This window comes from Pluralibacter sp. (genome assembly GCF_019237635.1).
Taxonomy (GTDB): Bacteria; Pseudomonadota; Gammaproteobacteria; order Enterobacterales; family Enterobacteriaceae; genus Enterobacter_B.
Map to the genome: position 1 here is coordinate 1 of NZ_JAFAGS010000001.1, position 46,382 is coordinate 46,382.

General features: G+C 55.2%; 37 protein-coding genes and 5 pseudogenes. 29 read left to right on the forward strand and 13 right to left on the reverse strand.

Going from position 1 to position 46,382, the window contains the following annotated elements; all coding sequences use genetic code 11:
* Nucleotides 1-173 precede the first annotated feature (173 nt).
* From JO226_RS00005 to JO226_RS00025, 6 genes and pseudogenes are all read right to left on the reverse strand, one after another.
* Nucleotides 174-1,331 (reverse strand): DUF3322 domain-containing protein, encoded by a 1,158-nt coding sequence (locus JO226_RS00005; protein WP_293471549.1) that lies wholly within the window; start codon nucleotides 1,329-1,331, stop codon nucleotides 174-176.
* The gene (locus tag JO226_RS23295) at nucleotides 1,332-2,678 is read right to left on the reverse strand and encodes an SbcC/MukB-like Walker B domain-containing protein (RefSeq protein WP_367273488.1); all 1,347 of its coding nucleotides are present in this window, start codon (nucleotides 2,676-2,678) and stop codon (nucleotides 1,332-1,334) included.
* Nucleotides 2,679-4,415: 1,737 nt separating this feature from the next.
* Nucleotides 4,416-4,619, reverse strand: a pseudogene (locus tag JO226_RS23300) (ATP-binding protein); the annotation flags it as partial.
* Nucleotides 4,616-5,365, reverse strand: a complete 750-nt coding sequence (locus JO226_RS00015; protein WP_293471551.1) for a DUF4194 domain-containing protein — start codon at nucleotides 5,363-5,365, stop codon at nucleotides 4,616-4,618. The gene JO226_RS00015 and the pseudogene JO226_RS23300, both read right to left, overlap by 4 nt.
* A 5-nt stretch (nucleotides 5,366-5,370) precedes the next feature.
* A complete protein-coding gene (locus JO226_RS00020; protein ID WP_293471552.1) occupies nucleotides 5,371-6,867 on the reverse strand; it encodes a DUF3375 domain-containing protein in 1,497 nt (498 codons plus the stop codon).
* A 489-nt stretch (nucleotides 6,868-7,356) separates the two neighbouring features.
* A complete protein-coding gene (locus tag JO226_RS00025) occupies nucleotides 7,357-7,998 on the reverse strand; it encodes a helix-turn-helix domain-containing protein (RefSeq protein WP_293471553.1) in 642 nt (213 codons plus the stop codon).
* A 175-nt stretch (nucleotides 7,999-8,173) separates the two neighbouring features.
* Here JO226_RS00025 and JO226_RS00030 point away from each other — a divergent pair, with 175 nt between their 5' ends.
* Complete coding sequence (locus JO226_RS00030; RefSeq protein WP_293471554.1) at nucleotides 8,174-8,530, forward strand: hypothetical protein; 357 nt, start codon at nucleotides 8,174-8,176, stop codon at nucleotides 8,528-8,530.
* Nucleotides 8,531-8,616: 86 nt separating this feature from the next.
* On the opposite strand, the gene JO226_RS00035 is transcribed toward JO226_RS00030, so the two are convergent.
* Nucleotides 8,617-9,522, reverse strand: a complete 906-nt coding sequence (locus JO226_RS00035; protein WP_293471555.1) for a glycyl-radical enzyme activating protein — start codon at nucleotides 9,520-9,522, stop codon at nucleotides 8,617-8,619.
* A 9-nt stretch (nucleotides 9,523-9,531) separates the two neighbouring features.
* Complete coding sequence (locus tag JO226_RS00040) at nucleotides 9,532-11,814, reverse strand: pyruvate formate lyase family protein (protein WP_293471556.1); 2,283 nt, start codon at nucleotides 11,812-11,814, stop codon at nucleotides 9,532-9,534.
* A gap of 242 nt (nucleotides 11,815-12,056) precedes the next feature.
* Between JO226_RS00040 and JO226_RS00045 the strand changes: the two genes are divergently transcribed.
* The 5 genes from JO226_RS00045 to JO226_RS00065 all read left to right on the forward strand — a co-directional run bounded on the left by JO226_RS00045 (nucleotide 12,057) and on the right by JO226_RS00065 (nucleotide 17,087).
* Entirely contained in the window at nucleotides 12,057-13,967 is a 1,911-nt protein-coding gene (locus JO226_RS00045; protein ID WP_293471557.1) for a fructose-specific PTS transporter subunit EIIC, read from the forward strand.
* A 42-nt stretch (nucleotides 13,968-14,009) separates the two neighbouring features.
* Nucleotides 14,010-14,696: a GntR family transcriptional regulator gene (locus JO226_RS00050; RefSeq protein WP_293471558.1), complete on the forward strand. Its 687-nt coding sequence runs from the start codon at nucleotides 14,010-14,012 to the stop codon at nucleotides 14,694-14,696.
* Nucleotides 14,697-14,821: 125 nt separating this feature from the next.
* Nucleotides 14,822-15,745: a curved DNA-binding protein gene (gene cbpA / locus JO226_RS00055; protein ID WP_293471559.1), complete on the forward strand. Its 924-nt coding sequence runs from the start codon at nucleotides 14,822-14,824 to the stop codon at nucleotides 15,743-15,745.
* Entirely contained in the window at nucleotides 15,745-16,044 is a 300-nt protein-coding gene (gene cbpM / locus JO226_RS00060) for a chaperone modulator CbpM (RefSeq protein WP_293471597.1), read from the forward strand. The genes cbpA and cbpM overlap by 1 nt, the downstream gene beginning before the upstream one ends.
* A gap of 86 nt (nucleotides 16,045-16,130) precedes the next feature.
* Nucleotides 16,131-17,087 (forward strand): nickel/cobalt transporter, encoded by a 957-nt coding sequence (locus tag JO226_RS00065; protein ID WP_293471560.1) that lies wholly within the window; start codon nucleotides 16,131-16,133, stop codon nucleotides 17,085-17,087.
* Here the strand turns inward: JO226_RS00065 and JO226_RS00070 are convergent.
* A complete protein-coding gene (locus tag JO226_RS00070) occupies nucleotides 17,084-17,950 on the reverse strand; it encodes a diguanylate cyclase regulator RdcB family protein (protein ID WP_293471561.1) in 867 nt (288 codons plus the stop codon). The genes JO226_RS00065 and JO226_RS00070 overlap by 4 nt on opposite strands.
* Nucleotides 17,947-20,277, reverse strand: coding sequence for a clamp-binding protein CrfC (gene crfC, locus JO226_RS00075; RefSeq protein WP_293471562.1), 2,331 nt, complete (start codon nucleotides 20,275-20,277; stop codon nucleotides 17,947-17,949). Before crfC ends, JO226_RS00070 begins: the two co-directional genes overlap by 4 nt.
* Nucleotides 20,278-20,687: 410 nt before the next feature.
* Here crfC and JO226_RS00080 point away from each other — a divergent pair, with 410 nt between their 5' ends.
* From JO226_RS00080 to phnP, 13 genes are all read left to right on the forward strand, one after another.
* Nucleotides 20,688-21,023: a zinc ribbon domain-containing protein YjdM gene (locus JO226_RS00080; protein WP_293471563.1), complete on the forward strand. Its 336-nt coding sequence runs from the start codon at nucleotides 20,688-20,690 to the stop codon at nucleotides 21,021-21,023.
* Between the two features lie 80 nt (nucleotides 21,024-21,103).
* Entirely contained in the window at nucleotides 21,104-21,538 is a 435-nt protein-coding gene (yjdN, locus tag JO226_RS00085) for a VOC family metalloprotein YjdN (protein ID WP_293471564.1), read from the forward strand.
* Between the two features lie 160 nt (nucleotides 21,539-21,698).
* Nucleotides 21,699-22,424 carry a phosphonate metabolism transcriptional regulator PhnF gene (gene phnF / locus JO226_RS00090; protein WP_293471599.1) on the forward strand — a complete coding sequence of 242 codons (726 nt, stop codon included), beginning with the start codon at nucleotides 21,699-21,701 and terminating at the stop codon, nucleotides 22,422-22,424.
* Nucleotides 22,425-22,877, forward strand: a complete 453-nt coding sequence (gene phnG, locus JO226_RS00095; protein WP_293471566.1) for a phosphonate C-P lyase system protein PhnG — start codon at nucleotides 22,425-22,427, stop codon at nucleotides 22,875-22,877.
* Nucleotides 22,874-23,458: a phosphonate C-P lyase system protein PhnH gene (gene phnH, locus JO226_RS00100; RefSeq protein WP_293471568.1), complete on the forward strand. Its 585-nt coding sequence runs from the start codon at nucleotides 22,874-22,876 to the stop codon at nucleotides 23,456-23,458. The genes phnG and phnH overlap by 4 nt, the downstream gene beginning before the upstream one ends.
* Nucleotides 23,458-24,522: a carbon-phosphorus lyase complex subunit PhnI gene (locus JO226_RS00105; RefSeq protein WP_293471570.1), complete on the forward strand. Its 1,065-nt coding sequence runs from the start codon at nucleotides 23,458-23,460 to the stop codon at nucleotides 24,520-24,522. The genes phnH and JO226_RS00105 overlap by 1 nt, the downstream gene beginning before the upstream one ends.
* The gene (locus tag JO226_RS00110; protein ID WP_293471572.1) at nucleotides 24,515-25,363 is read left to right on the forward strand and encodes an alpha-D-ribose 1-methylphosphonate 5-phosphate C-P-lyase PhnJ; all 849 of its coding nucleotides are present in this window, start codon (nucleotides 24,515-24,517) and stop codon (nucleotides 25,361-25,363) included. Before JO226_RS00105 ends, JO226_RS00110 begins: the two co-directional genes overlap by 8 nt.
* Entirely contained in the window at nucleotides 25,360-26,118 is a 759-nt protein-coding gene (gene phnK, locus JO226_RS00115; protein WP_293471574.1) for a phosphonate C-P lyase system protein PhnK, read from the forward strand. The genes JO226_RS00110 and phnK overlap by 4 nt, the downstream gene beginning before the upstream one ends.
* Before the next feature lie 10 nt (nucleotides 26,119-26,128).
* Complete coding sequence (phnL, locus tag JO226_RS00120) at nucleotides 26,129-26,815, forward strand: phosphonate C-P lyase system protein PhnL (RefSeq protein WP_293471576.1); 687 nt, start codon at nucleotides 26,129-26,131, stop codon at nucleotides 26,813-26,815.
* Nucleotides 26,812-27,948 carry an alpha-D-ribose 1-methylphosphonate 5-triphosphate diphosphatase gene (gene phnM, locus JO226_RS00125; protein WP_293471578.1) on the forward strand — a complete coding sequence of 379 codons (1,137 nt, stop codon included), beginning with the start codon at nucleotides 26,812-26,814 and terminating at the stop codon, nucleotides 27,946-27,948. The genes phnL and phnM overlap by 4 nt, the downstream gene beginning before the upstream one ends.
* Nucleotides 27,948-28,517 carry a ribose 1,5-bisphosphokinase gene (gene phnN, locus JO226_RS00130; protein ID WP_293471580.1) on the forward strand — a complete coding sequence of 190 codons (570 nt, stop codon included), beginning with the start codon at nucleotides 27,948-27,950 and terminating at the stop codon, nucleotides 28,515-28,517. The genes phnM and phnN overlap by 1 nt, the downstream gene beginning before the upstream one ends.
* The gene (gene phnO / locus JO226_RS00135) at nucleotides 28,504-28,938 is read left to right on the forward strand and encodes an aminoalkylphosphonate N-acetyltransferase (protein ID WP_293471581.1); all 435 of its coding nucleotides are present in this window, start codon (nucleotides 28,504-28,506) and stop codon (nucleotides 28,936-28,938) included. The genes phnN and phnO overlap by 14 nt, the downstream gene beginning before the upstream one ends.
* Before the next feature lie 9 nt (nucleotides 28,939-28,947).
* Nucleotides 28,948-29,706, forward strand: a complete 759-nt coding sequence (gene phnP, locus JO226_RS00140) for a phosphonate metabolism protein PhnP (RefSeq protein ID WP_293471583.1) — start codon at nucleotides 28,948-28,950, stop codon at nucleotides 29,704-29,706.
* Here phnP and yjdP read toward each other — a convergent pair.
* The 3 genes and pseudogenes from yjdP to JO226_RS00155 all read right to left on the reverse strand — a co-directional run bounded on the left by yjdP (nucleotide 29,703) and on the right by JO226_RS00155 (nucleotide 31,015).
* A complete protein-coding gene (gene yjdP, locus JO226_RS00145) occupies nucleotides 29,703-30,017 on the reverse strand; it encodes a DDRRRQL repeat protein YjdP (RefSeq protein ID WP_293471585.1) in 315 nt (104 codons plus the stop codon). The two genes, phnP and yjdP, sit on opposite strands and share 4 nt — an antisense overlap.
* Nucleotides 30,018-30,086: 69 nt before the next feature.
* Nucleotides 30,087-30,347: pseudogene (gene rpiB / locus JO226_RS00150) on the reverse strand (bifunctional allose-6-phosphate isomerase/ribose-5-phosphate isomerase RpiB); the annotation flags it as partial.
* Between the two features lie 14 nt (nucleotides 30,348-30,361).
* Nucleotides 30,362-31,015: pseudogene (locus JO226_RS00155) on the reverse strand (IS1 family transposase).
* 696 nt (nucleotides 31,016-31,711) lie between these two features.
* Between JO226_RS00155 and JO226_RS00160 the strand changes: the two are divergent.
* The 10 genes and pseudogenes from JO226_RS00160 to JO226_RS00205 all read left to right on the forward strand — a co-directional run bounded on the left by JO226_RS00160 (nucleotide 31,712) and on the right by JO226_RS00205 (nucleotide 46,181).
* Entirely contained in the window at nucleotides 31,712-35,836 is a 4,125-nt protein-coding gene (locus JO226_RS00160) for an autotransporter outer membrane beta-barrel domain-containing protein (RefSeq protein ID WP_293471587.1), read from the forward strand.
* 207 nt (nucleotides 35,837-36,043) lie between these two features.
* Nucleotides 36,044-36,181 (forward strand): annotated as a pseudogene (locus tag JO226_RS00165) (transcriptional regulator); the annotation flags it as partial.
* A 66-nt stretch (nucleotides 36,182-36,247) separates the two neighbouring features.
* On the forward strand, nucleotides 36,248-36,934 hold the full coding sequence (locus JO226_RS00170; protein ID WP_293471589.1) for a D-lyxose/D-mannose family sugar isomerase: 687 nt from the start codon (nucleotides 36,248-36,250) through the stop codon (nucleotides 36,932-36,934).
* 12 nt (nucleotides 36,935-36,946) lie between these two features.
* Complete coding sequence (locus JO226_RS00175) at nucleotides 36,947-37,807, forward strand: ketose 1,6-bisphosphate aldolase (protein WP_293471590.1); 861 nt, start codon at nucleotides 36,947-36,949, stop codon at nucleotides 37,805-37,807.
* Entirely contained in the window at nucleotides 37,804-38,820 is a 1,017-nt protein-coding gene (locus tag JO226_RS00180) for a carbohydrate kinase family protein (protein ID WP_293471601.1), read from the forward strand. The genes JO226_RS00175 and JO226_RS00180 overlap by 4 nt, the downstream gene beginning before the upstream one ends.
* Before the next feature lie 331 nt (nucleotides 38,821-39,151).
* Nucleotides 39,152-41,137 carry an alkyl sulfatase dimerization domain-containing protein gene (locus JO226_RS00185; RefSeq protein ID WP_293471592.1) on the forward strand — a complete coding sequence of 662 codons (1,986 nt, stop codon included), beginning with the start codon at nucleotides 39,152-39,154 and terminating at the stop codon, nucleotides 41,135-41,137.
* Nucleotides 41,138-41,351: 214 nt separating this feature from the next.
* Nucleotides 41,352-41,627 (forward strand): YtcA family lipoprotein, encoded by a 276-nt coding sequence (locus tag JO226_RS00190; protein WP_293471594.1) that lies wholly within the window; start codon nucleotides 41,352-41,354, stop codon nucleotides 41,625-41,627.
* Between the two features lie 18 nt (nucleotides 41,628-41,645).
* Nucleotides 41,646-42,670, forward strand: a pseudogene (mdtN, locus tag JO226_RS00195) (multidrug transporter subunit MdtN).
* On the forward strand, nucleotides 42,670-44,727 hold the full coding sequence (gene mdtO, locus JO226_RS00200) for a multidrug efflux transporter permease subunit MdtO (protein ID WP_293471595.1): 2,058 nt from the start codon (nucleotides 42,670-42,672) through the stop codon (nucleotides 44,725-44,727). Before mdtN ends, mdtO begins: the two are co-directional and overlap by 1 nt.
* Nucleotides 44,721-46,181: an MdtP family multidrug efflux transporter outer membrane subunit gene (locus JO226_RS00205; RefSeq protein WP_293471603.1), complete on the forward strand. Its 1,461-nt coding sequence runs from the start codon at nucleotides 44,721-44,723 to the stop codon at nucleotides 46,179-46,181. The genes mdtO and JO226_RS00205 overlap by 7 nt, the downstream gene beginning before the upstream one ends.
* The last annotated feature ends 201 nt before the right edge of the window (nucleotides 46,182-46,382 follow it).

Below are 46,382 nucleotides of genomic sequence, written 5' to 3' on the forward strand. Positions count from 1 at the left end.
CTTCATGGCCATATCTCAAAAACTGATTAAAATATTTATGTAACTCAATAAATAATAATCAATATCGTAAAATATTAACTCAAAAGCGCCTCATTCGACATCTCAACTAAAAGCTCAATGCAGGGGTGACTGATCAACCTCCTACAAGCGAGGTGGGTATGTTGTTCACACCGTTATATGTGAACCTCAGATTTTGCCCATCTGAGCAATGCCTCTTCAACTATCCCCGCAGGCAAAAATTCCTGCTCCAGACGACCACGCGGCGAGCGGGTCAAGTAACGATAAAAATCGGCCTCTTCATTAAGCAAGCCATCAGGCATTGCTTGCTGCGCTTTTACCGGTTCAGGAACGGCGCTATGGCTGGCATATTGCTCAAACAACTCACGGTTCATAAGCAGAACATCAAGCGTCGGGCGACAGCACCTGGCTCTCGCCAGCATCAGTAGCCCCCAGCTATCCATGTCCCCCCAATAGGCAACGCGTTTTTCATCCAGAACAGAGCTGGATAACCATTGCACGTCAAGGCCACACCCTAAGATCGCGATAGTGTCAGATAACGCTGGAAGTTGATGCAGACACTGTTCATTTTCAATCACCAGCACACGCGACGCGGGCAATGTCGTTTCCGCCAGTTCCGCTGTCGTCACCCGGCATTTTTTAAAAGGGAGCAATCCGGGCGATAATGGCACAACCAAAACCCAGTGGCTGGACTCATCAAAAGCATCAAGAAAGGTGGTTAACCCCTGCTCGCTGGCTTCGCCGGAAAAACGCACGTCCAGCAGTCGGGTTAATAATGAAATATTATTCTCGATAAATTTGGTATCCACCCCTTGCCCGGAAAGCAGCCTTAACGGCAGCCCTTTTGCGCAACCGGGCTCTAATCGGCAGGCCAGCCTGGCGGCGCTGATGATGTCCTGCGGGCTTTTGTGCCGCCAGAGTGAACGATGGCTGACCAACAGCGGATGAAAAATAGGGTCAACCTGCTCAATAATTCCCTCCAGCAAGCGGAATTCCCGGCTCACCGCTTGATCCGCTGCGGCGCAGATCCAGTCAGAAGGGCCATTCAGGATCCAGCGCAGCGGCATTGAGACCGGTCCGTCGCTCGCCCGATAACTGACCTCTCCCCAGTCCACACGCCCAACCGCGACTTGCCGCCATAACTGCACGTGTTGTAAAACGCGCTGAGGCTGCTCTGCGAATATTTTCGCGGAAGGTTTGCCAATGGTCAGACAGAGCGGCCAGTTACCGGGTGGAAGTAAACGCTCGGCCCGGAGCTTTGCGTTATCCCACTGCCGGGCAAGCTTTTCACGCAGTTCATCAGGAGAATACATTTACGCGTTCTCCCGTCGTCGGGAGTGTTGCTCAAGCTCTTCCCAGCTCAGCGAAGCCATATTTGAATCCTGACCGCGCCGATGTACGACAATCGCCGACCGGGTATGGTCACGCAACAGGCGCATTTCCTTATTGGGGGTGATAAATACGGCATGTAAGCCAAATTCTCTGAGCGCGGCAATAATCCTGCCCGCCACGGCATGAGAACTGCGGGAGAAGGCTTCATCAAGGATAATCGTGCCGAAAAGAGGATAACGGCTCCCCGCAGGACAAAGCGCATAGCTAAGTGATGCGGTCAATACGTAAGACGCGATAATCTCTTTTTCTCCGCCGCTACCGCCCTGCGAGCCGGTACGTGACTCAATCACATTTCCGCTCTGACGATCCATCACCGACACGGCGAACTCCAGACGAAAGCGGGGATCCAGCAGCGCCTTCGCCCCCAGGGTACGGTTTCGTTCACAGGCATCCCGTAGTTGCGCCACCAGCACCTGCAAAGCCTTATAATGGCTCTCGCCGTTATCATCAACAAACCGGGCGGTATTTAGCTGACGCTGCGCTTTTTCAAGCGTGCGCAGGCTTTCATGGACAACTTTTTTGGTATCCAGACGCAGGTAGCGATCCGGCTGAAAATCGACCCTGAACATGGTTTCATTGAGTTCGCTGAGTCGCGCTTCAATCACTAACACCTCATGATCGATATGGCTGAGCAGTTGCGTTACCCCGTCGTCAGATGAACGATTCAGATAGTCAAGGAAGCGGTTAAGCTTTTCCGGCAGGGCTTCTTCGGTCAGTTCCTGCAAACGCTGTAAATAGACAGGGACATCATCCAAATCAGCCCCAGCCTCAACGAGCGCCCCAGTATCCACACGTTTGGCTTCAGACATACGTTTGGTCAACTCAATGTTCAGTCGATGCAATTCACCTTTAACACCCTCAATTTCTTGCTGAATTCCCCGCTCATGCTGACGTTCCAGATCGCGAATGTCAGGCAGTTGCTCCAGAGCCACCACTGGAAAATGTGACGCGCACAACTCTCGCTCTTCATCCTGCATACCTTGTTGCGCGGTTTGCTGGGCCTTACGTTCTGCGGCCCTGGCGGAGGTGAGTTCTGTATCCAGCCCGTTAGTGACTTTATTGGCGGCTCTGAGCTGCTTATCAAATTCAGACTCAACCGTTTGAGCCTCATCAAGTTTTGCTTTCGCTACGCTGGCATCGGAATCAGGATGGATCAGATTCTCCAGCCGCTCCTTGAGCGCTTCCAGTTGGTTCTTTGCGCCGGGAACATCAATGCTATCGTAATCAATCTGTTGTATTTTCTGGAATGAAATGGCCTGATGTTGCAAAAGCGCCACCTCGCCTTTCGCAACCTCAAATGCCGCGTTTGCGGTTTTAGTTTGCTCCTGAAGCGCGGCAACTTCTCTGGCAAGAAAGTTCAGGCGATCGCGGTTATCGAATCCCGTCAGCCAGTCTTCATCAAGGCGTTTCTGATCCTGTTTGTCATAAAAACGCTGTTTACCAGACATTAACCCCTGAACCGTCATGGCATGAGGTGTGTCACGCAACTGTTCAGGGCTGTCAACACAATGCCTGTCGCTTTCTGCCAGTAATACTTTGACGGCCTCTCGCCACGGATGATCTTTCCACAGCAGTTTGCGGGTAAAACCATCATCGAAGAAGCGGACGGGCGAGTGCGGTAATTTGACTTCCAGTAGCCGAACATGCAGACGATTGTTACGCTGATTTACCCAGCGCAGCGCTTCCTGTGCAGATTCAGGCGCAACAAGAATACGCAGCCTGTTACTCCCAACAGCGCGTTCAATCGCTCCGCGCCATTGCGCCTCTTCCGGTTTAACCTGTATCAGTTCAGCGACAAAAGGCAGTTCAGATTCATCAATGTTCAGCGCTTTCGCCAGTTCGCTGCGAAACGCCTGATAATGGGCGGGCAGGTTAGAATCCGGACGACGCGCAATCTCGGCGCTTTCAGCCTGTCGTTCCCGAAGTTTTTCGGTAATGCCAAGACTGAGCGAGCCTTTTTGATACGCCTCTTCCTCTTTTAGCGTTATATCATCGGCAAGCTGCACACAGCGGGCTTCGGCTTCATGCTGATTCGCCTCTAGCTGTTGCTGACTCAGGTCAGGCGGCAACCCCAGATTATGGATCAGCTGTTGATACTGGCGCGCCAGAGCCTCCCGACTGCCGAGCGTTTTTTGCCAGTCCTTGATGCGCTCATTCAGATCATCAATATTGGCGCCACCGGCTTGGTAATAGCGCTGTATGCAGTCAGCAACCCGTTTTTTCTGCTGCTCAAGCTGCGACAGGATCTGTTCTTCGCAGATCTGTGCTTCACCAAACTCGATTTCAAGATGGCTGACCTTTTTCCTCCAGAGCTGGCTTGCCTGTTGTGCAAACCAGATGGGCAATAGTGATTCCAGCACTTTCCTTTCAGCAAGTTGTCGCTCTTGCTTCTGGTACTTATCCCAACTCAGGGCAACAGGTTGCAATGACTGCTGCTGTTTGCGCGCCGTTTCCAGTTCCTGATGGATTTCTGTCAGACCATCAAAACTATTGGCCACTTCCGTCGCCCGATCGAAGGCGGAGTGATCGTCCAATACCAGCTCACGAAAAATCTCATCAATGCTGTTTAGCTGTTTTAACCCTGCCGCCCGATTTAGCAACGTAAACGCGTTTTCCCCCACTTCGAAAAAGTCCCGCAAGCGCGCCAGATATTGTTTTTTATTCGGGTATGTCCAGATCCCTGTCACTTCTTTTTCCATTTGCCGCAGCAATCGTGTGCCGCCGTCATGGTAAACGTTCAACCAGTGCTCCAGCGTCTGCTCGGGGTTATCGCTGAAAAGCCAAAGCCTTTTCATATCCGTCACGCTGGAGCTGGTGGAATCAAACCACAGCAGAGCTCCCAGACGAACCTGCTGCCCTTCACGCTCCAGCGTCGCGGCAATGCCGGTCACGGTTTTACCTGGTCTGGCAATATGCGATTGCCCCTCCCCGCCATCACCGGGTCCGGATACACCGCGCACGTAGGAGATAAGATCTCTGTCGCTTTCATGCCCCCCGGTTGAGGCCAGGTTGTAGCGGGGATTGGCACAGAGTAGCGTCATTAAGGCATCGACCAGCGTCGTTTTTCCGCTTCCGGTTGGACCAATAACGGCGGTACCTTCCTGATGGATTGCTGCCTGATGCAATCCATGAAAACCGCCCCAGTTGAACAACTCGATACGGGTGAGAATAAAAGATTCCATTCCAGCCAGACTCGCTATTTGATTCATACCTCCTCCCCACTACTCTCCTTTTCTGACGAATCAGCAGGGGTGGTTTGTTGAGCAATTTGTTCCTGTAGCCATGCCAGTAATGCCTGAAGATTCATCGGATCGGCAAGATGAGCAATAATCGGGCGAATCACGATCCGCTCATGCGCATCCGGCGACGTGACCAGCCCATGGCCCTTTAATTGATCCAATAGGGTAAGCAACCGGGTACGTTCTTTTGATTCACTCCCCGGATCGCCAAGGTAAATCTGGAGCTGAGGGAGGAGATCGTCGATAGCGATCTGCGCCTGGCTGGCACCTGTTCCACTTTCCTGCTCCCAGGCAACAAAATGCTGGCGCAGTATGGCGACTAATAATGATTGTTCCAGGTTAAGCCGTTGCCGTCTCACCAGAGGGTGGGACCATTCATCCTGCTCTGGCGTTTCATCAAGCCTGACTTTGACATACAGCAAACCGCGGATCTCATCAATGCCGATATCCAGATCGAGAGGTTCCAGAATGCGAGTAACCTCTTCTGGATGGGTCAGTACAACGCGGTACAGATTGGGTTTACTGGCCTCTTCCAGCAGGCCGTATTTGAGCAATTCCTGAGTCGCTTCGCGTATTTTTTTTAGCGTTCGCATTTCGCTGTTGGTTGCAATTTCCTCAACCGACTCATCAGCAACCGCTTCGTCCGATGGTTCTGGTTCACTGCCTGTATTTGCAGCAACGCTCCGGTTAATCTGTCTGTCAAAAAAGCCCGCCATACCTGTTACTCCCAATCGATATCCATTAATGCCTGGCTTTCCAGACCGGCAGTGGGCAGATTAAATCGCCAGCGGCGACCTTCCCCATCACTAAGTTCAGCAAATTCGCGCTGTGAATCAATAACCGCAATGCCCGCTTCTCTCGCCATGCCAATCCATATGGCGAAGGTTTCGAGATCGTGGGCCGGGGGCAACAGCGCCGCCAGTTCAGCCAGGCCAACGGGGCGATTTTCTTTTGCCAGAAGCTGCAACGTCTGCTGAATCAACACCTCACGATCGAGGCCATTGAAAGAATCCCAGAAATCATCGCCAATCTGCGTTAAATCCGCCGCATGATTACTGAGATCCAACGTTTGTTCCGCTTCATCATCCACCTCTTTAAAACGTAAACGTTCAATAGCGGGGATGCCTGTTACCGCCACACCAACGGCAGGAAGCGGAACCTCTTGTTTACGAATTATCTGGCGCTGCCAGTCGAGTTTTAACGCCAGATTCAGAAACTCGTTAAGCAAATGACCAACACGGTGATGTTCAGCAGCAAGACCAGTTTTCATGAAACCACGGACATCACGCTCGCTACGGGCGCGAGCCTGGAGTACAGTTTGCGATTCATCGACCAGACGCTTAACCAGCCAGCGCAGATCATGCCGCTGTAGACGGTTAAGCGCATCGGAAGCAGAAGGATGGCTAAGGATCACACGTAATCGTTCACTCATCGCTTTAAGTTCAGAAGATTGACGGAGCTGTTGCTGAAAGCTGTCGAAAACTCTTCCTTCCGGCGTATTAAGCAGCGCGTCCTGATCGTTGAGCAGGCGTTCTACGATATCGCCGCGATGATATTGCTCACCAATAATGGATTGCCGAAGCGCACGGTCGGCCTCGCGCCAGGAGTCTTCAACACGACGAAAGTCAGCTCGCAGGCTGGAAGCTAAATTGAAGACCTCTCGAATATGTTCAATCGCCTGATGCGTTTCCAGCACCTCAATATGCCCGGCTTCTGCCTCCTGTAATTCATGTTCCAGTTCGGCAATACGACGACGTAAGGTTGCAACCCGGTTTGCCGGATTAGGATTAAGCCGGGTTTCCAGGTTTTCAATTTCTCTCTGTACGGTGGACAAACGGGAAGCCGTAGAGGTCATGAAACGATTATCCAGCGACTCAACAAACGTAATCGCGACCTCAAGCGCATCGGTGGCGAAGATACGGCCATCCCGTTCGACAATTAAACGGCGTTTGATCCACTCCCGCAGTTCACGACTAGCCTGAAGAGACGGATTGTCCAGATTAATGTCATACTGTTCCTGACTCACATGCTCAATGAGAATACCGGAAAGAGACTGGATCGCTTCCTCAAGGGGGATACCATCATGTGATTTTTCAAACAGCGTTTTCAGGCAACTCAAAACCAGCGGGGCGCGGCGGGTGGCAAGAAGTATCCAGGCAGGATGCTGGTTTTTTGCTGAAATATAATTCTCTGTACGCTGCCTTGTGTTTTCTTCCATGTAGCAGAACCTTCAAAATGCTGGTTGAGGTGCACAGACTACGATACTTCGCCGTTGCGGACTTTTTCTCCGGTAGCCTGCCTTGCTTTGTGATTTTTGTCACAATTTTCCTCCAGCGACTTTTCTCTATTATCAGGAAAAATACCGGAATCTGTGTGCTACAAGTTCGGGCTAACGTATGAACTGATAACGTCCAGAATAACTTTACAAGACAGGATACTGAAAGGCGTAGTGGAAAAATGCGGAAATTGTATTAACGCTCTACGATAAAAAAATAACAACTCAGCTTCATAACAATGGTGAGTTTTATGGTATGGAACTAATCGCGTGTCGTAAGAGTGGGTAGATAGTCAATTACACACCAATTTTTCGTGATAACCCTCACAAAAATAAAGCGGATTTTAATGGAGGCGCTGTTTACGAGAAACGCCAACAAAACCAATAACAAACAGCGTGTTAGTCGTCAATATGATTCCGAGTCCGGCACCACTATTCTAAAGAACCCGCCCCTAAAAAATAGACCGGAACCCGCCGGGTTGTGCCCGTTAGGTTATCAGCAGCGTCAATCTCTGCCGTCACAATGCGCATCCCGGTCTTACGCAGCCGGGACACCTCTGCCGCGATACGCTGAACACCAAACCAGAACAGGGCGTCAAGCGCCGTCACCTGCAACCCGCTTTCCAGCGCCAGCCTGAGACGCTCGCGTGGCGCTTTGGCCTCTTTCGCAATATGTTGATACGGTGCCGCCGTTGCGCCTGCCGGATCCACCCGCCGGATGCGGGTCGCCAGCCGGTACTGAAAAGTATCGGGGACATCGCCTAAATCCGCTTTAAGGCTCCAGACGCAGCCAAACCGCTTGCCGTTGAAGACGGCGTCTTTCTGGTTAAGCTGCATCTCTTCACGCAGCCCGGCAATCAGTTGCGGAGTACGGACCAGCAGCAGGCGAAACGGGAGCTCGAAACTGGTCACATAATCTACATTCAGCAGCGCGAGGCGTAAACGCGCTTGCGCGTCAGCACGCAACTGGCGGCATTCATCAAGCACCTCTGCCCACTGATGCGCGACACGGGGAGATTCATCTGACGCCGAAAAATGATACTTCTCAATCTGGTAGTCGACATTGCCCGCCATGCTGGTCTCTCTTCTGATTGCCCGTAAGTCACTATATCAACAATAAAAGGGAACCCGAAAGGGGTTTGCTGAGCACCGGCATAGCACAGAAGTGTAATGTATTGTCATCCCCCTTTACTTTGGAGTTGACTCCAAAGTTTATAATTGACGCTGATGATACCTGGAGGGGCATAGTATGACGAAACGCACGCTGATGACGCTGGTTGTCGTGGTGTTTACTGTTTTCTGGAGTCTCCTGGCCTGGGGAGCATCCGGGTTACTCGCCTGGCTGTCAGAACTGTCGGTGATGGTGCAGAATGACGCCCCCGGGCTTCCCTCTCCGTTACGGGAAGGCATACTGCTGTGGGTGCCACAGACCATTCTGGATGCCTGGTTACCCTGGCTTCAGGCATCCCTGAACAGGCTCATTTCATCCTTTCCGGCGCTCATCATCTGGATAAATTATGCCATCTGGATAGTCTGGGGGCTGGGAATCACTCTGTTTCTCCTGCTTATCAGTATTGGAGGTCGTTTCATTAACCGCACACCGTAACGCAAGTTAAAGAGGGGTTGTCTGGTGAATGGCACCAGGCCTCTGACGTTACCTGTAAATCCTGATGGTTTATCGCTGACGCGAACCTACGCGCGTCGCACGATTTTCCCGCCTCCGGCATTCAGCGTTTCCAGCCAACGGTCCACGTCCGAATCCTGCACCATCGGCTGCTGACAAATGGCCTCCATTCCCAGCTCGTGACATTTCGCCACGCCAAGGTTGTGCCAGGGCAGAATTTCAACATGCTGGATATTCTCGTAATGTGACGCGATATGCCGAATGGCGGCCAAATGCGCTTCGTTCACGTTAAAGCCCGGGATTAACGGGCAACGCAGAATGACCTTCGCACCGATTTCGGCAAGGGTTTCCAGCGTTTCATCAATAACGCGTTTTCCGAGCCCGGTGAACTGCTTATGTTGCTGCGGGTCTGTCGCCTTATAGTCGAGTAAAAAGAGATCAACCCAGGGCGCGATTTCCCGGTAACGCTCGGGGCGGGATGCGCCGTTGGTCTCAATACAAACGTGCAACCCGGCTCGTTTTGCTGCTTTCACCAGCGCCAGGGCAAAGGAAAACTGGAACATCGCCTCGCCGCCAGACAGCGTCAAACCGCCCCCCGTTTTAGCGAAGTAAGGGCTATCTTTGACGATGTCGCGAATCAGTTCATCGACGTCATATTCCCGACCGTAAAGCTTTAACGCTTGCGACGGACAGACCTCTACGCAACGTCCGCAGGCCTGGCAGGCCTCAAAGTCAATCTCATGTTTTCCTTCTGAAAAACGATGGCAGTCATGAGGACAGACGGCGGCGCAGCGCTGACAGCCGACGCACTTGCTCGCCATAAACGCCAGTTGCGGCTGTACCGCGATGGATTCGGGGTTATGGCACCAGACGCAGCGCATCTGGCAGCCTTTAAGAAACACCGTGGTCCTTATCCCCGGGCCGTCGTGCAGACAGAACTTCTGGACATCGAAGACAACCCCTTTCAGTGCCATGATCTCCCCTTAATCGTTGAGCGTGCGATTCAGAATTTCGCGCTGTACGTCTTTGTCGAGGTTGACAAAACGGGCGCTGAACCCCCCGACTCGCACAATCAAATTGGGGTATTTTTCCGGGGTGCGATAGGCCTCTTCCAGCTCGCCTTTGCCCACCACGCTCACCATCAGCTGCGGCCCGCCGCATTCAAACCAGGCATCCATCATCGCCCGAACCATCGGCAGACGCGTCCTGAACAGGTTCTTGCTAAATTTGATGTTCTGTACCGATCCGGCGTGGTATTTGGCTTCAAGTTTACGCAGGGAGTTCAGCATCGCTGTTGGACCATTTTTATCCGCGCCGCTTTGCGGATTGTTGGCATTGCTCATGTACACACCGCAGCGCCGCCCGTCCGCAGAGGCGCTTGTCGCCCGCCCCCACTCGGTATTCACCTGGTTATTGATGATCACGACTAAGTAGCTATCCAGTCCCACACGTCGGGCAGAGTGTCGGACCCCCTCGCAAACGTAGCGATGCATCTCAACGGCAAGGCTATCCACGGCATCGTCATCGTTACCAAATTTAGGCGCGGCAATCAGGGCGCGCTGGAGTTCATCGTAGCCGACAAAATCGGCCTTTAACGCGGCAATCAGCTCATCATAGCGATAGCGCTGCTCCTCAAAAATCACCCGTTTGATCGCCGCCAGCGCGTCCGCTGCGTTGATATTGCCGTAGGTCTCATTGGTGCCGCCGAGGTATCTTACTCCGCCGTCGAGCAGCGCTTTCCCTCGCTGGACGCAGTCGGCCGTCAACAGTGAAGTAAACAGGAAGCCGACCTGCTCGTTCATCACCTTATAGGAATACGCCTGCGCGCTGGCGCACATAGCAATGTAGTAGTCCAGCAAGCGCTTATAGTTTTCCATTACATCAGAAAACTTTTCTATTTCATGAGGTTGCTTTAACGGCACGCCGCCGCTTTTATTCTTCCCGTCCCAAAAATCCGTGCCGCCGCTCAGCGCAATATTGAGGATCTTCAGCACGTTGATACAGGTATTTGGCGTGCCTACGCCGCGCCCGGCCAGGACAAACTCTCCGCAACCAAAAGGAACGTACTGCTGCGCTTCCGGCTCGTCGACCCCCATGGAATGCATTACCGCCGGAATATTGACATCGTCGTTGTAGAGAATGGGGTAGGTTAAACCGCTGCCGATCACCTCCAGCGCTTGCTGGTAAATCGCCTCATCCATTCCCTGATAGATACGCAGCGTAAACTGCGGTTCAGTGTCCTGGTTTTCGGCTACCGCCTGAATCGCCAGACGGCAATACACATCCGCATGCAGAGGCGCTTGTCGCCCTTTTCCACCGACAATCACGCGTCCGTTGACGGTGGTTTTGCGCGCCTCAATCAGCCGGTAATGCGAGCGGATATAGTCCACCGCCTGTCGCTCCGTCAGACGCCCGGCAGCCAGATCCGCCACCAGCAGGCTGCCCAAATAATCGTCCATTCGACCATAATTCACGACCCCGGCGCATAAACTGTATAACCAGCTCAGTTGAATCCCCTGAACGAAGGTTTCCGGTTTTCCATGGCGAATAACGGCAAGCTCCATCGCGAGCATACGCATATGCTCACGACGGGCATTATCAACCGTATTTTCGGCCTCTTCATGCGCCAGGGCGATATGCTTGTCGATAACCTGCTGCAACAGCGTCAACACCCCGAGAAACGCCTGCTGAAGCGCTGTATTTTCTTCATGGGCCGTCAGAGGGAACTGCTGTAAAACGCGCTGACGCAGGCCATCAATACCCAGCGCCATCAGTTGTGGGTAATCCAGGTACATACCGCTCAGGCGCGCGGTGGCAATTGCCGGAAAGTTCACATCGACAAATTTGCCCAGCGTGTCGTCCTTCAGCGTCTGACGAAAATAGAGAGACCGCGTATCGTGCTCGCGCCAAAACGCCGCCAGCGTATCGATACGATCACGCTGTTCTGCCGTCGGCAGCGCATCGCGCAGTTGCTGCAATTTTGCAAAATTGCAGTAGTGCCCCACGCCACCAACAGACGTCACACAGCCAAAGCCAATCGGCAACGCATCCAGCCTGCCAAGCAGTAAATCGTGTGTTTCAGGACGACGGAACAGAGTGGGATAAAGCGCATGCAAACAGCGAACTTCCCGGGCAAACCGCTCAGGGGTGGACTGAAAGGCCGTCGTGTAGGCTTCCATAATGGCCAGTTGCTGTTCCGGTGTTTTCTCGCAGGGCAGCTTTTTATTGACGTCGACTTGTTCGGTAATCGGGGGATGCTTGCTCACTTTTCTCTCTCCTCTCAGGATCTCCCCTTATTAACTTGTAATTACAAATAATCATCTGTGATGCTCATCATAAAATGAAAATTCGATCGTGATCGTCGCTGCTCATTTGTGAATCAGGCTATAAAACGGGCAACAGAGTGTATTTGTGACGAAAAACAAATGATCAATATCAAGATCATTCACCGTTTAACCTTCTAGCCTCTCGATAATTGTAATTACAAATTAATCAGTGAGAATGCGCGATGAAGATAAGCGATCTGATCCACCCCGAGTTGATTTGCCTGGACCTCAGCTCAACGACCAAGCACGCCGTATTCAACGAGATGGCGGAATACTTGTTCCGTGCGGGCAAAATCCATCAACCCCATGCCTTTGTACAAGAGGTGCTAAAGCGAGAGGCGACGGGAAACACCGGTTTTGAAGGTGGGGTCGCATTGCCGCACGCCAAGAGCGACACCGTGTTGTCACCCGCCGTCGCGATTGGCATTAGCCGGGAAGGCATTGATTACGGCGCGGAAGACGGTAAGCCGACGCACCTGCTGTTAATGATTGCCTCACCCGAACGGGCTTGCGAAATGCATATCGAGGTTCTCGCGCAACTCTCTTCAAAACTGGTGGACGATGACAGCGTATCGCGCATTCTGGCTTGCCGATCCGTCCACGAGATCATCGACTACTTTTGCCAGCCAGAGGAGAAGCCTGCCGTTACACCGCCATCCCGCCCATCACGCGGTTTGATCATCGGCGTCACCGGTTGTCCGGTTGGGATAGCACATACCTATCTTGCCGCAGAAATGCTGGAAAAAGCGGCAACGGAAATGGGATTTGAGGCGATCGTCGAAACCAACGGTTCCATCGGCGTGAGAAATGCGCCAACCGCTGAAGATATCGCCCGCGCCGACGCCATTGTCATCGCTTGCGATAAGCAGGTGGATCTCACGCGCTTTTCCGGCAAGAAGGTGGTTATCACTGGCGTCAAAGCGGCGATTAAAGATGCCCAGGGGCTCATTCAACAAGCGCTGGCGTCACCGCCATGGCAGACGCACACAGCGGCCAAATCGTCGCAACCCGTGGTATCAGGCTCCCAGCTTTATAAATCACTGATGAACGGCGTGTCTTATATGATTCCCTTTGTCGTGACTGGCGGTTTGATGATCGCCCTCTCTCTGGCGTTAGGCGGCGTCCCCACCGCATCCGGGCTTGCCATCCCCGAGGGAAGTTTGTGGAACCAGGTCCTGAATGTCGGCGTCGTCGGATTTACGCTGATGATCCCCGTTCTCGCCGGATACATTGCCTATGCCATCGGCGAACGCCCCGCGCTGGCGCCGGGATTTATTGGCGGCTGGATAGCCAATACCGGCAGCTTTTACGGCGCAAGTGCCGGCTGCGGGTTTATTGGTGCCATTATCGCCGGGCTGTTGGTCGGCTACTTCATCAAATGGTTAACCCATTTCTCATGGCATAAGATGTTGCAACCGCTGGTGCCGATTATGATTGCCCCCATCGCGGGCACCGCGTTTATCGCCGCGCTGTTTATTTTCGTGATCGGCGCGCCCGTTGCCGACCTGATGGCGTTCCTCAACCATCTGCTGACCCATCTTTCGACCGGTAATATTATTCTGATCGGCCTCGTGATGGGATTAATGCAGGGTTTTGATATGGGCGGCCCTTTTGGAAAAGTGGTTTTTATGTTCAGCGTGGGATTGATTGCGCAGGGGCAAACCCAGTTTATGGGCGCGCAGGCCGTCGCCATTCCTGTTGCGCCATTAGGGATGGCGCTGGCCGCGTTTGTGGGTAAGCGCTTTTCACTTTTCGATGAAGAGGAATTCGAGAACGGTAAAGCCGCCGCCGCAATGGGGTTAGTCGGCATATCCGAAGGCGCGATCCCGTTCGCGGCCAGAGATCCGCTGTCGGTTATTCCGGCGAACATGATTGGGTCGGCCGTCGCCTGCGTGCTCGGCTTTATCTTCAGCCTGCACTGCAATGTCGCGCATGGCGGGCCGATTATTGTGTTGCTCGGCGGATTTGATAAACCCCTGATGGCGCTTTTGGCAATGGCCTGCGGAGTCGTGACAACGGCAGTGATTGCTATTGCGCTCAAACGACTTAAAATGACGAAAAAACAGCAGATTCTCATTCATTCACAGACCTGAGACAACCACGGGCGCGCCGAGCGGCGCGCCTGATATGACGCCATGAAGTATCTTGATATTTATCATCTACTGAAAGACAAAATCCTGAAGGGCGAGTATCCCGCCGGGGCGCCTGTCGAGGGTGAGCATGCGCTGGCCGAGCGCTACGGCGTGAGTCGCCCGACGATTCAAAAAGCCGTATCTCGCCTGAAGCGAGAGTCTTTCGTGCATACCCGCCAGGGCTCGGGGATTTTCGTTAACCCACCCGAGTTTTATCAGGATAATAACGTCATCACGCTTTCTGAGCGTATCCACCGCGACCAGACACTGGATAGCATTGTGCTGAGCTACGATATCCAACCTGCCGGTGAAGCGCTTGCCTCCCTGTTTTCTCTGCAAACCGAGGCGACGCTGATTCACTACCGACGTATGCGGATTATCAACCAGCAACCGGCAATCATCGAAGAAACCTGGATGCCGCAAACCCTGTTCCCTGATTTTGTTCAGGACAACTGCCGTCACTCGGTATTGCAGTATATTGAACAGACCTGCGGTTTAACCATCAGCCACGATGTGAAAACCTGGTCAGGAAAAATGCTCAATGCGGATGAGGCCTGGCTGTTGCGGCTTTCCGAGGGTGAAATTCGCCTGCAGATCAGTCACAAGGTTTACTTACAGAGCGGCCAGTTGGCGCAGTACACGCTTGAAACGCTCTCGACCAACAGCGTGACCACCGTTTCCATGCGCTGAAGCCACCGTTTATAGCTAAAACCGCATCATTATCTCGCTCCGGATCCTGCCGTTTGCCCTACACTTACCGGTGTTACCTTTTCAGGGAACCCGTTCAGTAGCTTTGATATACGCGAGATAATGCTATGGAATTAAAGGATTATTACGCCATCATGGGCGTGAAGCCGACGGACGACCTTAAAACCATCAAGACCGCCTATCGCCGTCTGGCACGTAAATACCACCCCGACGTCAGTAAAGAACCCGATGCCGAAACCCGCTTCAAAGAGGTGGCCGAGGCCTGGGAAGTGCTCAGCGATGAGCAGCGCCGCGAGGAATACGACACCCTCTGGCAGCACCGCAACGACCCGCAGTTCGGCCAGCGCGCGCCGCATGGGCAACAGGGACAGAACTACCGTCCAGAAGACTTCGACGACCTGTTCTCTTCTATTTTCGGCCAGCATGCCCAGCAGTCACGGCAGCGCCACAGCGCCCGCGGTCACGATCTGGAAATTGACGTCGCCGTCTTTCTCGAAGAGACGCTGGAGGCGCACAGTCGCACCATCAGCTACAGCCTGCCGGTCTATAACGTTTTCGGCAGGGTGGAGCAGGAGATCCCCAAAACCCTGAATGTTAAAATCCCCGCCGGCGTGGGCGACGGGCAGCGCATTCGCCTGAAAGGTCAGGGCACGCCGGGCGAGAACGGCGGGCCGAACGGCGACCTGTGGCTGATTATCCGTATTGCGCCGCACCCGCTGTTCGACATCGTCGGGCACAACCTGGAGATCGTCGTGCCGCTGGCGCCGTGGGAAGCCGCGCTCGGCGCGAAGGTCACGGTGCCGACGCTCAAAGAGAGCATTCTGCTGACCATCCCGCCGGGCAGCCAGGCCGGGCAACGTCTGCGCATCAAAGGCAAAGGGCTGGTGAGCAAGCAGCATACCGGCGACTTGTTCGCGGTGATCAAAATCGTCATGCCGCCGAAACCCGACGCGCGGAGCGCGGCTCTGTGGCGGCAGCTGGCGGAGGCGCAATCCGCTTACGATCCGCGCCAGACATGGGGGAAAGCATAATGGCTCAGGTAACCGTCACCTTTACGGTCAGTGAATTTTGTCTGCATACCGGCGTGTCCGAAGAGGATCTGCAGGAAATCGTCGGGCTTGGCGTCATAGAGCCCGCCCGCATCCAGGCCGAGCGCTGGATCTTTGACGATCGCGCTGTCACCGTGGTGCACCGTGCGCTGCGCCTGCGCCGCGAGCTGGCGCTCGACTGGCCGGGCATCGCCGTCACCCTCACCCTGCTGGAGGAAAACGAGCGCCTGAGGCAGGAGAACCGGCTGCTGCTGCAGCGACTGGCGCGCTTCACCGGCTGACGCTTCTCCGACGTTTTTTTTGCTTACGACAGTCGCACGCAGGGAACGTATACTTGGGCTATACGTTCCCTGACTGCAGGCAGCCCATGACTACGTCCACTCTCATCCGCGACTGGCGCCTTCCCGCCGGGCTCGCGCTCACCGTCGCGCTGCTGACCGTCGTCTTCCAGCTGCACAGCCACTGGCCTGCCTTTTTGCAGTGGAGCCTGAGCACCCAGATTACCCTGCACCGCTATCTGGTGATGTACCTGCTACAGCTGAACAACCACCAGTATATGGGCGGCGTCTGGCTGCTGGCGGGGGCATTTACCTATGGCGTGCTGCATGCCATCGGCCCCGGCCACGGCAAATTCATCGTCACAACCTGGCTTAGCACCAGTCAGGAAAGCCAGCGCGCCGCACGGGTCGTCCCCTTTCTCGGCAGCCTGATGCAGGGCGTCAGCGCCATCCTGTTCGTCTTTATTCTGGCCGTCGGTCTCAACCTCGCCTCCGGCTCTCTCAGCGAGAGCCGCTGGTATGTTGAGAAAATCAGCGCCGTTCTGATTGGAGGCTTCGGCGCCTGGGTTATCTATCAGGCGGCCAGAAGCCTGATGCCGCAAAAAATACGCATCCGCCGCGCCATGCCGCTTCATCAGCATACGCCGGAGTGCGGCTGCGGCCATCACGGCGTCGGGGTCGACGTCGCCCATGCCGACTGGAAAACCCGGGCAGGTATTGTGCTCGCCATCGGCGCGCGCCCGTGCAGCGGCGCTATCATGATTTTACTGTTCGCTAACGCGTTAGGGATCGTCAGTTGGGGGATTGCGGCGGTGATGACCATGGCGCTGGGCACTGCGCTGTCAATACTGGGCTTGTCGCTGGCGGTGCGCTACGCCCGGGCCCGAACGATCGCGCTTTTTGGCGAAGGTTCGCAGAACATACGCTGGCTGATTCCGGCGATAAAAATGGCGGGCGGCGTGCTGATCGTCCTGTTTGCCATCGTGCTGTTTTTAACGGTCATTCCCGTCAGCGTCAACGGCGACTATATTGCGGCGGGCTGCTAATCGCCAAAAATCTCCGCCATCATCGCGTCCACCAGGCGAATGGCGGAACACAGACGCGGCATCCCCAGCGCCACCGGCTGCCAGGTTTGCGTCACGGACCAGCACACTGGCTGACGCGTCGGATCCCACCCGCTCCCCAACCACCCCAGCATGTCTTTATGATCCAGCAGACCCATCGAGCCAGGCGCGGTCAGCCACTGGTGGTAGAAATGGCGGGTTTCAACCGACGCGCCGATGCTTTGCGCCAGGTACTGCGCCGCCATGGCGCGCAGGTTATCCCGAAGCAGGCCGCGCACGTCGCGGTTCGCCAGACGCCAGGCATCGCCAAACGCTCCCCAGCTCAGCTCTTCCAGCGCAATATAGCAGCGCCCGGCAAGCGACCAGCCGTCAAAATTTCCGGCGTGCCAGCGGGTAAAGACCTGCTCGCTGTGCAGACCAGACTGCACCACCAACCCGCGCTGCGTCAGCGCCCGCTGTTTATGCTCCGCGCGCTGGCGGAACTGTTCGCAGGTCTGCGCGAACTGCTGGCGCAGCTCCGGCGAGCCGTTGCTGCGGGTATGCAGCGTCTGCAGGTGGCGGCTCATGCGGGTCAACGCCAGAAAACCGGGGTCAAACTGGCCCGCCAGCGTCTGTGCAAGACCCAGCCGCATGACCGGGTTATCGCTAAATGCCCCCGTTATCGACCATGTCCGCAGCTGTGTTTGCGAGACTATCTCATTGCGCAGACGCTCGCGAAACTGCTGCTGTTGCGGCACAAGCACATGCTGGCGCGGGTTTTCAATGCCCAGCACCAAATCGACCATAAACCGGGCATGAAGGGAATCCAGCCAACGTCCCGGCCCCTCCAGCAATTGCATTCTCATCTCTGCTCAGCCGCAAATAGTATTTGAATGTCATCGCGCAACAGGCGCGCATCCTCTTCAATCCATCGGACGGTCGCCAGGCTTTGTTTAAGCTGCTGGCGCAATGTTTCCACCGTAGACTGATGCTGCTGGCGTAAGGTCAAACTCTCCTGCAGGCTGTTTTGCAAGCTCTCCAGGCTTTGCGAAAACTCCGCAAAAAATGTCGCCATTCCCGCCGTCACTGAGACATCGACTTGCGCGGCTAAAGCTTTAAGGATTTGTGCGCAAAAGAGGTCGGCGCCCTCAATAATCCGGGTTTTGATCCCGGAGATATCAATGGCGTAGCGGGTTTTGGTCATCACATAATTATCCCAGCTCCAGTTGGGATTGTTCAGCCAGCGGGAAACGGTATCCCGCATACCGCTGCTGCGCGACGCCCCTACCGGGTTCTCCTCGGCGGTAATCGCGCTGTTAAACCACTGCGGCGTCGAGAGCTGCAGCGATCCCGACTGAAATACCGGTAAACTGATGCGGGTGCGAAATCCGGCGCGCTGCAGCCCCTCTTTAATGTGCGACTCAACCGGGCTCAGGGCATCGTCCAGAGAACGGCAAAGCGAGGTTTCAAGCTGGCTAAAACGCAGCGACAGCTCACGGGTGATGCTCTGCTGCGTCGCCAGGAGAGTCGCTTCGCAATCGGTGCGGATAATCTTAAGCAGGCGCTGCGCCTGACCTTCATTTTCCAGCACCAGTTTGCCCGCGTTCTCCTCCTGCGCCCCGTGCAGCTCGGCGCCGAACGTCTGGCCCATCAAATGCAGGTTTTCCGCACTGAAGCTGCTCTCAATCACCTGCGCCAGCGCGTGGCGCTGGGCGGTTATCCAGCCCTCCGCCGCGGTCATAGCCTGTTTCACTTCATGGTTAATTTCATCGCTCACCCTCTGCTGGCGAATCTGAAACTGCGCCATATCCGCCTCCAGCTGCACGATATTTTCCCGCAGCTGTTCGGCGGCCACACTTAACCCCTGGTGGCGAAATTCCAGATAATCGCGAACGTTCTGCGCATAATTGAGCAATTTATGCGACGCGGAGCGCAAAGCAAACAGCGACGCGTTGGCGTGCGCGGCGTGCAGCAGCCGGGTTATCGGCTTCTCAAACAGCGAATCCTCCCACAGCAGCTCGGCGGCGTGGCGAATATGGCTGATGTTATCCAGGTCCTCAGTCCGCCAGCGCCGCCCCAGCGCCGCTTCGGCGAAGTCCTGCACCCAACGCTGCTCGTTGTGATCCGGTAGTCTTCCCTTCGTCGACAGTTCATAGCGCGCGCGGTTCGCCAGATAGCCCCACATTGAGGAGACCGGGAAAATCCGCCCCGGCGAAATAGAACCTTTCATCAGGGTGCCGGAGATCATCGCCCGCACCTGATCTTCATCATCGCTGTTGCGATCTTTTTGATCGAATTTATTCACCAGCGCATACAGCGGTACCGACTGACTCACCGCCGTCATCGCCTGGCGAACTTCCTGATCGGAGATAGATTTTAGCTGCGTATAATCCACCACCGCCAGAATGGCCGACGCGCGGGTAAGCTGCTCGTTCAGCATTTTCTGCAGATGCGGTTGCCCCGCTTCGTTTGGCCCCGGCGTGTCCAGCAGCGTCAGCTGGCCCGGCATATTGTCAAACCCCGCCAGATGGACAAACTCCACTTCGATGACCGGAATATGCTCAATCGCGGCATAGTCGGCAAAGGGGAAATCAACGTCCATCGCCTGGGACAGCCGCACCAGGTCGTTCAGGCTTTTCAGGCAGTGGAAGATGGGCTGTGCACCAAGGTAATATTTCGCAAACGCTTCGCCGCTCGCAATGCGGTCCAGCAGCGCGTTCATGTCCTTATCCATTTCCAGCTTTACTGCCAGCGCAGTTCTGTCGATATGGGTAAGCCGACGCTGTAACGCCTGCATTAAGCGGTCGATAGGCTCAACGTGCATAAAATTGAGCACCGGCTCTTTTTGTCCCGGCGCATGGCGAATAAGCGTGGGCAGCGCGGTCATCGGGCGATTGCGGTTGGGTAGCACTTCGGTGCCCACAATCGCGTTAATCGTCGTCGATTTTCCTGCTTTCATGGTGCCGACAATCGCCAGCACCATCTCAAGGCGCGTTATTTTCCGCAGCTCGTTGGTCAACGTATCCTGCTGCGCCGCCATGGCATGACTGCTGCTATTCACTTCGTCAGCCGCCGCATTCAGGTTCGCCGGCAGTTTTCCCGGCAGCATTTTCACCGACCCAAGATGGTGCAAAGCAAGCTGCAACAAACGTTCAGCTTCCTGACTTAATTCATATATTGTCTGTGTGTACATGGTTAAAGTATTCCCTTAACGCAAATTTTATAACTTTTATTTGTCAGACTTTTTTATAACTTTCTTTTATTTTTATATAATCGACAACAGTATCCCGGGAAATCAGGAAATATATAGGGTAGCGCAAAATCAAAAATACAGCGGATGTATGTAGATATACGTTTCTCCGCTGCGTTGAGGAGAAAGAATAACCGATGATAATATTCTGAAATGCGATCTTCACCATAACTCAAACTGAATTCGTCGGCAATTTATGTTAGAGCAACGGGGCTACCTATACCGGGAGTTGACAAGTGTGCAGAGTCTGCACAAACAACCCGACAAACGTGTGGTTTTACGGTATAATAGCGCCAATTTTTGGCATTCCGCCGCTTTTCGGGGACGTTTCCCCTGTTTTGATGAGGTCACCCATGCAACTCCCACATTGTCCGAAATGCAATTCCGAATACACCTACGAAGATAACGGCATGTTCATCTGCCCGGAATGCGCCCACGAATGGAACGACGCCGAGCCTGCGCAGGAAAGCGATGCGCTGGTCGTGAAGGACGCCAACGGCAACCTGCTGGTCGATGGCGACAGCGTTACCGTCGTTAAAGATCTGAAAGTAAAAGGCAGCTCATCGATGCTGAAAATCGGCACTAAAGTGAAAAATATCCGCCTCGTTGAAGGCGATCACAACATCGACTGCAAAATCGATGGTTTTGGTCCGATGAAGCTCAAATCCGAGTTCGTCAAAAAGAACTAATCTCCCTCGCCCGGTCATGCTTCGCTTACCGGGCAACCTCTGTCTACACTTATCGGGTCATTCCTACCGAGGTAATGGTTATGTCCTTAAGTCCCTATATTTCATTTTCCGGCAACTGCGCGCAGGCAATCGCCTTCTATCAACAGGCGCTTGGCGCTGAGCTGGGCTACAAGATTACTTTTGGCGAAATGCCTAAAGATGCGCAAAACAGCGAAGAGGGCTGCCCGTCAGGCATGAAATTCCCCCCTGACGCCATCGCCCATTCCAACGTAAAGATAGCCGGTAGCGATATTATGATGAGCGACGGCATGCAAAGCGCCGTACAGTACGGCGGCTTTACGCTGGTGCTCGATACCCAGGACGTAAACGAAGGCAAGCGCTGGTTTGACGCGCTCGCCGCAGGCGGGCGCATCGAAATGGCCTGGCAGGAAACCTTCTGGGCCCACGGGTTCGGCAAAGTCAGCGATAAATTTGGCGTGCCGTGGATGATCAACGTCGTTAAGCAGCAGCACTGATATCTTTCCAGGGCGGCGCGTTCCGCCCTGTCATCCCCCCTTCTTCAACTCTTCATCGTTCGTTCATCCTGCATTAACCGCACCGTCACATTGCTTCGTCACGATGTCGCCTGTTCCCCTTTACCCCGGCGACGCAACGTTGAACGAGGATTTGCTTATGATGCACTTATCCAGACATCCGACCAGTTACCCGACGCGCTATCAGGAGATTGCCGCGAAGCTTGAGCAGGAACTGTACCGCCACTACCGCAGCGGCGACTATCTGCCAGCGGAACAGCAGCTGGCGGCACGTTTTGAGGTCAATCGCCATACCCTGCGCCGCGCTATCGATCAGTTGGTCGAAAAGGGCTGGGTACAGCGCCGTCAGGGCGTCGGCGTGCTGGTGCTGATGCGTCCGTTCGACTACCCGCTCAACGCCCAGGCGCGTTTCAGCCAGAACCTGCTGGAGCAGGGCAGCCACCCTTCATGCGAAAAATTACTCTCCGTCCTGCGCCCGGCATCCCGTCATGTGGCCGATGCCCTCGGCATACAGGAAGGCGACAACGTTATCCATCTGCGCACCCTGCGCCGGGTTAACGGCATGGCGCTGTGCCTTATCGACCACTACTTCTCCGACATGACCTTATGGCCCGCGCTGCAACAGTTTAACAGCGGCTCGCTGCACGATTTTCTCCACCAGCAGTTGGGCATCTCGCTGACCCGCACCCAGACGCGCATCAGCGCCCGCCGGGCGCAGGCCAAAGAGAGCCGACTGCTGGAAATCCCGAACATGGCGCCGCTGATGTGCGTGCGCACGCTGAACCACCGTGACGGCGAGGTCAACGCGGCGGAGTACTCCGTCAGCCTGACCCGCGCCGACATGATTGAATTCACTATGGAGCACTGAATGCATTTTGATACCGAAACCCGACAGCGCTGGATGTCTGCGCTCGCGCACAGCGACTCCGCAGATCTCAGCGCCCGCATGCAGGCGCTAAAACTCGCCCCCGGCTATGAACCCCTGCGGGCGCCGGAAAGCGGGCTGGTGCAAATCCAGGCGCGAATGGGCGCGACTGGCGAACGCTTCTTTGCCGGTGACACCACGCTGACCCGTGCGGTGATCCGCCTTGAGAACGGCACCCTCGGCTACAGCTGGATTCTCGGGCGCGATAAAAACCACGCCGAACGCTGCGCCGTCATCGACGCCCTGCTGCAAGAACACCACCACTTTCAAACCCTGATGGAAACCCTGATTGCCCCGCTGGAAGCGGAACGCGCCGCGCGTATCGCTGCGCGCTGCGCCGAAGTGAATGCCAGCCGGGTCGACTTCTTTACCCTGGTGCGCGGAGATAACACATGACCCTACAAACCGCTTTTTCCCTTCCGGTGCAGGATGCCCAACACAGTTTTCGCCGTCTGCTGAAAGCCATGAGCGAGCCGGGCGTAATCGTCTCGCTGCATCAGCTGAAATACGGCTGGCAGCCGCTTTGCGTAGCGACCACCAGCGTGCTGCTGACGCTTGCCGACAACGACACGCCGGTATGGCTGTCCGCCTCGGTGGATAACGACATCGCCCGCCAGAATCTGCGTTTTCACACTAACGCGCCGCTGGTCGAACAGCCGCAGCAGGCCGTTTACGCCGTCACTGACAACACCATCAGCGCGGAGCAGCTTAACGCGCTGTCGACCGGCACCGCCGTCGCGCCGGAAACCAGCGCCACGCTGATTGTGCAGGTCGCCAGCTTAAGCGGTGGCCGCATGCTGCGCCTGACCGGCGCGGGCATTGCCGACGAGCGCATGGTGGCGCCGCAGCTACCGGAATGCCTCATCCACGCGCTGACCGAACGGCCGCACCCGTTCCCGCTGGGCATTGACCTTATCCTGACCTGCGGCGAACGGTTGCTCGCCATCCCCCGCACCACCCATGTGGAGGTTTGCTGATGTACGTTGCCGTCAAAGGGGGCGAGAAGGCGATCGCCGCCGCGCACGCCCTGCAGGAGCACAAACGCCGGGGTGACCCCGGGCTTGCCGAACTCAGCGTCGCGCAAATTGAACAGCAGCTAAATCTGGCCGTCGACCGGGTGATGACCGAAGGCGGCATCGCCGATCGCGAGCTCGCCGCACTGGCGCTCAAGCAGGCCAGCGGCGATAACGTCGAAGCCATCTTCCTGCTGCGCGCCTACCGCACCACCCTGCCGCGCCTGGCGGTCAGTGAGCCGATTAACACCGCTGACATGCGCCTTGAGCGCCGGATCTCGGCGGTATACAAGGATGTCCCCGGCGGCCAGCTTCTCGGCCCCACCTACGACTACACCCACCGTCTGCTGGATTTCACGCTGCTCGCCAACGGCGAAACACCAACGCTGAAAAGCGATACCGAACGCCAGGATGCGTCGCCGCACGTGTTCAGCCTGCTGGCAAAACAGGGGCTGGCGAAAGCGGAAAACGATAGCGGCAGCATTCCGGACGACATTACCCGCACGCCGCCAGTGTACCCCTGCTCCCGCGCCTCGCGCCTGCAGCAGTTGATGCGCGGCGACGAAGGTTATCTGCTGGCGCTGGCCTACTCCACGCAGCGCGGCTACGGGCGTAACCACCCTTTCGCCGGTGAGATCCGCAGCGGCTATGTCAATATCACCATTGTGCCGGAAGAGCTGGGTTTTGCGGTCAACGTCGGCGAACTGCTGCTGACTGAGTGCGAAATGGTCAACGGCTTCGTCGCGCCGGAACACCAGGCGCCGCACTTCACCCGTGGCTACGGGCTGGTGTTCGGCATGAGCGAGCGTAAAGCGATGGCGATGGCGCTGGTTGACCGCGCCCTGCAGGCGCCGGACTACGGCGAGCACATCGACGGACCGGCGCAGGACGAAGAGTTCGTGCTGGCCCACGCCGATAACGTCGAGGCCGCCGGTTTTGTTTCGCACCTCAAACTGCCCCACTACGTCGATTTTCAGGCCGAGCTGGAACTGCTTAAGCGCCTGCAACAGGAGAGCAATCGTGGCTAACCCGCTGACCGGCTATAACTTCGCCTACCTCGACGAGCAAACCAAACGCATGATCCGCCGCGCCATTCTCAAAGCGGTGGCGATCCCCGGCTATCAGGTGCCCTTTGGCGGACGTGAAATGCCGATGCCCTACGGCTGGGGAACCGGCGGGATCCAGATAACCGCCAGCGTCATCGGCGAAACCGACGTATTAAAAGTTATCGATCAGGGCGCCGACGACACCACCAATGCCGTGTCGATCCGCAACTTCTTCAAACGCATCACCGGCGTGGCCACCACCGAAAAAACCGAAGACGCGACGCTTATCCAGACCCGTCACCGGATCCCGGAAACGCCGCTGCTTGAGGATCAGATCCTGATCTTCCAGGTGCCAATCCCCGAGCCGCTGCGCTTTATCGAACCGCGCGAAACCGAGACTCGCACCATGCACGCGCTGGAAGAGTATGGCGTCATGCAGGTGAAGCTGTATGAAGATATCGCCCGTTTCGGCCATATTGCCACCACCTACGCCTACCCGGTGAAAGTCAATGACCGCTACGTGATGGACCCGTCGCCAATCCCGAAATTCGATAACCCGAAGATGGACATGATGCCAGCCTTGCAGCTGTTCGGCGCCGGGCGTGAAAAGCGTATCTACGCGGTGCCGCCGTATACCCGCGTGGAAAGCCTCGATTTTGACGATCACCCGTTTACCGTACAGGCCTGGGACGAGCCCTGCGCCATTTGCGGCTCCCGCCACAGCTATCTGGACGAGGTGGTACTGGATGACACCGGTAAGCGGATGTTCGTCTGCTCCGACACCGATTACTGCCGCCAACAGAGCGAGGCGCTGAACAAATGAATCAACCGTTACTCTCGGTCAACAACCTGACCCACCTTTACGCGCCGGGTAAGGGTTTTACCGACGTCTCCTTTGCGCTGTGGCCTGGCGAAGTGCTGGGGATCGTGGGCGAATCCGGCTCCGGTAAAACCACGCTGCTGAAGGCAATCTCCGCGCGTCTGGCGCCGCAGCAGGGAGAAGTGCTGTATCAGAACGACTCGCTCTACGCCATGAGCGAAGGCGAGCGTCGTCGCCTGCTGCGCACCGAATGGGGCGTAGTGCATCAGCACCCGATGGATGGCCTGCGCCGCCAGGTGTCGGCGGGCGGCAATATCGGCGAACGGCTGATGGCCACCGGCGCGCGCCACTATGGCGACATCCGCGCCACCGCGCAGAAATGGCTGGAGGCGGTGGAAATTCCGCCCTCGCGCATTGATGAAATGCCGACCACCTTTTCCGGCGGTATGCAGCAGCGTTTGCAAATCGCCCGCAACCTCGTCACCCACCCCAAACTGGTGTTTATGGATGAGCCCACCGGCGGGCTGGACGTGTCCGTACAGGCGCGCCTGCTCGACCTGCTGCGCGGTCTGGTGGTGGATCTCGATCTGGCGGTGGTGATTGTCACCCACGACCTGGGCGTGGCCCGCCTGCTGGCCGACCGCCTGCTGGTAATGAAACAGGGTCAGGTCGTGGAAAGCGGCCTGACCGACCGCGTGCTCGACGACCCGCACCACCCGTACACCCAGCTGCTGGTCTCTTCTGTGCTGCAGAACTAAGGACGAAACAATGACTGCCATCCGCGTTGAGAATTTGAGTAAAACCTTCGTTCTGCACCATCAACACGGCGTGCGCCTGCCGGTGCTGCAAAACGCGTCGCTCACGGTGGAAAACGGCGAGTGCGTGGTGCTGCACGGCCACTCCGGCAGCGGCAAATCCACGCTGCTGCGTTCGCTGTACGCCAACTACCTGCCGGATAGCGGCCATATCCACATCCGGCACGGCGACGAATGGGTGGACCTGGTGCACGCCCCTGCCCGCAAAGTGCTGGAAGTCCGTAAAACCACGATGGGCTGGGTCAGCCAGTTTTTACGGGTGATCCCGCGGATTTCCGCGCTGGACGTGGTCATGCAGCCGCTGCTTGATACCGGCGTACCGCGTGAAGCCTGTGCGGCGAAAGCCGCGCGCCTGCTGACACGCCTCAACGTACCGGAGCGTCTGTGGCACCTTGCGCCCTCCACCTTTTCCGGCGGCGAGCAGCAGCGTGTCAATATCGCGCGCGGTTTTATCGTCGACTACCCGATTTTGCTGCTTGATGAGCCCACTGCCTCGCTGGATGAGAAAAACAGCGCCGCCGTGGTCACGCTCATCGACGAAGCCAAAGCCCGTGGCGCCGCCATTGTCGGCATTTTCCATGATGAAGCGGTACGCAACCGTGTCGCCGATCGTCTCCACCCGATGGGTACAACAGCATGATTATCAATAACGTAAAGTTGATTCTTGAAAATGATGTGGTGCATGGCTCCCTGGAGGTGCAGGACGGCGCGATCCGCGCGTTCGCCGAAAGCCAGAGCCGCCTGCCTGAAGCGATGGATGGCGAAGGCGGTTGGCTGCTGCCGGGGCTTATCGAGCTGCATACCGATAATCTGGATAAATTCTTCACCCCGCGCCCAAAGGTCGACTGGCCCGCGCATTCGGCGATGAGCAGCCACGACGCGCTGATGGTCGCCAGCGGCATCACCACCGTGCTGGACGCCGTGGCGATTGGCGATGTACGCGACGGCGGCGATCGTCTGGAAAACCTGGAAAAGATGATCAACGCCGTGGAGGACACGCAAAAGCGCGGCCTCAATCGCGCCGAGCACCGCCTGCACCTGCGCTGCGAACTGCCGCACCACACCACGCTGTCGCTGTTTGAAAAGCTGGTGGACCGCGATGCGGTCTCGCTGGTGTCGCTGATGGATCACTCCCCGGGTCAGCGTCAGTACGCCGACCGCTCAAAATACCGCGAGTATTACCAGGGAAAATACCACCTGACCAACGTGCAGATGGACCGCTTTGAAGAGGAGCAGATGGCGCTGGCGGCGCAGTGGTCGCAGCCAAACCGCCAGGCGATCGCCGCCGCCTGCCGCAAACGCGCTATCGCGCTGGCGAGCCACGACGACGCCACCCACGCGCACGTGGTGGAGTCTCACCAGATTGGCAGCGTTATCGCCGAGTTCCCCACCACCTTAGAGGCGGCGGACGCCTCACGTCGGCACGGCATGAACGTGCTGATGGGCGCGCCAAATATCGTGCGCGGCGGCTCGCATTCCGGCAACGTGGCGGCGCATACGCTGGCGAGCCTTGGCCTGCTGGACATTCTCTCCTCCGACTACTACCCGGCAAGCCTGCTGGATGCGGCTTTTCGCGTCGCCGATAACGACGCCAACAGCTTCACCCTGCCGCAGGCAATCCATCTGGTCACCCGCAACCCGGCGCGGGCGCTGAACCTGCAGGATCGGGGCGTTATCGCCGAAGGAAAGCGCGCCGACCTGGTGCTGGCGCACCGCAAGGGTGAACACATCCACATCGACCACGTCTGGCGGCAGGGAAAGAGGGTCTTCTGATGACAGGAACGCTTATCTGGTTAGTCGGGCCGTCAGGCTCCGGGAAAGACAGCCTGCTGGAGGCGCTGCGTAAGCAGGAGCACCCGCAGATGCTGGTGGCGCATCGCTACATCACCCGCCCCGCAGGCGCTGGCTGTGAAAACCATATCGCCCTCAGCGAACACGAGTTTTTCACCCGCGCCGAACAGCATCTGTTTGCGCTGAGCTGGCATGCCAACAACCTCTACTACGGCGTGGGTATGGAGATTGACCTGTGGCTGCACGCCGGGCTCGACGTGGTGGTGAACGGCTCGCGCGCCCACCTGCCGCAGGCGAAAGCGCGGTATGGCGAGTCACTGCTGCCGGTCTGCCTGCAGGTGTCGCCGGATATTTTGCGCCAGCGGCTGGAGCAACGGGGCCGGGAAAATGCGCGGGAGATAACCCAGCGCCTGGATCGCGCCGCCCGCTATACCCCGCAGGAGTGCGTCATGCTGAATAATGACGGCAGTCTGCTACAGTCTGTAGAGATGTTCTTGCATTTGATTCGCACCCACGGCAACCACAAAGAGAGCCAACATGCCTGTCTGTGAACTACGTGACGCGACCCTGGACGACATCCATGCGGTCTATGCGTTAATCGCTGAGCTGAAGCAAAAAGAGTATAACCGGGCGGTCTTCGCCGCCGGGTTTGCCGCCAATCTGGCGAACCCGACTCAGCGTTACCAGCTCGCGCTGGTGGACGGCACGGTAGTGGGGCTTATCGGCATGCAGCTACAGTTCCCACTGAACTTCAACAACTGGATTGGCGAGGTACAGGAGCTGGTGGTGCTGCCGCGCAACCGCGGCCTGAGCGTCGGCCAGGCGCTGCTGGCGTGGGCGGAAAACGAGGCCCGCCGCAGCGGCGCCACGATGATGGAGCTGTCAAGCGGCCGGGCGCGGCCGGACGCCCACCGTTTTTACCTGCGCGAAGGTTACCAGCAGAGCCATTTCCGCTTCAAAAAAGCGCTGTAAGGAGGGGGTATGAGCCTGACCATCCGCTTAACGGGCACCGGCGGCGCGCAGCTGGTGCCGGTATTTGGCTGCGACTGCGCCGCCTGCCGCCGCGCGCGGGCGCAGGCGCAGTTTCGCCGCCGCCCGTGCAGCGCCGAAATCCGCTACAACGACGCGGTCACGCTGCTGGATGCCGGGCTGCCGGACCTGATGGAACGCTGGCCTGCGGGGAGCTTTCAGCAGTTTTTACTGACGCATTACCATATGGATCACGTGCAGGGGTTATTCCCCCTGCGCTGGGGCGTGGGCAAGCGCATCGCAGTCTACGGCCCGCCCGACGAACAGGGCTGCGACGATCTCTTCAAACATCCCGGCCTGCTCGATTTTAGCCATACCGTCGAGCCCTTTGTGGTGTTCGAGCTGCAAGGGCTGCAGGTGACGCCGCTGCCGCTGAACCATTCAAAACTCACCTTTGGCTATCTGCTGGAGTCGGCCCACAGCCGCGTCGCGTGGCTTTCCGACACCGCCGGGCTACCGGACAAGACGCTGAAGTTCTTACTCAACAATCACCCGCAGGCGATGATCATCGACTGCAGCCATGCTCCTCGCGCCGAAACGCCGAAGAACCATTGCGACCTGAACACCGTCATTGCCATCAACGAAACGATCCGTAGCCCCCGGGTGATACTGACCCATATCAGCCATCAGTTCGACGTGTGGATGATGGATAACCCGCTGCCAGCCGGGTTTGAGGCGGGGTATGACGGAATGGAGATTGTGCTGGATTAACGGTTGTACTCATCCTCAAGCTGCTGCTCCTGGTCATCGAGCTGGCGGCGTTCCTGATCGAGCTGACGCTGGCGATCGTCCAACTGGCGGCGCCGGTCTTCCAGTTGGCGATAGCGGTTATCGTACTGTCTGCTGCGGGCGTCGTTCTGCGACTGAGGATCATCGTGATAGACGCTATCGCTGCTCGGCTTATAGGCATCATTAATAGCCTGCTGAATGTTGCCGATCGCATCATCAATAATATCGGCGTGCGCCATGTGGCTTGTCAGCGACAGCAGGCCAACGAACAGAGCAGTAGTGTAACGTTTCATAAAACCAGTCCCGCAGGTGAGCTGACTTTACGGTAATCAACGACCGCACAAAGAGGTAGCGGAGGAATCTCAAATTCGCCGCTGTTCAACCGCCGCAATGGCCTCTATCCGCTCCTGATGTCGCCCCCCTTCAAACACCGCATTCAGCCAGGCGTCGACAATCATTTTTGCCAGTTCAACACCGACCACCCGCGAGCCGAATGCCAACACGTTAGTATCGTTATGCTGACGCGAAAGCTGCGCCGAATAGGGTTCACTACACACAACGGCACGTATACCTGGAAACTTGTTTGCCGTAATGGATATCCCGACGCCAGTGCCGCAAATCAGGGTTATGCATCCAATTAGTAGAACATATATTTCTCGATAAATGCTCCGATGACTTTTTCGTGGACCTCAACTGAACGCGAGAAACAGATCGCTTTACGAGCCAGCCGCTTAATGCAGGTTCGGAGCGTCAGGTTATTACGCTCAATACGTTGGGTGAATAAGATGCCTGTCCTTCGGGACTTCTCTGGCATAGCTGCCCCAGTCGTCGCTGGTGATCATGCCGATGGTGAATGGCGTGAGCAGTGCCAGTAGCTCCCGGCAGGTTTCATCGGTTCGGGGACCAAAAGTGTAGGCCAGTACACCGCCTGTTTTGGTGTTGTACGCATACCAGAGCCAGTGCTGTCGGGCTTTACTGCCAACGAAGCTCCATTGCTCATCAAGTTCACAGGTAAGCGCCATATCAGCATGGGCGACGGGCGAAGACGTTATTCGCTTCGGCGCGAGTTTTTTAAAGTCCGGATGACAGTGTTAATGCCGATTTTCAATGTCCTGGCGGTATCACGAACGCCAGAGCCGTTGAAAGCCATTTCAGTTATCTGCTCTTTAACGCCCGGTTTACGGGCTTCATAAGCGTAAGTGAGCTGAAACACGCGGCGGCAGTCACGGCAGCGAAATCTGTCATGGCCTTTAGGGTTCTGGCCATGAGGGAATCTCAAAGCGGCTATTATACATTAATTCAACTAATTAGAGGCATTACCCAATTTTATCTGTTGGCCGCCTGAAGTATGAGCAGCGCAACTTCACCCGACCCGCAGCCGTTAATGCGACAGAGCCGTTTTTCATGCTCTCCAATGGGATAGAAAGGTTCAGCAATACTAACATTATTAGACTTGCTTAAGCTTAAGGATGTGGCAGGCATTTTTGCAAGATATGTATGTGTTTATTTTGTCAGCTATTTCATTTATTAATAAATTTTTTACTAAAGCGACTGAGTACTGACACATAACACTTGGCGCTTTCATATTAAAAAAACTCAACCATTCCTCCGTGTATTTATTATATATTCTATTGGATTTATGTACATAGAAAAGAGCAGTGGCTGGTGAAAAAAAATGAACATAGCATATCGTATTATATGGAACTCAATTTCACAGGGATGGGTAATTGTATCTTCAAAAGGAAAGCAGAAACCCTCCAGAAATAATAGGCTGGCGATTTTTATCTTCGCCAGTGCATGTACCTACAGTTCGTCATCATTGGCAACGAATTATTTCTCCACTGTATCGGGTAATTTTAATTTTACTGACCCCAGTACAGTCATGACAACGACAAATTCGGCCCATGCACTATTAGCAAGTTCAGGGAATACGATAACCAGTAATTATTCTCTGACAATGAACACCATCGGTTCAGGAAGTTGTGGTATGGACGCTATAGTGGGAGGGACAATTAATCTGAAGGATGTCGACATTACAACCAGTGGCCAGAATGCAATTGGGATGTTTTCTAATGGCGGGAGTATCACATCTACGGATAAGGTAATAATACATACCAATGGTAATCAAGCCTACGGTGTATATTCTGATGCGGGAAATATAAATCTAGTTGATGCAGACATCACGACTACAGGTGACCGGAATTTTGGTCTAGCTGCCAATAATAATGGTGATGTTAGTGTTTCTGGGGCTTCAACCATTAATGTTAGTGGAAATCAGGTTTATGGTGTCTACGGCAGTGGCGGAGGATCGATAAATCTGAATGACCTGAATGTCACAGTTGACGGAACAACTAACAGTATGGGTGTCTATGCTACGGGGAATGGTACCGCAATAACAAGTTCTGGTTTTTCCACCGTTTATGCTAACGGTAGCACTTTGTATGGTGTTTCAGTAGAAAATGGTGCCGTGGTAAATATGAATGGCCTTGATGTAACGACCACCAGTGATGGTACTGTTGCAATCGTTGTAAAGGATGGGGAATTTGACAATTCTGGCACTACAGATATCCATACTGCAGGATATGCAGGAATACAAATATCAGGAGGTACAAGCTATCTAAACGACTTGAATATCACTAATAGTGGAGATAATGCAATTGGTATCTCTACAGAACGATCAGGAATGATAACCATCAGTGGAACTACCATTATAAACCAAACTGGTGGTAGTGATTACGGCATAATAGCATCAGATGGAAGCAGTATTAACCTGCAGGATGTAGCCATTACTAATGTCACTGGAGATTACAATCTCGGTATGTATGCAAGTGATGCTAATACGATAGTATCCAGTACTGGTACTGTAAATATCAATACTGCTGGTACTGAAAATCATGGTATCTTCATTGTTAGTGGTGCCACCGAAACTTTTAATAAACTAGAGATTATGAGTTCTGGGGACAATGCTACGGGCATTACGCTTAGTGATACTGACAGCCAGATTAATCTTAACGACACTGTAATCAGTACATCAGGTCTTGCATCCCATGGTTTCCAGGTTACAAGTGGTGCAGGCAAAACGTTTGATGGTTCTGCAGGAAATGTCCTTCCTTCAATTACCGTTGATGGTGCCGGTTCCGCCTTACTTGATGCCAGTGATGCAGGCAGTGAAATTTACTTAAACAACCAGCAGCTTAACATTAACCAGACTATTGGTCCGGACACCTGGGGAGTTAAGGCAGAAAACGGTGGAGAAATACATCTCGAAGGTAGCAGTGACTCAGGGGGTACCGGATTGTGGGCTTCAGGAGCTGGCAGTAACCTAGTACTAAACGGTACAACCGACACTACAGGGTCAAGGGTAAAACTGGATGACAGCAGTACCCTCACGCTAAGCCGGGGGGATAATACTGCAAGTATTGGTTCTCTGGAGGGGGAGGCATCATCCACAGTCAGTTCCATGACCGCTGATGGCGCTCTGTCTATTGGCGTCAACAATACCGCCAGCAATGGAAGTATGATTGATGATGCGAATTTCGCTGGTGCTTTCACGAATATCGGCCAGCTTATCAAAACTGGTTCTCTGACGCAGATCCTTAGTGGTTCGGGCAACACTGTGGGCAGCGTGGATGTGAACGGCGGTACGCTGAGATTTGAACAGTCGGGTCCATTTACCACCACAGCTGACTACCGAACGCAAACAGGGGCAACTACCGATATCGGGCTGGCCGGTGCTACCCTCATTGTGGGTGGTGCATTTACGCAGGAATCCGGATCAACTCTCAACGTCACACTTGACAGTGGCAATGATGTCACGGCTGATACAGCCAGTCTGGATGGGGTGCTTACCGTTAATGGATTCGTCGGAGGACCAACTCCCGTAAAATCAAGCGACGTGGCAAGCAATACCTATACAGTCATCCATACCCTTAACGGCATCACGGGTGATTTCTCAAACAACCTGGCGTCCCAACTGGATTATCTCCTCTACGACGGGCATATCTCAACCGACGGTAAGGACTACAATCTCGGCTTCCGGCTGGCCTGGAATGAAGGACTCCAGGATAAAAGTACCGGGGGTTTTACCCTTAATGACGGCACCGCATTTGATGTTGATACCGTCCTGGCTGACCAGACCGCCCCCACTGGTGGTTTCGATACTGGCTGGGATGGCAAAAGCCTGACCAAAGCCGGTAACGGCCTTCTGGTGCTATCTGCTGTCAACACCTATACCGGCAGCACCACCCTCAATGCCGGTATCCTGCGTACCGACGTGGCTGACAGTATTGCTGACAGCAGTGCACTGACCATTAATGGCGGGGTATTCGACCTCAACGGTAATCACCAACTGGTAAACAACCTCAGCGGAACGGGGGGGACCGTCGTGCTAAACGGGGCAACACTGACCGCTGTAAACACCTCCTCTACAGACAACACCACCTACGCTGGCGACATCACTGACGGTGGTACGCCGGGTGGCGGTCTGACCAAATCAGGAAACGGAACCCTTACGCTCTCCGGCAAAACAGCCTGGACAGGAGATACCCGTATTGATGCAGGCGGACTGGCGCTGGATGGAGCTGCTGGCGGCGCACAATTGGTCAGTAATATCATCGGGGCAGACAACACGACGCTGTCGCTGCAGAACGGCGCGAGCCTGACCGGTACGGTTGACCCGACCAGCGTCAGTATCGATACCGCCAGCCGTTGGAACATGACCGGAGACTCTCTGGTCAACGACGTTAACCTTGCCGGTACCATCAACTTCGTCGCCCCCTCCGCCTCACCGATGACAGACGGACATACCCTGACTACCGGTAACTGGAATGGCCAGGGCGGTACCGTCGTGCTGAACACCGTGCTCGGAGATGATACCTCTGTGACGGATAAAATCGTGGTGAATGGCGACACCCGCGGAAATACGTTTGTGAAGGTAAACAATGCGGGGGGGCATGGCGCACAAACGGTCGAAGGTATCCGTGTCGTCGAGGTCACCGGCCAGTCTGACGGTACCTTCACCAAATCCGGCCGCATTGTTGCCGGGGCCTACGACTACAGCCTGATGCAGAAAGGCCCTGACTGGTATCTGACCAGCCAGTATATTGCCCCGGCAGCAGATCCTGCACCAGTGATCCGTCCTGAAGCGGGCAGCTACATCGCCAACCAGGCGGCTGCCAATACCATGTTCATCCTCCGCCTGCACGATCGCCTGGGCGAAACACAGTACACTGACGCCCTGACCGGGGAAAAGAAAGTCACCAGTCTGTGGCTGCGTCAGTCCGGCGGTCATAACGCCTGGAAAGACAGTACCGGGCAGCTCAGTACCCAAAGCAATCGCTATGTCACCCAACTGGGGGGCGATATCGCGCAATGGAGCACTGATGGCTTACAGCGTCTTCATCTCGGCGTAATGGCTGGCTACGGAAATAACAGCAGCAATACGCACTCTGGCGTTTCTGGCTATCACGCGGAAGGCACCGTCAGCGGATACAGCGCGGGCGTCTATGCCACCTGGTACCAGAACGATGAGACCCGCCAGGGCCTGTACCTGGACAGCTGGGCACAGTACGGCTGGTTTAACAATGAGGTGAAAGGTCAGGACACTCCGCGTGAAAGCTACAAATCCAGCGGTCTTACCGCCTCCCTGGAGATGGGATATACCCACAAACTGGGTGAGTTCACCGGGAGCCAGGGGTCGCTTAATGAATGGTTTATCCAGCCTCAGGCACAGGTTGTCTGGATGGGGGTTAACGCTGATGGCCATCAGGAACACAATGGCACACGGGTTAGCGCAGAAGGTGAAGGTAATCTTCAGACACGCCTGGGCATTCGTACCTATCTGAAAGGTCACAGTAAACACGATGCTGCCACTGGCCGGACGTTCCAGCCATTTGTTGAGGTGAACTGGATCCACAACACTCAGGACTTTGGAACCCGGATGGACGGTGTAAGTGTTCATCAAAGCGGTGCCAGCAACATCGGGGAAATCAAAACCGGGGTTGAGGGACAACTCACTTCCCGACTGAACCTGTGGGGTAATGTGGGCGTGCAGATCGGAGATAAGGGATATAACGACACCTCTGCCATGGTCGGGGTGAAATACGCCTTCTGACAAAGGCGAGTACAGAGCCTGAATGCTAAAGGCTCTGTACTCGCATAATGGGAAGGATGATCTCCGCTTTACGTCAGCAATGGGGCTCTGTCGCATTAATGTCACATCCGGCAACAGCGACTACGATCCGGGCCGACAGGTTTCTCAAATTGATAATTTTATCACCGCAAATGTCGATATGATATTTCTCAACGCCGCCGACGAGAAGTGATGGCGGCGAAAGCGGTGGAGATTGGCTATAACATTCAGCAAGGGAAGCCAGCGCCGAAAACGCCAGTGCTGATCCCGGTGACGCTGACTGATAAAAGCAACGTCGGCAGCGATAAGGGCTGGACGGTCAAATAAGTGCCCTCTCAGCCTTCCCTCTTCCCCTTTTGGGGGAAATGCGCGCGCAAATCTCAAGGAGTCCCGATGAAACGCTCCGAAATTAACGACATCCTCGGCCATACCCGGCAGTTTTTCTCGCAGCAAGATGTACACCTGCCGCCGTTTGCCAGCTTCCCCCCGACCCGATGGCGCAAGCTCGACCCCGACGACTGGCAGGAAGTTTTTGCCCTGAAGCTCGGCTGGGACGTCACCGCGTTCGGCGGCAACAGTTTCCCCACCTTCGGGCTGACGCTGTTTACGCTGCGCAACGGCTCGCCGAAGGGGATGCCGTACGAGAAGTGCTATGCCGAGAAAATCATGCACGTGCGCGACGGCCAGATAACACCGCTGCATTTTCACTGGCGCAAGCGCGAGGACATCATTAACCGCGGCGGCGGCAACCTGATCGTCGAACTGTGGAATGCGGATGCCAGTGGAAAAACGGAGAACACCGACGTGATGGTCACCCTTGACGGCTGCCGTCAGACCCACGCGGCAGGCAGCCAACTGCGCCTGTCGCCTGGGGAGAGCATCTGCCTGCCGCCGGGGCTGTACCACAGCTTTTGGGGAGAGCGCGGCTTCGGCGACGTGCTGGTCGGCGAAGTCTCCTCCATCAACGACGACGATCACGATAATCATTTCCTGAATCCCATTGACCGCTACACTCAAATAGAGGAAGACGAGCCCGCACAGTTGGTGTTGTGCAATGAATACCGTCGATTACTCGGCTAAAAGGAGATGATGATGCCCTTGATATCATTGGCCGCAGGACTACGGCACGCCCGGGAGCATCATTACGCGCTCGGCGCCTTTAATGTCCTCGACTCCCACTTTCTGCGCGCGCTGTACGCCGCTGCGGAGCAGGAGCGCTCGCCGTTTATCATCAACATCGCCGAAGTCCATTTCAAATACCTGCCGCTGGAATCGCTGACAGAGCTCATCCTGTTTGAAGCGGCCAGACACGACATTCCGGTGGTGCTCAACCTCGACCACGGCCTGCATTTTGAGGCAGTGGTCCGCGCCATACGCCTTGGTTTTAGTTCGGTGATGTTTGACGGCTCAACGCTGGATTACGACGAAAATATCCGCCAGACGCGGGAAGTGGTGAGAATGTGCCACGCCGTTGGCGTGTCGGTGGAGGCCGAACTGGGCGCGGTGGGCGGCAATGAGGGCGGCGAGCTCTACGGCCACGTCGACAAAAGCCATTTCACCGACCCGGGGCTGGCCCGCGATTTTGTCGACCGGACCGGTATCGATGCGCTGGCGGTCGCCATCGGCAACGCGCACGGGAAATACAAAGGCGAGCCGAAGCTCGACTTTTCCCGTCTTGACCTGATCCGCCAGCAGACCGGTCTACCGCTGGTACTGCATGGCGGTTCAGGGATCAGCAACGCCGATTTTCGGCGCGCCATTGCGCTTGGCATTCGCAAAATCAATTTCTATACCGGGATGTCTCAGGCCGCCCTCACCGCCATTGGACAACGGATGGCGCACCGTAAGTCTATCTACGACGAGCTGGCAGAACTGCTGCTCGGTATAGAAACGGCGATTACCGATACCGTCGCCGAACAAATGCAGATCTTTGGCAGCGCGGGGAAAGCATAATGGAACGCAAAGGGGTTATCGCGGCGGGCAACATGCTGGTCGATCATGTGCATAAAATCGTACAGTGGCCCGAGCGCGGCTGGCTTGCGGAGATCACGCACAGCGAGCGCGCGACCGGCGGCGCACCGCTTAACGTACTGCTGACGCTGGCGAAAATGCACTGTCACCTGCCGCTGCAGGCGGTCGGGCTGATTGGCGAAGACGCCGACGGCGACTACATCAACGCCATGCTCGACCAGTACCACGTCAATCGCCAGCACGTACAGCGCACCACCTTTGCGCCAACGTCCATGTCGCAGGTGATGACCGACCCCAGCGGGCAGCGCACCTTCTTCCATTCGCCGGGGGCGAACCGGCTGCTGGATCTTCCCGCCTTCGATCGACTGGATCCGACGATGAAGATCTTCCATCTGGGCTATCTGCTGTTGCTCGACACCCTCGATCTTGCCGATGATGCCTATGGCACCCGCGCAGCGCGCCTGCTGGCGCAGATGCAGGATCTGGGCTACGAAACCTCGCTGGATCTGGTGTCACGCAAAGGCGATCCGCGCTATCAGCCGCTGGTGCTGCCCGCGCTACGGTATCTGGATTATCTGGTGATCAACGAACTGGAGGCCGGGGAGTTCAGCGGGCTTGAGATCCGCACCGTCAGCGGCGAACCGGATATCGACAATATTGCCCGCGCGGCGGCGCTGCTGCTACAGGCGGGGGTGAAACAACGGGCGGTGATCCACTGTCCGGAAGGCGCGTGGGGGCAATCGCCCGATGACGACGGGATGTGGGTGCCCTCCTGGCAGCTGACGCAGGAGGAGATCGTCGGCAGCGTCGGCGCCGGGGATGCGTTTTGCGCCGGGTTCTTATACGGCTGTCATGAGCAGTGGCCGCTCGCCGAAAGCCTGCAGTTGGCCCATGCCTGCGCCCGCGCGAGCCTGCTGTGCGCCAACGCCATTGACGGCGCCAAAACCCTCGACGAGCTGCTGGCGTTTATCGACGAGCATCCGCTTACGCCATAGCCTCAGGCGCATGTTCAGCACATCGATAGTCCGGTCTGGCAGGTCAGGACATCAAAGGCATGCATACTGTGTGGATAATTACCGAAAGACGTAAAAGGTACGCGCTTAGCTGGCGGGTAAAAGTATAAGCGTTGTCACACTATTTATTTGAATCATCATTCTGGCCTATTCAACAAACGCCATCGCACAAATACCTAAAAGAAAAAGCCACCCGACTCACACTTATATTTCTGAAAAAGCGTTTTTTATCTTTATGATGTTACCCGGCGTTGGCTAACGGCTGTTTTTGCCTTAATAAATTTACGACACAAATGATAAAATGGAGAACCATATGAATAACTGTCGGTTATTCCGCTTTAGCACGGCCTTTATATCGATGACTGCTGTTACGGGATTATGGATTAATACAAGCTTTGCCAACGAACTCCCTCAGCCAGCAACGCAATACACACAGAACATTAATCAGCAATATTTAAAATCACTTCCCTTTAACGATCGCCAGGATTTTGACGATGCCCAGCGAGGTTTTATCGCGCCATTATTGAACCATGGTGAATTGAAAAACGCGCAAGGCAACATCATATACCGCGCTGAGGATTATAAATTCGATCTCAATGCACCCGCACCCGATACGGTAAACCCGAGCTTCTGGCGTCAGTCACAGCTAAACGGAATTTCAGGTCTGTTTAAAGTGACCGACCGCATGTACCAGGTACGCAGTCAGGATATTTCCAATATCACCTTTATTGAGGGTGATACCGGGATTATTGTTATCGACCCCCTCGTAACCGCACCGGCAGCCAGGGCCGCGCTCGACCTTTATTTCCAGCACAGACCCAAAAAACCTATCGTTGCGGTGATTTATACCCATAGCCATACCGATCACTATGGCGGCGTCAAAGGCATCGTCTCCGAAGAAGACGTTAAGTCCGGTAAAGTGCAAATTATCGCTCCGGCAGGGTTTATGGAAGAGGCGATCAGTGAAAACGTCCTGGCGGGCAACATTATGAATCGCCGCGTGTTCTATTCTTATGGCTTATTGTTGCCGCACAATGCCCAAGGGGATATTGGCAATGGTCTGGGCGTGACCATTTCAGCAGGTGGCCCGACCATTATCGCGCCGACCCTCTCCATCACCAAAACCGGTGAAAAACATATCATCGCCGGTCTGGAATTTGATTTCCTGATGGCGCCAGGCAGCGAAGCGCCCGCCGAAATGCACTTCTATATTCCGGCACTGAAAGCCCTCTGCACCGCAGAGAACGCTACGCATACGCTGCATAATTTCTACACCCTGCGTGGCGCCAAGACCCGCGACGTCAGCAAGTGGACGACATATCTAAACGAAACGTTGGATATGTGGGGAGGCCAGGCGGAAGTGCTGTTTATGCCGCACACATGGCCTGTCTGGGGTAACCAGCACATCAATGACTATATCGGCAAATATCGTGACACGATTAAGTACATTCACGATCAAACGCTGAACCTGGCGAACCAGGGCTACACGATGAATGAAATCGGCAACATGGTTAAGCTGCCGCCAGTACTGGAAAATAACTGGGCGAGCCGCGGTTATTATGGTTCTGTCAGTCATAACGCGCGCGCGGTTTACAACTATTATCTCGGCTATTTTGATGGCAACCCTGCCAACCTGAACCCGTACGGACAGGTTGACATGGGTAAACGCTATGTGAAAGCACTGGGCGGTTCCGCCCATACGATCAGTCTTGCCCAGGAAGCCTACAACCAGGGCGACTACCGCTGGGCGGCTGAGCTGCTAAAACAGGTGATTGCCGCCGATCCTGCCGACCAGACTGCAAAAAACCTGCAGGCGAATACGTTTGAGCAGATGGGTTATCAGGCAGAATCAGCCACATGGCGCGGCTTCTACCTGACTGGTGCGAAAGAATTGCGTGAAGGTGTGCATAAGATGTCCCACGGATCATCAAATTCGCCGGATACCATCAAAGGTATGACGGTGGAAATGCTGTTTGATTACATGGCCATACGTCTGAACGCCGACAAAGCCGCAGGTAAAGACATTAGCCTGAACTTCAATCTGGAGAACAACGATAACCTGAACCTGACCCTGAACAACAGCGTTCTCAACTATCGCCAGATGCTGCAGCCGAAAGCGGATGCCTCATTTTATATGAACCGAACCGATCTCCACGATGTGTTGACCGGCCAGGCGAAGATGGCAAATCTCATCAAAGCGAAAAAAGTCAAAATCATCGGCAATTCTGCGAAACTGGATGAAATTATCGCTTGTTTAGATAATTTCGACCTGTGGGTCAATATCGTCACACCGAATTAATTATTTTCACTTCCGAAAGCGACGTCGCTTTCGGAAGTTTTATATATCAACAAACAATAAAACGAAATAAATAATACACCACACTAATAAGTAATGAATGCGATCAACGAACAAAGAGATTTTACTTCACCACAAAAATAGCCATACTGAGACACTCCATGAATATTCACATTCACTCAAAATATTACTCGCACCAGACAGGGTGTATTTTATCATGCAAACAGTGCTATCCCGTAGTGTGATGCGGCTGACAAAAACAAGCGGAATAATTCTCGTAGGGCTTTTATCCGGGTGCTCGTTACCCCCGTCAATCCCGGTGATCAGCACTTATTATCCCGACTGGTTTTTCTGCATTATTGCCAGCCTTATTGTGACGCTCATTACAAGACAAATCATTCAACATATTTATAAAAACCTGTCTTACGTTGGGGTCGTTTATACCGCCCTTTTTGCTCTCTACGCCATGCTGTTCTGGTTGGTATGTTTTTAATTGATTTGAGACCTGCCCATGGAAAGTTCGCCCCAAAAAGCCTCACATAACAAATTACCGGCTCTGCTGCTGGTTCTGGTAACGCTGATCGTCCTGATTTATGTCATCTGGCGGGTAGATAACACCCCCTCAACCGATGATGCCTATGCTTCTGCCGATACGATTGATGTCGTGCCGGAAGTCAGCGGTCGAATTGTAGAACTGGCGGTGACCGACAACCAATTCGTAAAACAAGGCGATCTGCTGTTTCGTATCGATCCCCGCACGTATGAGGCTAATCTGGCCAAGGCCGAAGCCTCCCTCGTCGCTCTGGATAAACAAATTATGCTGACCCAGCGTAGCGTCAATGCGCAGCAATTCGGCGCCGACTCCATACAGGCAGCCGTTGAAAAGGCCCGCGCCGCCGCAAAACAGGCCAGCGATACCTTCCGCCGGACGGAACCGCTGCTGGCAGAAGGTTTTGTCTCAGCGGAAGATGTCGACCGCGCCAGGACAGCGCAACGCGCAGCAGAAGCCGACCTCAATACCGTTTTATTGCAGGCGCCGCCAGCGCGGTGAGCGGGGTTGATGCCCTGGTGGCCCAACGGGCTGCGGTACAGGCTGATATTGTGCTGACCAGGCTCCATCTTGAAATGGCGACAGTGCGCGCGCCTTTTGACGGCCGTGTCGTGTCGTTAAAAACGTCAACCGGTCAATTTGCGTCTGCGATGAAGCCCATTTTCACCCTGATTGATACCCGTCATTGGTACGTTATCGCCAATTTCCGGGAAACCGACCTGAAAAATATCCCTATCGGCTCACCCGCGAAGATTCACCTGATGAGCGATAGCAGGAAAACCTTTACCGGGAAAGTGGATTCTATTGGTTACGGCGTACTGCCGGACGATGGCGGTGTGATACTTGGCGGCCTGCCACGCGTTTCTCGCTCCATCAACTGGGTCCGCGTTGCCCAGCGTTTTCCGGTAAAAATTATGGTCGACAAGCCCGATCCTGATATGTTTCGCATCGGTGCCTCGGCGGTTGCGACGCTAGAGCCGCGGTGATGAACGTGCTCAATGTATTGCCAATGCCGCTGGTCAGGCTGCTGGCGTTTTTCCATGAAGAATTAAGCGAAAAGCGCCCAGGACGAGTACCTCAAACGCTACAGCTATGGGCAGGCTGTCTGTTGGTGGTATTGATCTCAATGACCTTTGAGATCCCTTTTTTGGCTATCTCGCTAGCCGTACTCTTTTATGGCGTCCAGTCCAATGCCTTTTACACGAAATTTGTCGCGCTCCTGTTTGTCGCAGCTACGGTACTGGAAATTGGCAGCCTGTTTTTAATCTACAAATGGTCTTACAGCTATCCACTCATGCGGCTCATTATCTCCAGTCCCATTCTGTTGGGCTGCATGTTTATGATGCGAACGTATCGTCTGGGGTTATTATTTTTTGCCGTTGCCATTATCGCCGTTTACGGTCAAACATTCCCCGGAATGCTCGACTATCCTGAGGTCGTCGTACGGCTGACGCTATGGTGTATCGTCGTCGGCCTCTACCCTGCGTTATTGATGACGTTAATTGGCGTCCTGTGGTTTCCCACCCGTGCCGTACAACAAATGCGTCATACGCTGTGTTCCCGGTTGGATGATGCCTTAAGTCACCTGACCGTAGCGGCCACACCGTTACCGGAAAAGCGTATTGAAAAAGAGGTGCTGGCCCTGCAAAAGCTCAACGCCTTTTGTCTGGCGGATAACGCCAGTTGGCGAAACCAAAGCGCCTGGTGGCAAACCTGCGTGACAACCGTCAGTTACCTGTATACCCGCCTTAATCGCTACAATATCGCGGCAGTTGCCAAAACCGCAGAAACGCATGATTTCATGATAAAATTAACCAATGAAATCCATTCGCTAAAGCGTGCAATTACCACAGGCGAAATCTGGCAAAGCGACTGGCAGCCCAGCGAACGTGAAATGGCCGCCGCACGGGCGAGTGGGCTGGAAAACCTCTGTCATGCATTGCTGAATCTGGGTCGTATGGATCCCGATACGCCGCCTGTCCCCGCGTCCCGCCCACCGTCAATGGTCGCGGATGCGTTTACCAATCCCAACTATGTCCGCTATTCGCTGAAAACGCTGCTGGCCTGCATGATTTGCTATGTGTTTTATACCGGCGTCGACTGGGAAGGCATCCACACCTGCATGTTAACCTGCATCATCGTCGCTAACCCGACTGTCGGCTCATCGTTTCAAAAAATGGCGCTACGTTTTGGCGGCGCACTATGCGGCGCGCTCCTCGCTTTGCTGATGACGATTTTCGTTATCCCACGGCTGGACAATATCGTTGAGCTACTGGTGATGCTGGCGCCGATATTTCTGATCGCCTCCTGGATTACCACCGGCTCAGAGCGCTCTTCCTACATCGGAACACAAATGATTGTCACCTTTTCGCTGGCGACCCTGGAAAATGTGTTTGGCCCGGTCTCTGATCTGGTGGAAATTCGCGATCGCGCAGCCGGTATTTTGATCGGTACTGCCGTTTCAGCGGTGATTTACACCTTCATCTGGCCAGAAAGCGAAGCGCGCGTATTACCGCAGAAACTGGCAGGCGCGATGGGGATGCTCGGAAAACTGCTTCGCGTCCCCCGTCAACAGGAAGCCACGATCCAGAGAACCTATCTGCAATTGCGTGTTGGTTTACACGCTGCGTTCAATGCCTGCGAAGAGGCCAGTGAGCGCGTCGCTCTGGAGCGCCAGATAGTCACGGCAGAGCGTGAATTACTGCTTCAGCGTACCCAGTCCATCCTCCACCATGGGCGCGAGATCCTCTATACCTGGGACGAAACCCGAAATGACGATCTTCAGGCGCAAGATCAGGCCGTTATCCAGGACAGGGCAAACCATTTGGCTGGCCTGCTGGAAAAATATGCAGCAGACCTGACCTGTGCCGCCAGCCAGGCGCCGGTGATTGCGCTAGAGGAGACGCCAGCGTCACTTTCCCGTCTGCCTGAGTGCGTTAAACAAGAGCAACGCGTCGGACTGCTCATTACCCAACTACCCGACTGGAGCACGCCAGCGTTATCGCCAGCCACGGAACAGGCACAAGGAGCCGCTCAATCATGACCCGTCATCTTTCACGCTTATTCCTCTGTAGCCTCCTCGGCTGCACGACGGTGATTTCCGGCTGTGCGCTGGTACGCAATGACACGCCCGCACACCAACAGCTCAAGCCAGAACAGATCACGCTGGCAGAGGATATCCATCTGCCAGGCTCCGGTTGGCCGCAGGCGCAATGGTGGAAGCCGTTTAACGACCCCCAACTAGATGCATTAATTCAGCAAACACTCAGCGGGTCACACACCCTGGCTGAAGCGAAATTGCGGGAAGATAAAACCCAATCGCAGGCCGACTTGCTGGATGCCGGCTCGCAGCTTCAGGTCGCCGCGTTAGGTATGCTTAACCGTCAGCGCGTCTCCGCCAACGGTTTTCTGAGCCCCTACGCCATGGACGCACCGCGTCTGGGTATGGACGGCCCCTACTATACGGAAGCCACGATGGGGTTGTTCGCCGGGCTGGATCTCGATCTGTGGGGCGTCCATCGCGCTTCCGTTGCCGCCGCTATTGGCGCGCATAATGCCGCAATCGCTGAAACCGCAACGGTGGAGTTATCACTCTCCACCGCTGTTGCGCAGATTTACTACAGTATGCAAGCCAGCTACCAGATGCTCGACTTGCTGCAACAAACCCACGATGTCATTGATTACGCAGTAAAAGCACACCAAAGTAAAGTGGCTCACGGGCTGGAAGCAAAAGTGCCTTACCACGGCGCTCGCGCGCAACTCCTGGCGGTCGAAAAACAGATTGTCGCCGTTCAGGGACACATAAAGGAGACACGCGAGTCGCTGCGCGCGCTGATGGGCGCAACCTCGAAGACTATGCCGGAGATAAAGCCCGTATCTCTACCTCTGGTGCAGACCGGTATTCCGGGTATGCTGCCGTACGACCTGCTCGCTCGCCGCCCCGATCTTCAGGCGATGCGTTGGTACGTACAATCATCGATGAGCCAGGTGGATGCGGCACGCGCGCTGTTCTACCCCAGCTTTGATATCAAAGCGTTCTTCGGCTTTGACGCGATTCATCTTAATGATCTCCTGAAAGGCACCAGCCAGCAGATTAACTTCATCCCCGGTCTGCATTTACCGTTATTTGACGGTGGGCGATTGAACGCCAACCTGGAGAACAACCGCGCCGCCAGCAATATGATGATTGAGCGCTACAATCAGTCCGTGCTTAATGCCGTTCGCGATGTCGCGATTAACGGCACGCGCCTGCAAACACTGAATGAAGAGCGGGCTATGCAAGCCGATCGCGTCGACGCTATGCGCTACGCGCAGTCATCGGCAGACGCGGCTTATAAACGCGGTCTTGGCAGCCGTCTGCAAGCCACAGAAGCCCGCGTGCCTGTTCTGGCGGAAGAGATGTCGCTATTGATGCTGGATACGCAGCGGGTGATTCAGAACATCCAACTGATTAAATCGCTGGGCGGCGGTTATCAGGCTCTTCCAGAGGAAAAGTAACCTCCGTGCCGCGTGACGTATATCACGCGGTTTCTCATTTCGACACGTCAAAATTGACGACGAACGGTTTTTCGTCAGCGCGTTGAGCAAAATCCCCCGTAATATCTCTACATTCCCACATCAGAAACATGGCATAAAAGATGCATTACAGTGATGTGACCGCATTCGTGCGTATTGTTTAACTGGAGCGAAACCGATGAA

Coding starts and splice junctions, on each gene's coding strand:
- JO226_RS00190 (WP_293471594.1), top strand. CDS start 41,352: ATGCAAACAGTGCTATCCCGTAGTGTGATGCGGCTGACAAAAACAAGC.
- phnG (WP_293471566.1), top strand. CDS start 22,425: ATGCATTTTGATACCGAAACCCGACAGCGCTGGATGTCTGCGCTCGCG.
- yjdP (WP_293471585.1), bottom strand. CDS start 30,017: ATGAAACGTTACACTACTGCTCTGTTCGTTGGCCTGCTGTCGCTGACA.
- JO226_RS00080 (WP_293471563.1), top strand. CDS start 20,688: ATGCAACTCCCACATTGTCCGAAATGCAATTCCGAATACACCTACGAA.
- cbpM (WP_293471597.1), top strand. CDS start 15,745: ATGGCTCAGGTAACCGTCACCTTTACGGTCAGTGAATTTTGTCTGCAT.
- phnO (WP_293471581.1), top strand. CDS start 28,504: ATGCCTGTCTGTGAACTACGTGACGCGACCCTGGACGACATCCATGCG.
- JO226_RS00020 (WP_293471552.1), bottom strand. CDS start 6,867: ATGGAAGAAAACACAAGGCAGCGTACAGAGAATTATATTTCAGCAAAA.
- phnM (WP_293471578.1), top strand. CDS start 26,812: ATGATTATCAATAACGTAAAGTTGATTCTTGAAAATGATGTGGTGCAT.
- JO226_RS00015 (WP_293471551.1), bottom strand. CDS start 5,365: ATGGCGGGCTTTTTTGACAGACAGATTAACCGGAGCGTTGCTGCAAAT.
- JO226_RS00005 (WP_293471549.1), bottom strand. CDS start 1,331: ATGTATTCTCCTGATGAACTGCGTGAAAAGCTTGCCCGGCAGTGGGAT.
- JO226_RS00105 (WP_293471570.1), top strand. CDS start 23,458: ATGTACGTTGCCGTCAAAGGGGGCGAGAAGGCGATCGCCGCCGCGCAC.
- cbpA (WP_293471559.1), top strand. CDS start 14,822: ATGGAATTAAAGGATTATTACGCCATCATGGGCGTGAAGCCGACGGAC.
- JO226_RS00065 (WP_293471560.1), top strand. CDS start 16,131: ATGACTACGTCCACTCTCATCCGCGACTGGCGCCTTCCCGCCGGGCTC.
- phnN (WP_293471580.1), top strand. CDS start 27,948: ATGACAGGAACGCTTATCTGGTTAGTCGGGCCGTCAGGCTCCGGGAAA.
- JO226_RS00070 (WP_293471561.1), bottom strand. CDS start 17,950: ATGAGAATGCAATTGCTGGAGGGGCCGGGACGTTGGCTGGATTCCCTT.
- JO226_RS00025 (WP_293471553.1), bottom strand. CDS start 7,998: ATGGCGGGCAATGTCGACTACCAGATTGAGAAGTATCATTTTTCGGCG.
- yjdN (WP_293471564.1), top strand. CDS start 21,104: ATGTCCTTAAGTCCCTATATTTCATTTTCCGGCAACTGCGCGCAGGCA.
- phnF (WP_293471599.1), top strand. CDS start 21,699: ATGCACTTATCCAGACATCCGACCAGTTACCCGACGCGCTATCAGGAG.
- phnH (WP_293471568.1), top strand. CDS start 22,874: ATGACCCTACAAACCGCTTTTTCCCTTCCGGTGCAGGATGCCCAACAC.
- JO226_RS00050 (WP_293471558.1), top strand. CDS start 14,010: ATGAAGTATCTTGATATTTATCATCTACTGAAAGACAAAATCCTGAAG.
- JO226_RS00175 (WP_293471590.1), top strand. CDS start 36,947: ATGCCCTTGATATCATTGGCCGCAGGACTACGGCACGCCCGGGAGCAT.
- JO226_RS00030 (WP_293471554.1), top strand. CDS start 8,174: ATGACGAAACGCACGCTGATGACGCTGGTTGTCGTGGTGTTTACTGTT.
- phnK (WP_293471574.1), top strand. CDS start 25,360: ATGAATCAACCGTTACTCTCGGTCAACAACCTGACCCACCTTTACGCG.
- JO226_RS00160 (WP_293471587.1), top strand. CDS start 31,712: ATGGACGCTATAGTGGGAGGGACAATTAATCTGAAGGATGTCGACATT.
- JO226_RS00045 (WP_293471557.1), top strand. CDS start 12,057: ATGAAGATAAGCGATCTGATCCACCCCGAGTTGATTTGCCTGGACCTC.
- JO226_RS00035 (WP_293471555.1), bottom strand. CDS start 9,522: ATGGCACTGAAAGGGGTTGTCTTCGATGTCCAGAAGTTCTGTCTGCAC.
- phnP (WP_293471583.1), top strand. CDS start 28,948: ATGAGCCTGACCATCCGCTTAACGGGCACCGGCGGCGCGCAGCTGGTG.
- JO226_RS00185 (WP_293471592.1), top strand. CDS start 39,152: ATGAATAACTGTCGGTTATTCCGCTTTAGCACGGCCTTTATATCGATG.
- phnL (WP_293471576.1), top strand. CDS start 26,129: ATGACTGCCATCCGCGTTGAGAATTTGAGTAAAACCTTCGTTCTGCAC.
- JO226_RS00170 (WP_293471589.1), top strand. CDS start 36,248: ATGAAACGCTCCGAAATTAACGACATCCTCGGCCATACCCGGCAGTTT.
- mdtO (WP_293471595.1), top strand. CDS start 42,670: ATGAACGTGCTCAATGTATTGCCAATGCCGCTGGTCAGGCTGCTGGCG.
- crfC (WP_293471562.1), bottom strand. CDS start 20,277: ATGTACACACAGACAATATATGAATTAAGTCAGGAAGCTGAACGTTTG.